Annotated in this window: 45 protein-coding genes, 1 pseudogene and 1 riboswitch (1 of these 47 running past the window's edge); of the genes and pseudogenes, 16 read left to right on the top strand and 30 right to left on the bottom strand. The window is 62.6% G+C overall.

The annotated features are described in order from the left end of the window. From ABIB44_RS14605 to ABIB44_RS14545, 13 genes are all read right to left on the bottom strand, one after another. On the bottom strand, window positions 1-97 hold the 5' end (the start) of the coding sequence (locus tag ABIB44_RS14605) for a M20/M25/M40 family metallo-hydrolase (RefSeq protein ID WP_354585386.1). It extends 1,427 nt beyond the left edge of the window; 97 of the gene's 1,524 nt are visible here — the first part of the coding sequence; its start codon is at window positions 95-97; the stop codon falls past the left edge of the window. Between the two features lie 120 nt (window positions 98-217). Beyond that, window positions 218-364, bottom strand: coding sequence for an MFS transporter small subunit (locus ABIB44_RS14600; RefSeq protein WP_354585385.1), 147 nt, complete (start codon window positions 362-364; stop codon window positions 218-220). A 48-nt stretch (window positions 365-412) separates the two neighbouring features. Then, window positions 413-1,807 carry an L-lactate MFS transporter gene (locus ABIB44_RS14595; RefSeq protein WP_354585384.1) on the bottom strand — a complete coding sequence of 465 codons (1,395 nt, stop codon included), beginning with the start codon at window positions 1,805-1,807 and terminating at the stop codon, window positions 413-415. A 238-nt stretch (window positions 1,808-2,045) separates the two neighbouring features. Beyond that, window positions 2,046-2,978 carry an SDR family oxidoreductase gene (locus tag ABIB44_RS14590; protein ID WP_502916496.1) on the bottom strand — a complete coding sequence of 311 codons (933 nt, stop codon included), beginning with the start codon at window positions 2,976-2,978 and terminating at the stop codon, window positions 2,046-2,048. A gap of 159 nt (window positions 2,979-3,137) precedes the next feature. Then, a complete protein-coding gene (locus ABIB44_RS14585; RefSeq protein WP_354585383.1) occupies window positions 3,138-3,923 on the bottom strand; it encodes an MIP/aquaporin family protein in 786 nt (261 codons plus the stop codon). 103 nt (window positions 3,924-4,026) lie between these two features. Continuing rightward, window positions 4,027-5,226, bottom strand: coding sequence for a PA14 domain-containing protein (locus tag ABIB44_RS14580; RefSeq protein WP_354585382.1), 1,200 nt, complete (start codon window positions 5,224-5,226; stop codon window positions 4,027-4,029). Window positions 5,227-5,292: 66 nt separating this feature from the next. Beyond that, complete coding sequence (locus ABIB44_RS14575; RefSeq protein ID WP_354585381.1) at window positions 5,293-5,733, bottom strand: putative signal transducing protein; 441 nt, start codon at window positions 5,731-5,733, stop codon at window positions 5,293-5,295. Window positions 5,734-5,826: 93 nt separating this feature from the next. Further along, window positions 5,827-6,339: a hypothetical protein gene (locus ABIB44_RS14570; RefSeq protein WP_354585380.1), complete on the bottom strand. Its 513-nt coding sequence runs from the start codon at window positions 6,337-6,339 to the stop codon at window positions 5,827-5,829. Window positions 6,340-6,446: 107 nt separating this feature from the next. Continuing rightward, complete coding sequence (locus tag ABIB44_RS14565) at window positions 6,447-6,956, bottom strand: energy transducer TonB (protein ID WP_354585379.1); 510 nt, start codon at window positions 6,954-6,956, stop codon at window positions 6,447-6,449. A gap of 695 nt (window positions 6,957-7,651) precedes the next feature. Then, a complete protein-coding gene (gene metF, locus ABIB44_RS14560; protein ID WP_354585378.1) occupies window positions 7,652-8,608 on the bottom strand; it encodes a methylenetetrahydrofolate reductase [NAD(P)H] in 957 nt (318 codons plus the stop codon). Window positions 8,609-8,706: 98 nt separating this feature from the next. After that, entirely contained in the window at window positions 8,707-12,396 is a 3,690-nt protein-coding gene (gene metH / locus ABIB44_RS14555; protein ID WP_354585578.1) for a methionine synthase, read from the bottom strand. Between the two features lie 187 nt (window positions 12,397-12,583). Next, a riboswitch (SAM riboswitch) is annotated at window positions 12,584-12,692 on the bottom strand. A 115-nt stretch (window positions 12,693-12,807) separates the two neighbouring features. After that, the gene (locus tag ABIB44_RS14550; RefSeq protein WP_354585377.1) at window positions 12,808-14,031 is read right to left on the bottom strand and encodes a molybdopterin molybdotransferase MoeA; all 1,224 of its coding nucleotides are present in this window, start codon (window positions 14,029-14,031) and stop codon (window positions 12,808-12,810) included. Between the two features lie 156 nt (window positions 14,032-14,187). Then, window positions 14,188-15,255 (bottom strand): SDR family oxidoreductase, encoded by a 1,068-nt coding sequence (locus tag ABIB44_RS14545; protein WP_354585376.1) that lies wholly within the window; start codon window positions 15,253-15,255, stop codon window positions 14,188-14,190. A 245-nt stretch (window positions 15,256-15,500) separates the two neighbouring features. On the opposite strand from ABIB44_RS14545, the gene moaC reads away from it, so the two are divergent. The 4 genes from moaC to ABIB44_RS14525 all read left to right on the top strand — a co-directional run bounded on the left by moaC (window position 15,501) and on the right by ABIB44_RS14525 (window position 20,398). Beyond that, the gene (moaC, locus tag ABIB44_RS14540; RefSeq protein WP_354585375.1) at window positions 15,501-15,992 is read left to right on the top strand and encodes a cyclic pyranopterin monophosphate synthase MoaC; all 492 of its coding nucleotides are present in this window, start codon (window positions 15,501-15,503) and stop codon (window positions 15,990-15,992) included. A gap of 8 nt (window positions 15,993-16,000) precedes the next feature. After that, window positions 16,001-17,203 (top strand): NTP transferase domain-containing protein, encoded by a 1,203-nt coding sequence (locus ABIB44_RS14535; RefSeq protein WP_354585374.1) that lies wholly within the window; start codon window positions 16,001-16,003, stop codon window positions 17,201-17,203. A 71-nt stretch (window positions 17,204-17,274) separates the two neighbouring features. Further along, window positions 17,275-19,527, top strand: coding sequence for a S41 family peptidase (locus ABIB44_RS14530; RefSeq protein ID WP_354585373.1), 2,253 nt, complete (start codon window positions 17,275-17,277; stop codon window positions 19,525-19,527). A 178-nt stretch (window positions 19,528-19,705) separates the two neighbouring features. Next, window positions 19,706-20,398: a porin family protein gene (locus ABIB44_RS14525; protein ID WP_354585372.1), complete on the top strand. Its 693-nt coding sequence runs from the start codon at window positions 19,706-19,708 to the stop codon at window positions 20,396-20,398. Between the two features lie 139 nt (window positions 20,399-20,537). Here ABIB44_RS14525 and ABIB44_RS14520 read toward each other — a convergent pair whose 3' ends face one another. Beyond that, a complete protein-coding gene (locus tag ABIB44_RS14520; protein ID WP_354585371.1) occupies window positions 20,538-20,960 on the bottom strand; it encodes a molybdenum cofactor biosynthesis protein MoaE in 423 nt (140 codons plus the stop codon). Between the two features lie 94 nt (window positions 20,961-21,054). After that, window positions 21,055-21,297 carry a MoaD/ThiS family protein gene (locus tag ABIB44_RS14515; RefSeq protein ID WP_354585370.1) on the bottom strand — a complete coding sequence of 81 codons (243 nt, stop codon included), beginning with the start codon at window positions 21,295-21,297 and terminating at the stop codon, window positions 21,055-21,057. A 136-nt stretch (window positions 21,298-21,433) separates the two neighbouring features. On the opposite strand from ABIB44_RS14515, the gene moaA reads away from it, so the two are divergent. From moaA to ABIB44_RS14480, 7 genes are all read left to right on the top strand, one after another. Then, a complete protein-coding gene (gene moaA / locus ABIB44_RS14510) occupies window positions 21,434-22,471 on the top strand; it encodes a GTP 3',8-cyclase MoaA (protein ID WP_354585369.1) in 1,038 nt (345 codons plus the stop codon). Between the two features lie 74 nt (window positions 22,472-22,545). Next, window positions 22,546-23,340 (top strand): alpha/beta hydrolase, encoded by a 795-nt coding sequence (locus tag ABIB44_RS14505; protein ID WP_354585368.1) that lies wholly within the window; start codon window positions 22,546-22,548, stop codon window positions 23,338-23,340. A 276-nt stretch (window positions 23,341-23,616) separates the two neighbouring features. Beyond that, complete coding sequence (locus tag ABIB44_RS14500) at window positions 23,617-26,583, top strand: PAS domain-containing hybrid sensor histidine kinase/response regulator (RefSeq protein ID WP_354585367.1); 2,967 nt, start codon at window positions 23,617-23,619, stop codon at window positions 26,581-26,583. Between the two features lie 75 nt (window positions 26,584-26,658). After that, on the top strand, window positions 26,659-27,789 hold the full coding sequence (locus ABIB44_RS14495) for an MFS transporter (protein WP_354585366.1): 1,131 nt from the start codon (window positions 26,659-26,661) through the stop codon (window positions 27,787-27,789). A 194-nt stretch (window positions 27,790-27,983) separates the two neighbouring features. Next, window positions 27,984-28,361 (top strand): cupin domain-containing protein, encoded by a 378-nt coding sequence (locus tag ABIB44_RS14490; RefSeq protein WP_354585365.1) that lies wholly within the window; start codon window positions 27,984-27,986, stop codon window positions 28,359-28,361. Window positions 28,362-28,368: 7 nt separating this feature from the next. After that, window positions 28,369-29,160, top strand: a complete 792-nt coding sequence (locus ABIB44_RS14485) for an SDR family oxidoreductase (RefSeq protein WP_354585364.1) — start codon at window positions 28,369-28,371, stop codon at window positions 29,158-29,160. A gap of 156 nt (window positions 29,161-29,316) precedes the next feature. Beyond that, entirely contained in the window at window positions 29,317-30,888 is a 1,572-nt protein-coding gene (locus ABIB44_RS14480) for an MDR family MFS transporter (protein WP_354585363.1), read from the top strand. A gap of 60 nt (window positions 30,889-30,948) precedes the next feature. Here ABIB44_RS14480 and ABIB44_RS14475 read toward each other — a convergent pair whose 3' ends face one another. The 10 genes and pseudogenes from ABIB44_RS14475 to ABIB44_RS14430 all read right to left on the bottom strand — a co-directional run bounded on the left by ABIB44_RS14475 (window position 30,949) and on the right by ABIB44_RS14430 (window position 43,710). Next, window positions 30,949-32,142 carry a putative sulfate/molybdate transporter gene (locus tag ABIB44_RS14475; RefSeq protein WP_354585362.1) on the bottom strand — a complete coding sequence of 398 codons (1,194 nt, stop codon included), beginning with the start codon at window positions 32,140-32,142 and terminating at the stop codon, window positions 30,949-30,951. 88 nt (window positions 32,143-32,230) lie between these two features. Continuing rightward, on the bottom strand, window positions 32,231-33,217 hold the full coding sequence (locus tag ABIB44_RS14470) for an alpha/beta fold hydrolase (RefSeq protein WP_354585361.1): 987 nt from the start codon (window positions 33,215-33,217) through the stop codon (window positions 32,231-32,233). A gap of 200 nt (window positions 33,218-33,417) precedes the next feature. Beyond that, entirely contained in the window at window positions 33,418-34,512 is a 1,095-nt protein-coding gene (locus ABIB44_RS14465; protein WP_354585360.1) for a tartrate dehydrogenase, read from the bottom strand. Between the two features lie 153 nt (window positions 34,513-34,665). Beyond that, the gene (locus tag ABIB44_RS14460) at window positions 34,666-35,058 is read right to left on the bottom strand and encodes a glycerate kinase (protein WP_354585359.1); all 393 of its coding nucleotides are present in this window, start codon (window positions 35,056-35,058) and stop codon (window positions 34,666-34,668) included. A 43-nt stretch (window positions 35,059-35,101) separates the two neighbouring features. Further along, window positions 35,102-35,815, bottom strand: a pseudogene (locus ABIB44_RS14455) (glycerate kinase); the annotation flags it as partial. Window positions 35,816-36,040: 225 nt separating this feature from the next. Continuing rightward, window positions 36,041-37,348 carry a cation:dicarboxylate symporter family transporter gene (locus tag ABIB44_RS14450; RefSeq protein ID WP_354585577.1) on the bottom strand — a complete coding sequence of 436 codons (1,308 nt, stop codon included), beginning with the start codon at window positions 37,346-37,348 and terminating at the stop codon, window positions 36,041-36,043. A gap of 290 nt (window positions 37,349-37,638) precedes the next feature. Next, entirely contained in the window at window positions 37,639-38,586 is a 948-nt protein-coding gene (locus ABIB44_RS14445; protein WP_354585358.1) for an AEC family transporter, read from the bottom strand. Between the two features lie 115 nt (window positions 38,587-38,701). Continuing rightward, complete coding sequence (locus tag ABIB44_RS14440; RefSeq protein ID WP_354585357.1) at window positions 38,702-41,806, bottom strand: TonB-dependent receptor domain-containing protein; 3,105 nt, start codon at window positions 41,804-41,806, stop codon at window positions 38,702-38,704. 69 nt (window positions 41,807-41,875) lie between these two features. Next, entirely contained in the window at window positions 41,876-42,913 is a 1,038-nt protein-coding gene (locus tag ABIB44_RS14435) for a FecR family protein (RefSeq protein ID WP_354585356.1), read from the bottom strand. 194 nt (window positions 42,914-43,107) lie between these two features. Next, entirely contained in the window at window positions 43,108-43,710 is a 603-nt protein-coding gene (locus tag ABIB44_RS14430) for an RNA polymerase sigma factor (RefSeq protein WP_354585355.1), read from the bottom strand. Window positions 43,711-43,903: 193 nt separating this feature from the next. Here ABIB44_RS14430 and fdhD point away from each other — a divergent pair, with 193 nt between their 5' ends. From fdhD to ABIB44_RS14415, 3 genes are all read left to right on the top strand, one after another. Next, window positions 43,904-44,773 carry a formate dehydrogenase accessory sulfurtransferase FdhD gene (gene fdhD, locus ABIB44_RS14425; RefSeq protein WP_354585354.1) on the top strand — a complete coding sequence of 290 codons (870 nt, stop codon included), beginning with the start codon at window positions 43,904-43,906 and terminating at the stop codon, window positions 44,771-44,773. 110 nt (window positions 44,774-44,883) lie between these two features. Beyond that, window positions 44,884-45,231, top strand: a complete 348-nt coding sequence (locus ABIB44_RS14420) for a DUF7009 family protein (RefSeq protein ID WP_354585353.1) — start codon at window positions 44,884-44,886, stop codon at window positions 45,229-45,231. Window positions 45,232-45,347: 116 nt separating this feature from the next. Further along, complete coding sequence (locus ABIB44_RS14415) at window positions 45,348-47,936, top strand: FdhF/YdeP family oxidoreductase (RefSeq protein ID WP_354585576.1); 2,589 nt, start codon at window positions 45,348-45,350, stop codon at window positions 47,934-47,936. A gap of 348 nt (window positions 47,937-48,284) precedes the next feature. Here the strand turns inward: ABIB44_RS14415 and hemA are convergent, their stop codons facing one another. After that, window positions 48,285-49,556 (bottom strand): glutamyl-tRNA reductase, encoded by a 1,272-nt coding sequence (hemA, locus tag ABIB44_RS14410; protein ID WP_354585352.1) that lies wholly within the window; start codon window positions 49,554-49,556, stop codon window positions 48,285-48,287. Window positions 49,557-49,809: 253 nt separating this feature from the next. Between hemA and ABIB44_RS14405 the strand changes: the two genes are divergently transcribed. Then, a complete protein-coding gene (locus ABIB44_RS14405; RefSeq protein WP_354585351.1) occupies window positions 49,810-50,850 on the top strand; it encodes a DMT family transporter in 1,041 nt (346 codons plus the stop codon). Window positions 50,851-50,872: 22 nt separating this feature from the next. Here ABIB44_RS14405 and ABIB44_RS14400 read toward each other — a convergent pair whose 3' ends face one another. Both ABIB44_RS14400 and ABIB44_RS14395 read right to left on the bottom strand, forming a co-directional pair. Beyond that, window positions 50,873-51,841 (bottom strand): lipid A deacylase LpxR family protein, encoded by a 969-nt coding sequence (locus tag ABIB44_RS14400; RefSeq protein ID WP_354585350.1) that lies wholly within the window; start codon window positions 51,839-51,841, stop codon window positions 50,873-50,875. 106 nt (window positions 51,842-51,947) lie between these two features. Next, on the bottom strand, window positions 51,948-52,490 hold the full coding sequence (locus tag ABIB44_RS14395; protein WP_354585349.1) for a hypothetical protein: 543 nt from the start codon (window positions 52,488-52,490) through the stop codon (window positions 51,948-51,950). Window positions 52,491-52,983: 493 nt separating this feature from the next. Between ABIB44_RS14395 and ABIB44_RS14390 the strand changes: the two genes are divergently transcribed. Next, window positions 52,984-53,343, top strand: a complete 360-nt coding sequence (locus tag ABIB44_RS14390; RefSeq protein WP_354585348.1) for a hypothetical protein — start codon at window positions 52,984-52,986, stop codon at window positions 53,341-53,343. Between the two features lie 151 nt (window positions 53,344-53,494). Here ABIB44_RS14390 and ABIB44_RS14385 read toward each other — a convergent pair whose 3' ends face one another. Together ABIB44_RS14385 and carB are read right to left on the bottom strand one after the other, a co-directional pair. Continuing rightward, window positions 53,495-54,532, bottom strand: a complete 1,038-nt coding sequence (locus ABIB44_RS14385) for a quinone-dependent dihydroorotate dehydrogenase (RefSeq protein WP_354585347.1) — start codon at window positions 54,530-54,532, stop codon at window positions 53,495-53,497. Between the two features lie 137 nt (window positions 54,533-54,669). Next, window positions 54,670-57,671, bottom strand: a 3,002-nt coding sequence (carB, locus tag ABIB44_RS14380; RefSeq protein WP_354585346.1) for a carbamoyl-phosphate synthase (glutamine-hydrolyzing) large subunit, incomplete at its 5' end; no start/stop codon positions are given.

Genomic DNA, 57,671 nt, shown 5'->3' with positions numbered 1-57,671 from the left:
CGTGCGCTTGCCGGAACTGGCGTACCCGTTGCGTGGGTGGGGCGGCCGGGGCGGCGGCGAGGAGCGTGAGCAGGGCGAGGGGCAGGAGGGTTTTCATGGGGGCAAGGTAAGGCGTGGGGTTATGTTCTGGGTGAGGCGCACGCGGAGGGCGACTGCTACCCACACAAAAAAGCAGCCGACCCACCGGGCCGGCTGCTTCTTCAGTTCCTTTATTCTGCTATTGAAACAGCGTCAGCGCCTTGATGAAGGTTTGCGACACGCCCCAGGCGAGGGGAATGCCCACAAAAAGCCAGGCGATGACCAGCGCGCCCGTCGAGCTGGTTTCGGCCGCCGGCGTGCCGGCGTTGTTGGGTTGAGGATTCATATCGGAATTAGCTGGAGATGAAAAGAATGGCGCTTAGTGTCCGCCGCCTTAGGGCGTAACGGGGCCTTTTTCGAAGTATTTCTCGTTCACGGCCGTCACGGCGAAGTTGGCCAGCAGGCCTACTACCAGCACACCCGCCATGGTGTAAAACACCGTTTGGTAAGCCGCCGAGCCAGTGAAGCCCTGCGCCTTACGGCTCTCGTGCAAATAGTTGACGATGAGCGGACCCACCACGCCGGCCGTGCTCCAGGCCGTGAGTAGCCGCCCGTGGATGGCACCTACCTGGTACTTGCCAAACAGGTCGGACAGATACGCCGGGATGGTCGCGAAACCACCGCCGTACATGCTGATAATAACGCAGGCCACCACTACATAAAGCGTGAGCTGCAGGTTATGGCCCAGCGTAGGAATGAGCAGGTACAGCGCAATGCCGAGCGCAAAGTAGATGGCGTACGTCACCTTGCGGCCCATCTTATCCGACGCCGACGACCAGAAGAAGCGCCCCAGCAGGTTGAACAGGCTGAGCAGGCCCACGAAGCCCGCCGCCGCCGCCGCCGTCACAAACTTGCCGCCGCCCATCGCGGCCTTTGAGAAGGTATCCTGAATAAGCGGCGAAGCCGTTTCGAGCACGCCGATACCGGCTGTTACGTTGGTCATCAGCACCACCCACAGCAGCCAGAACTGCGGCGTTTTGATGGCGTTGTCGGCCGACACGTTACCGGTCGTAATCAGGGCGTTGTGCTCGGCGTTGGGCACGTAGCCAGCCGGAGCCCAGTCGTCGGCCGGCACCCGGATGGTCCACACCCCAAACTGCATGAACAGGAAGTAGATGATGCCCAACGTGATGAACGTAGCTGCTACGCCCAGCGTGCCGGTGCTTTTGAAGTGCGCCATCAGGGCCACCGACAGCGGGGAGGCAATCATCGCGCCGCCGCCAAAGCCCATAATGGCCATACCCGTGGCCACGCCCTTGCGGTCCGGAAACCACTTGATTAGCGTGCTCACCGGCGAAATGTAGCCCAGGCCCAGCCCGATGCCGCCCAGCACCCCGTAGCCCAGGTACAGCAGCACGAGGCTGTGCAGGTGAATGCCCAGCGAGCCAATCATAAAGCCACCGCCGAAGCAGAGCGCGGCCGCCATCATGGCCTTGCGCGGGCCCACACGCTCCAGCCACTTGCCAAATATGGCCGCCGACAAACCCAGCAGCACAATGGCGATGGAGAAAATCCAGCCAATCTGGCCCGGCGTCCAGTCCGTGGGGGCCGGGGCATCCACGTTGCCGCTGATGAGCGCCCCGAGGGGCTTTTTGAACACGCTGAAGGCGTACACCTGCCCGATGGCGAGGTGAATGGCCAGCGCCGCCGGTGGTACCAGCCAGCGGTTGTAGCCCGGTCCCGCAATGGTGCGGCTGCGGTCGAGCAAAGAAGAGGAATTATCGGCCATGTAACTAGTGGGAATTGATGTGAAAGAAGAAAATGGAAAATACCGTTACCAAGGGGTCTAACACCCTGAAAACGCGTAGAAAGCGGCAAGGTAATCGGCTGCTTCGGTGGTTGATTATTCGCAGCGCGAAAACTTTGCTAAACAGCTATAGCTGGCAATGGCTTCGTCCGAATAAAAAGAACGTCATGCTTCGGCTGCGCGGACGCCAGATGGAGCACGACGTTCTTTTTGTCCACAGCTACTCGTCGCTGCTGAGCTTGCCACCAGTTACGTGCACGAGGCTGCCGGTCATAAAGGAGCCGTCCTGCGAGGCCAGTAGCACGTAGGCGGGGGCCAGTTCCTCGGGCTGGCCAGGACGCTTGAGGGCGACCTCGTGGCCGAACTTCTCGATTTCCTCAATGGGCATGGTGGCCGGGATATTGGGCGTCCAGACCGGGCCGGGCACTACGCAGTTCACCCGAATGCCTTTTTCGCCCAGGTACAGCGCCAGTGATTTAGTGAGGGCATGAATACCGGCCTTGCTGGCCGCATAATCCACTAGAATGGGGATGCCCGTGATGCCCACGATGCTGCCCGTGTTGATGATGCAGTCGTCCTTCTTCAGGTGCGGAATGGCGGCCTGCGCCATCCAGATGTAGCCCAGGATATTGGTGTCGAAGGTGCGGCGAATCTGCTCCTCCGGGATATCCTCGAACTTCGCCTGGCTCATCTGGAACGCGGCGTTGTTCACCAAGATATTCAGCCCGCCCAGCTCGGCCATGGTGCGGCGCACGGCCTGCTTGCACTGCTCGGGGTCGCGCACGTCCATTTGCAGCAGCAGGCACTTGCGCTTCTCCTTTTCCACCATTTGCTTGGTTTTCTCCGCGTCTTCCACGTTTTCGTTGAATACGATGGCTACGTGCGCACCTTCCTTGGCGAAGGCAATGGCCACGGCCCGGCCAATGCCGGAGTCGGCTCCGGTGATGATGGCGACTTTGTCTTTTAGCTTGCCAGCGGCTTTGTAGTTGGCCAGGTCTGAGTCGGGCTGCAGTTTCATGTCGGCCTGTTTGGCCGGGTAGGGCAGCTTTTGAGCGGCGGCCTTCATGTCCTTGGCCGTGGGGCGGCGCTCGGCTTTGGCGGGGGCGGCTTTTTTAGCCGGGGCTTTGGCGGAATCAGTCTTTTTGGCGGGCATAGCAGCGTAGAAAATAGTGTGCCCCTGCTTACGCGAAAAAAGGAAAAATGGCCGATGCCAAACCGCCAGCCAATGGTCTGGGTGGCTGGTGCAGCAACCATTGAGCAGCACTGGTCCACGCGGCCCAACCGCTTGTGCCAACCCCTTCCGCGCCCGTCGCTACTCGGCCGAATAATCCGGGTACACCGGCGGGCGCTCGGTAGGGGAATGGCGACGTCGCCAGCGGCCGTACACTATGGCCGTGACCCAGGTAGCAGTCAGCGGGCCCACAAAATACAGCCACAAGCCCGGGCTGCCCCCAGCGGGCATGGCGCTGCCCAGCGTGCGTGCGGGGTTCAGGCTCATGCCCGAAAGTGGGGCCTCCACCACCACAAACAAGGCCAGCAGCAATCCTACGAAAGCGCCCGTCCATTGCTTGAGGCGGGCCGAGTGCAGCGATGACAGCATCACCATCATCAGCGCCCCGGAAATCAGGATTTCGGCCCCCAGCGCAATCACCCAGCCGTAGGCACCCTCGGGCGGACGGGTGGTGTTGTAATGTACCGCCGGGTGGCTAAACCACGGGGCCAGCAGCCAGAAGATGGCCACGCCAGCCACCAGTGCCCCCGCAAACTGCGCCACCACGTACCAAATAGCATCGGCCGTCCGGATGTGGCCCAGCTGCCAGAAGCCCAGCGTCACGGCCGGGTTGAAGTGCGCCCCCGAGCGCTTGCCCCAGGGCGAGTAGGCCATGGCCGCCACCAGCCCGCCCACTATCAGCCCCACCCCAAGGCGCTGCACCCAGGCATGCGGCCCCAGCGCCCGCGCCACCGCCGAGCTGGGGTGAAAGCAAACCACGGCCGCCACGCTCGAAAAAATGAGAAAAGCCACGAGCCCGGCCGCCTCCACTAGGTAGTGGGGCCAGTGGCGGCGGAGGGTGCGCAACAAGTGAGTGGCAAACAGCATAACTGGCGGATAGAGGCTGTTGCAACACCAACGCACCGGGGAAGTTGGCCGCCGCAACCCGAACGCATACGGGTTTTCGGACGCGATGGGGAGGAAGGCGGCGCTAGAGCCGGCGCAGCACTACGCGGCGGTTGCGGGGGCGCTGGGCCGGGTCGGTGTTGTCGGCCACGGGCTGGGTACCGCCATAACCCAGCGGCCGGAGCTGGGCCGTATTCACGCCGTGGGCCGTGAGGTAGAGGCACACGGCCTCGGCCCGCTGCTGCGAGAGCTGGCGGTTCAGCTCGGCATTGCCCACGTTGTCGGTGTGGCCCTGCACCTCCAGGCGCAACGTGGGCTGAGTGCTGAGAATAGTGGCCAATTGATTGAGTGCCGTGCGAGAAGCAGGTAGGAGGTGTGCCTTTCCCTGCTGGAAATAAAGCTCGGGCAGGGTCACGGTTTCACCCACGGCCAACTGGCGCAGGCGGGCAGCACCGGCGGAGTCGGCCCGCAATGGGCCAGGCTTGGGAGCAGGAGGCAGTGCCAAGGCGGTTGGTTTAGCTACCGCCAGCGGCGGTGCGGCCGGGCGGCGCAGCGGTGGTGCTGGTCGCACCGGCCGTTTGGTAACCAATGGCGTCGCTACTGGAATGGCTTTGGCTGCTACCGGCACTTTGGGCAGCGGCTTCGGTGGGGCCACCGCCGCGGCCTCCGAAGCTACGGCGGGCCGGGGATTCTGGCGAAACAAAAACTGCGTTGGAATGGGCGCGGGGCGGGGCGTTTCGGCGGTCATGCCCCAAAGGTTGCGCCACGACGAGGGAGCCTGCGCCGCCCCGGGGCCGGGTGGCTCCCAGGTAATAAAAACGCGGGTATCCATGCTGTATTGGCAGTAGTCGACCCGCAGGCGGTAGGGCTCGTCGGCTCGCAGCTCCACGGCGGCGGTGTAATTACTCAGGGGTTGCCCGCGCCACTCGTTCATAATCAACTGGTCGTTCAGCCACAGCCGAATGCCGTCGTCCACGGTCACATGAAAAAGGTATTTGCCGCTGGTTGGGGGCACCAGCCAGCCCGTCCAACGCACCGAAAATAGCTCGGCCCCGAGCCCCGGTGCGGGCGGTTGCTGGCCCCAGTTGAAGTTGATGGTAGCATCGCGGCGGGTCAAAACGAACTTTTCGAAATTCGTCCCTTCGTAGTAATCGCCTTTCAGGCCGTCGCCCGTCGGGAGAGGTGCCTGCGCCCATGCGGGCGCACCCGGCAGCCACCACGCCAGCAGCAACACCTTCGCAAGCAATAGCGGCCGCCCAAGCCATCGGTGGTGTACGCTGGTCATGCGGTAGTAACGCTACTGTCAACGCTTTAGTGTTAATCCTCAAGGCTAATCAGGCGCTGCCGTGCGCTACTTGAACTCGTTGCCGCAATGGAAGCAGTGGTAGCGCTTGCCCCGCACCGGAAACCGCAGCAGCACCGACAGCACCGACTCCCAGAACCCGTATGTGTTGCGCGTGGCGGACCCGTAGGCCACATCCGATGACCCGCACCGGGGGCAGCGGGGCGTCACGGGGTCGGGCGCATCGGCAGCGAACGATTCCACATCCGGCCCGGTGGCCCGGGGCACGGGTTCAGCGTGCAGTATTTCCAGGGCCGCCTGCGCGTCGGCTTGCCGCACGTGCAGCCGTACTCCGCCGGTAATTGGGCTATAAAGCGGCATTATCGACACCAGGTTCTCATTGCTGAGAAAGCACGGAATGCCCGCCGCCTCGAGCCGGGTGCGGGCCAGGTTGGCCGCCATCGGCTCGTAGAACGATTCGAGAAAAACGACGGAATCGGGGCGGGACATGGCAGAGCAGGGTTGCGTGTTGAGTTGGTCAGGTTGTTCACAAATTGGGTTCAACTGCCAACTTAATCACCAATCCTTAACATTCAACAATCCTTATTTTGGCTGCTGCCGGGTAGCGGCGTCAATGCCTTTCACGGCGTGGCCGGCCTGCAGGCTCACAAATTCGGCCTGGCGGGCGCGCACGCGCACTTCGTCGCGGGCGGGCATGTCCAGGCGCACCTGCTTCAGCTGGTCGTTCAGGCGCTGGTACACGGCGCGGGCGTAGTCCCAGTCGCGGTCGGTCCAGGTGGCGCGTTGGGTACGGGTTTCGCGCACCAGCTGGCCGTAGGCCGCAGGCAGGTCCTGGGGCGTGAGGGCGTTTATCTGGCCGTTGTAGGGCCCCATTAGCTTGGCCTCAATGGCCAATTGCTGGCGCGGGTCGAGGGGCCGGGCACGGCGGGCGCGGTTGGTTTCGTTGTAAGAGGCCGTGGCTTTGCCCACACGGGCCAGCTTACGGGCGGCCGTGCGGGCGGCACTATCCAGCTCGTGGCCGGCCTCGCGCACGGCTTCCTGCCGGTCGCGGGGCGTCGAGTCGCAGCCGGTGACCAATAATGCAGCCAGCAGCATGCCAGCCACAGATTTTAAGCCCGCCAGCCGGTTACGTAGTTCACCTTTCATCGCACAAACACAGTAGTTGGGTTGCAAATAACGGCCACCTTGGCCGCACCTGCCCTCTACTGCTGCGCCAGCCGAAAGGTTAGCGTCAACTCGTATTCGGCCACAATATCCTGGCCACTCACCTGGGCGGGCACCCACTCATTCGGGATGGTTTTCACCACGCGCAACGCCTCCTGGTCGCAGCCCGCCCCAATGCCGCGCAACACGCGGTGGTTGATGGCTTTGCCCTGGGCATCCACCGTGAAGCCGATGGTGACCTGGCCCTGCACGTTGCGGTCCTGGGCCTGCTGGGGGTATTGCAATTGCGTGGTATAAGCTGCCAGGGCCGCGTCGCCCCCAATAAACAGCGGGGGGCGGTCTACCATGCGACGCTTCCATTGGCCGGGAGCCAGTTCGGTATTGAAGTTGAGGTCGCCCGAAGGCCGGTAGAATAGTAGCTGCCTGGCCGAATGGTCGTAGCGCTGCACCACCACTACCTCCTTCGAGGCTGTGATGCCATAATATTCCCATACGCCCACCTTGGTGCGCTTATCAAGCAGGCCACTTTCCCACTTCGTGGAATGCATTTTTTGAGCGTAGGCTGGCGCTGCCAGGAGAAAAGAGACTAAAAAAAATAGAGAGTAAATATAATATTTCATAGTAAGTGGGTGGGTTTGGAGGTTAGAGAGAGCCACAAACAATACTTGAAAACGTTTGCGGACTCGCAATATAATAAAAAGTTCTATTTTCAGACCCCTCACACTTGGGTTTCCACCCGTGCTTGGTTGGTATTGTTATTAATTTTACAGACCCGGGTGCTGATAATTTAATGATTTAAGTTATTGGTATAGATAACAATAATTTTATTTCCGCTCGGCAATAGCTCATGAATGACTATGTAATGAAAAGCGTAGGCAAAATGCGGAATAGTAAGAACCTTTATTGGTAAAATTATATTAAAAATTACTAATAGCTCTGCTTTCAGTCGAGCGCAGTAATTCATTGGTGGGTAAAATCAGACCATTGAGCATACGTTTGCTCAGCCTCAAAAGCAGATGGCTAGACATATTTTGTTGGATTAATCCGAGCTGAACCAATTGCTGGCGAACTATACCAACCCTGCCAGCCGGTAACACAAGCTAGCAGGGGGGCATGGTGCTGAGCCTCGTATTGAGTGCTCCGGCTGAGACTGCATTAAAAAAATGGGCGGGTAGCTCGTAAGCCACCCGCCCCATCAACTATTTCCTGCTGGCCGGCTGTTGCAGGCGGATGGTAGCCGCCGCTAAAACAGCTCGGCCGCTACCCGCCGGATGCTTTCCGACTTGCCCATGGAGTAGTAGTGCAGGCAAGGTACGCCGTGGGCCATCAGCTCGCGGCTCTGGTTGAGGCACCACTCGATGCCGATGGCGCGGGCCGCCTCATTGTCGCGGCACTGGCTGATGGCTTCTACCAGCGGCTCGGGCAGGTTGAGGTAAAAGGTTCTGGGCAGCATGGTGAGCTGGCTTTTGGTGGTCAGCGGCTTCAGACCCGGAATGATGGGCACGGTGATACCCGCGTCGCGGCACTTTTTCTCGAACTTAAAAAACTCTTCGTTGTCGAAGAACATCTGGGTCACGATGTACTCGGCCCCCCGGTCAACTTTGTGCTTCAGGAAGCGGAGGTCGGAGGCATAGTTTGAGGCCTCAAAGTGCTTCTCGGGGTAGCCCGCCGTACCGATGCAGAAGTTGGTAGCCCACGTATCGTCCTGCTCCTCATCCAGGTACTCGCCCTTGTTCAGGTTGGCCACCTGGCCGATGAGGTCGCAGGCGTAGGCATGGCCGTCGGGCTCGGGTTTGAAATGGCCTTCCGATTTGATGGGGTCGCCGCGCAGGGCCAGGATGGAGTCGATGCCCAGGAAATGCAGGTCAATCAGCGCGTTCTCCGTCTCCTCCTTCGTGAAGCCGCCGCAGATGAGGTGGGGCACAGTGTCGACGTCGAAGCGGTTTTTGATGGCCGCGCAAATGCCCACCGTGCCGGGCCGGCGGCGCACGGTTTTCTTTTCCAGCAGGCCGTTGGGGTGGTGGCGGTACACGTATTCCTCCCGGTGGTAGGTCACGTCGATGAAGGGCGGCTTGAACTCCATCAGCGGCTCGATGTTCGAGAACAGCGTGTGGATATTTTCGCCCTTTTTGGGCGGCAGTACCTCGAAGGAGAAGAGGGTTTTGCCGTTGGCTTGGGCGAGGTGGTCGGTAACTTTCATGTTTAAGCTGTTAGCTTTTAGCTGCTAGCTATTAGCTCTTGGCAGTAAGTATTTTAAGGGCACGAGCTAATAGCTAGCAGCTAAAGGCTAACAGCCAATTATTTTGGTTCGTAGTTCAAATTCGGCATCAGCCAGCGCTCCAACTCGGGCAGCGGCATGTGCTTCCGCTGGGCGATGTCTGCTACCTGGTCAACCCCAATCCGGCCTAGCCCAAAGTAGCGCGAGTCCGGGTGGGCATAGTACATGCCGCTCACCGAGGAGGCCGGGTACATGGCCAGGTTTTCGGTGAGGATAATGCCGGTCTGGCTCTCGGCATCGAGCAGCTGGAAGAGGGTTATTTTTTCGGTATGGTCGGGGCAGCCGGGGTAGCCGGGGGCGGGGCGCACGCCGCGGTATTTCTCCTGAATGAGGTCGTCGCCGGTGAGGTGCTCATCGGGCGCATAGGCCCAGAATTCGCGCCGTACCCGCTCGTGCAGGCGCTCGGCGAAGGCTTCGGCCAGGCGGTCGGCCAAGGCCTTCACCATGATGCTGGAGTAGTCGTCGTGGTCGGCATCGTACTGCTCAATCAGCTTTTCGATGCCGATACCGGCCGTCACGGCGAAGCCGCCCAGGTAGTCGGCGCGGCCGGATTCCTTGGGGGCCAGGAAATCGGAGAAGGCGACATTGGGAATGCCGGGGCCCTTCTCGCCCTGCTGGCGCAGCGTGAAAAACTCGGTAGTTACGGTTTCACGCGAGTCGTCGGCGTAGATTTCGATGGTGTCGTACCCCTGCGTGTTGGCCGGCCAGAAACCCAGCACGGCGCGGGCCGTGAGCAGCTTCCCATCAATGATTTTGGTGAGCATGGCCTGCGCATCCTCGAACAGCTTGGTGGCGGCTTCGCCCAGCGTGGCATCGTCCAGGATGCGCGGGTAGCGGCCCTTCAGCTCCCAGGTGTGGAAAAAGGGCGTCCAGTCGATGTAGCGGGCCAGCTCGGCGAGGTCGTAATCTTCGAGCACCTTGGTGCCGAGGAAGGTGGGTTTGGTAATACTCACCGTATCCCAGTCCGATTTCACGCCGTTGGCGCGGGCGGCTTCGATGGTGAGGTAGTTCTTGTCGCGCTGGCGGCTGGCGTAGTCGGCACGCAGGGCGTTGTAGTCGTCGGCCACGGTCTGGGCGTAGGCGCGCTCACCCGAGCCGAGCAGGCCTGCCGCCACGCCCACCGAGCGCGAAGCATCGTTGACGTGCACCACCGGCCCGCTGTAGGAGGGCGCGATTTTCACGGCCGTGTGCAGGCGCGACGTGGTGGCCCCGCCAATGAGCAGGGGGATTTTCAGGCCGCGCTTTTCCATGGCCTGGGCCACGTACACCATCTCATCGAGCGAGGGGGTGATGAGGCCGGAGAGGCCAATCACGTCGACCTGCTGGCGCTGGGCTTCGTCCAAAATCTTTTCGAGCGGCACCATCACGCCGAGGTCCACGATGTCGAAGTTGTTGCAGGCCAGCACCACGCCCACGATGTTCTTGCCGATGTCGTGCACGTCGCCTTTCACCGTGGCCATCAGGATTTTGCCGGCCGTCTGGCGCTCCGAGCCCTGCTTGTCGGCCAGTAGGTAGGGTTCCAGGTACGCCACGGCCTTTTTCATCACGCGGGCCGATTTCACTACCTGCGGCAGGAACATTTTGCCAGCCCCGAACAGGTCGCCCACTACGTTCATGCCAGCCATCAGCGGGCCTTCGATGACTTCGAGCGGCCGCCCGACCTGCTGCCGTACTTCCTCGGTGTCCTCGTCGATAAATTCGGTAATGCCCTTCACCAGCGCGTGTTGCAGGCGCTCCCACACGGGCAGGCTGCGCCAGGCATCGGCCACTACTTCGGCCTTGTCCTTCTGCTTCACCGTGTCGGCAAATTCCACGAGGCGCTCGGTGGCGTCGGCGCGGCGGTTCAGGAGCACGTCTTCGCAGAGCTCGAGCAGGTCCTTCGGAATCTCATCGTACACGCCAAGCTGGCCGGGGTTCACAATGCCCATATTTAGCCCCGCCCGGATGGCGTGGTAGAGAAAGGCCGTGTGCATGGCCTCGCGCACCAAGTCGTTGCCGCGGAAGGAAAAGCTGATGTTCGAAATGCCGCCGCTGGTGAGCGCGCCGGGCAGGTGCCCTTTAATCCAACGCACGGCTTCGATGAAGTCGATGGCGTAGTTGCGGTGCTCGTCCATGCCCGTGCCCACGGTCAGGATGTTGGGGTCAAAAATGATGTCGGACGGGTCCATGCCCACTTCCTTGGTCAGGATGTCATAGCTGCGCTGGCAGATTTCCTTGCGGCGTTCCAGCGAGTCGGCCTGGCCGTTTTCGTCGAAGGCCATCACCACCACGGCGGCCCCGTACTGGCGCACCGTATGGGCCCGCTCACGGAAAACGTCTTCGCCCTCCTTCAGTGAAATCGAGTTCACGATGGGCTTGCCCTGCACGCATTTCAGGCCGGCTTCGAGCACGCTCCACTTCGAGGAGTCAATCATGACGGGCACCCGGGCAATGTCAGGCTCCGAGGCGATGAGGTGCAGGAACGTCGTCATCACCTGCTCCGAATCGAGCATGCCCTCGTCCATGTTGATGTCGATGACTTGGGCCCCTTCCTCCACCTGCAGGCGGGCCACGGCGAGGGCTTCCTCATACGCGCCGGTGCGGATGAGGCGGGCGAAGGCGCGCGAGCCGGTCACGTTGCAGCGCTCACCCACGTTCACGAAGAGGCTATCAGGGGTGATGTTGAAGGGTTCGAGGCCGGACAAACGCGTGGCGTTTGAGTTAGAAGTTAAAAGCGAAGCGTTAAAATCCATCACTGGCTTTTCTCCGGATTCTAACGCTTCACTCTTCACTTTTAACTGTTTCAACGCTCGCGGCTTGTACTGCTTCGCCAGCTTGCTCAGCTCCGCAATGTGCTGGGGCGTGGTGCCGCAGCAGCCGCCCACCACGGTCACGATGCCTTCCTTGAGGTATTCTTCCACCAGCGCGGCAAATTCCTGGGCCGACTCGTCGTAGCCGCCAAAGGCGTTGGGCAGGCCGGCGTTGGGGTAGGCCGAAATGTGCACGTCGGAAATCCGGCTCAGTTCCTGCACGTACTGGCGGAGCTGGTCGGCCCCGAGGGCGCAGTTCAGGCCCACGCTTAGCAGCGGCAGGTGGCGGATGCTGTTCCAGAATGCCTCCACCGTCTGGCCACTGAGGGTGCGGCCGGAAGCGTCGGTAATCGTACCCGAAATCATGACGGGCACTTCGCGGCCCCCTTCATCGAAGAACTTCTGCACGGCGTAGAGGGCCGCTTTGGCGTTCAGGGTATCGAAAATGGTTTCGATGAGGAGCGTGTCCACGCCGCCATCCACGAGGCCGCGCACCTGCTCTAAGTAAGCCGTAGCGAGCTCATCGAAGGTCACGGCGCGATAGCCGGGCCGGTTGACATCGGGCGAGAGCGAGGCGGTGCGGTTGGTGGGGCCGACGGCCCCGGCCACGAAGCGCGGCTGCTCGGGCGTGGTGTACTCGTCGGCCGCCTCGCGGGCCAGGCGCGCCGACTCGTAGTTCAGCTCGTACACGACGTGCTCCAGGCCGTAGTCGGCCTGCGCGATGGTGGTGCCCGAAAAGGTGTTGGTTTCCACCATGTCGGCCCCGGCGGCAAAATATTCGGCGTGGATGCCCTTGATGATGTCGGGCCGGGTCAGGCTCAGCAGGTCGTTGTTGCCGCGCAGGGGCTTGGGGTGGTCGGCGAAGCGGGTGCCCCGAAAATCCTCCTCCGTGAGCGGGTGGCGCTGAATCATGGTGCCCATCGCGCCGTCGAGAATCAGCAGGCGCTGGCGTAGGAGCTCGGGAAGCAGGTGGCGCGAGGCCAAATCTTCGCGTGCCGGAGAAATCTGGGGAAGGGTAGGGGCGGAAACGGACATTTCTTTCGGGGTCGAATAGCAGCGTACAGGCGCGTATCCAGAAAGAAACCCGGGCGCGAGCGTCCGGTTCCGGCTGTCATCTTCTTTCACCAAAAAACGCGGTGAAACGGGAGTTGGCACCTACTCGTGGTAGGTTGCCAAGACGTCATCGGGCCCGGTCCCTCGGTCTTTCTGGATAGCAGCGTGATGCGAAGATACGACGGAAGCACAATCTTGGGTAATCCGAGAATCCATCGAGCATCATGCTTCGACTGCGCGGACGCCAGATGAAGCACAACGTTCTATTAGCCGAAAGCGCTACAATGTCCACGCCAGCCACACGCTGCCCGCCGCGAACACGGTTGGCTCCGGGGGCAGCTCCAGAAACGCGGTGGCCCCCAGCAGCCCGGCCAAATCGCCGGAACCGCCCACCCGTAGCGGCGTGGCCAGGCGGCGGCCCTCCGCGTCCACGGTCAGGCGCACGGGTACAAAGTGCGTTAGCTGGGGCTTAAAGTTGATGTCGACGGTGAGCATGGCCGGCATCGGCGCTTCGGGCACCGCGGCCGTTTCGCCGGCTTCGGTGGGCTGCTGCACGGCGCGCAGCCAGGGCCGCACGTAGCGGCAAGCCGTGAGGAACGTGGACACCGGATTGCCGGGCAGCCCGAAAACCACCGGCCCGCCGGCCCGCGCCCCAAACCACATGGGCTTGCCGGGTCGCTGCTGCACTTCGTGGAATATTTCCTCGACGTGTAGCTCGCGCAGCAGGCCGGGCAGGTGGTCGGCGCGGCCCTTGCTCACGGCCCCGCTCAGCACCATGACATCGAAGCCGGCGGCCAGAATATTGGTGAGGCCCACGCGCAACTCTTCCACGTTGTCGGAGAGGTGGAACAGCGAAACCTCGGCCCCCGCCTGCGCAAACAGCGCCTGCAGGGCATACACGTTGGAACGTCGAATCTGGTGCGCCAGGGGGGTGGCCGATAATCCCACCAGCTCGTCGCCGGTGCTCACCACGGCCAGGCGCGGGGCGCGGGTCACGGCCAGTTCGGCCGCGCCCACGGTGGCGGCCACGGCCAGCTCAGCGGGGCCGAGGCGGGTGCCGGGGCGCAGCAGGGTATCGCCGGCGTGGCGGTCGGCAGCCTGCTGGTGAACGTTGACGCCGGGCGCGCCGGGCGGCGGAATCTGGATGGTGGCGCGGTTGTCGTGCAGCAGGATGTCTTCGTAGCGAACCACCGCATCAGCTCCCACGGGCAGCACCGCGCCGGTCATCACCTCCACGGCCTGCTGCGGGCTGGGCAGCGCACGAGTTGGTTCGCCGGCGTACTGGGTGTGCGCGATTTCAAATTCCGACTGGCCGCCGGCCCAGGCGGCAAAGGCCACCGCGATGCCGTCCATCGCCACCCGGTTGAAGGGCGGAAAGTCGCGGTCGGCCGTGAGCGTTTCGGCCAGGATGCGGCCAGCGGCGTGGGGCAGGGCCAGGGTTTCGGACGGCAGGGGGCGGGCGGTGGCCAGCACGCGGGCAGTGGCTTCGGCGGGGGAAATCATGGAAAGAAAGGAGTATTAGATGGCTTGTGGGGATAAGTAAAACGTCATGCTGAGCGCAGTCGAAGCATCTCTGCCGCAATACTAAATTGATTACTTGTGCGGTAGAGATGTTTCGGCTGCGCTCAGCATGACGGGCTGGGTGCCTTTCTGCAGCGCCTACGGAATCAGCCGGTCTTCGCGCAGCTGGGCAAACAAGTCAAAAAAGGAATCCTCCGTACTTTGATACACCGTGAAGCCCCGCTTGCGGCTATTGGCCATATCCGTCATCACTTCAATGGGCCGACCCAGGTCTAAATCGGTGTGCCAGGGCGATGCCAAGCGGCTCAGGTCGGCCTCGGTAAGGTCATTTTTTGTGGCGATGTCACGCCATAGGTCCGCATCGCCGGCCATTTCTGCTTCGAGCGGATGAATGGTGCCATCGAAGCCGACGGGCTCAATGCCGAACCATTCGGCCAGACGGCCCCACAGCTGGCTCCAGCGGAAAATATCGCCGTTCACCACGTTGTAGGCTTCGTTGCGGGCGGTTTCGGTGGTGGCGGCCCACACCAGTTGTTTGGCGATGACTCGGGCATCGGTCACGTCCGACAAGCCGTCCCACTGCGCCTGCGAGCCGGGCCAGCAAAAGGGGCGGCCGGTTTGCTTGCAGATGCTGGCGTACACGGCCAGCGTGGTGCCCAGGTTCATGAGGTTGCCCACGGCTTTGCCTATAATGGTGTGCGGCCGGTGGATGCTCCAGGTGAAGCCATCGCGCTTGGCTGCGGCGTATACTTCGTCTTCCTGGGCGTAATAAAAATTGTCGAGCGGCAGCCGGGGCTGCGACTCACGCAACGGGGTGGGGGGCGGCACCCCACCACTCACGTAGGCCTCAAATGGCCCCAGATAATGCTTCAAGCCGGTCACCAGGGCTACGTGCTGCACTGAGTGCTTCGGGCCGAGGACGGCCAGCAGATTGCGCACCATGGCGCTGTTCACGCGGATGTTCTCGGCCTCGGTGTCATTGCGCATCCAGCTGGTGATGAAGACGTGCGTGGGGGCAATAGCAGCCAGCGCCTTTTCCAAGCTGGCGACGTCCATTAAATCGGCGGCCACGGGCTGCAGGCCGGCGATGGCGGTACTGGGCCGACGGGCCAGGCCATAAGTGGGCCATTGCTGAGCCAGCAGCTCTTGGGCCAGGTTGCTGCCGATGATGCCGCTGGCACCAACTACTAATGCGGTATTGAACATGATGAAATTGGAGGGGAATGGCGCAGCCCGAAGGGGCTGGCGCGGCAGATGTCGCCAAGGCAGCCGGGGGCGTTTTGGCCCGGCGCTGGGTACAAAACGGCTGCTTGGCGCAATAGTTTGCGGCGAAACAATTGGCCGCCGAGTTAGCTATTAACAATTCTGCCGCAGCCGGAGGTTGGATACGGTGAGGTTATTTTGCACCCGCCCCGCTAACGATTAGACGCAAATATGCGTCGCTACGACCTATGCTGACCAAGAATTTTACCCACGTCAACGCCGCCAACCAGCCCACGATGGTGGATGTGGGGGCCAAAACCCCCACCCGCCGCGTGGCCCGCGCCCACTGCCGCGTGGTGCTGGGCGAGGAGTTGCTGGGCCGCGTGCAAGCCGGCGAGATGCCCTCGCACAAGGGCCCGGTTATCCACACGGCCATCCTGGCGGGCATTATGGGGGCCAAAAAAACCGCCGACCTTATTCCCCTCTGCCACCCGCTGGGCCTCGATGACTGCCGCATCACCATCGAGCCCGACGGTTCCGACGCCCTGCGCGTGGTGTGCACCGCCGTGGTCACCAGCCGCACCGGCGTGGAGATGGAAGCCCTGACCGGGGCCACCGTGGCCGCCCTCACCATTTACGACATGTGCAAGGCGTTTTCGCACGATATTTCCATCGAGGGCGTGCAGCTTATCGAGAAAACCGGCGGCAAAAAGGACTTTCATCGCAGCGAAAATTCGTAACTTTTATCATGGAAAGTAGCGCAACCTCAAGCGTAAAACGCACCAAGCACGCCGCCCTGGCCCGTCCCGATATAGGCGAATTCGGCCGCCATGAGCTGGCCATTCTCGGCGCGCCCTGCGGCGATATCCAAACCCTGGTGGCCCGGCTGTTGCCGTTGCTGGCCCCGGCGCTGCGCGTAGCTTACGTCGATGCCGACCACGCCGCCGGCGATTCTGCCGCTGCTGAAGAAGCAACAGCTGCGCCTGCTAAACCCGTGCCCTACGTGGCCGAAAACGGCCTCTCTGCGGAGCTGGTTGATAAAATCACCTACCGCCAGCTCAATATTACGCGGGCGCTGGATAAGTTCTCGCAGCCCGAGCTGCTGGCCCACGAAAGCGTGGTGCTGGTGAATGGTAACCACTTCCGCGCCCGCCAGCAGGTCGTCATCGTCGACCCGCGCAAGCCGCTGGATAAGAAGCTCGACCGCCTCACCGACGTGCGCCTGATTCTGCTGGCGGAGGGCCAGACCGAGCTGCCCGCCGTGCTGCTGGCGCACCTCAGCGCCGCCCCGCTGCCGCCCGTGCTGCCGCTGGCCGATACCGCCAAAATTGCGGCCTTTATTCGGCAGTGGTACCTGCTGGCGGTGCCGGTGCTGCGCGGCCTCGTGCTGGCCGGCGGCCGCAGCGAGCGCATGCAAACCGACAAGGGTGCGCTCCACTACCACGGCCTCGACCAGCGCCAACACACGGCCGCGCTGCTGGCCGAGTTCTGCCCCGGCGTGCGCGTGTCCGTGCGGCCCGACCAGGCGAGCGAGCTGCCCGCCGGCCTCATCGCCCTGCCCGATACTTTCCTGAACCTGGGCCCGCTGGGGGGCATCCTGTCGGCCTTCCAGGCCGACCCCAACGCGGCGTGGCTGGTGCTGGCCTGCGACCTGCCCTTCCTCACCCGCGACACGCTGGAATACCTGGTGAGCAACCGCCAGCCGGCCCGCCTGGCCACCTCGTTCCGCAGCCCGTGGGATGCGTTTCCGGAGCCGCTGGTCAGTATCTGGGAGCCGCGCGGCTACGGGCAGCTGCTGCGGTTTCTGAGCCTGGGCTACTCCTGCCCCCGTAAGGCGCTCATCAACTCCGATATCGAATTGCTGAGCCCCCCCGCGCCCGACGAGCTGCGCAACGTGAACACGCCGGAGGAGCGGGCCGCCGCCACGCGGGAGCTGGAGCCGCGTCGGTAGCCAGAACAATAAGCTCAGAATATATAAGGGAAGGCGAGCAACTTTATGCCCGTGTCATTCATCTTCGTGGCATGAAGCTTCCTTTCCTCTCCCTGGTGCTGCTGCTGGCCGCGCAGACCACTACGCTTGCTCAAACTATTCCGCCCGCGCCGAACCTGAGTTTTGAGCAGCTCGACCCCAAAACCCGGCTGCCAGCGGGCTGGGTGCTGCCCACCGATAAAAGCTACCGCGTGGCGACCGATTCGGTGGTGCGGCACGAGGGGCGCTACGCCGTGCGCATTCAGTCGGAAACGGCGGTGCACGATGCCGCCAGTTTCGGTGTGGCGCGGCTGCAAATGCCGGTCGGCTTCCGGGGCAAAACCCTGAAGCTGACCGGCTACCTCAAGGCCGAGAACGTGCGCGAGGGCTTTGCCGGCCTCTGGTTGCGCGTCGATGGCGACGGCGGTACGCTGGCCTTCAACAACATGCAGAAAGAGAACCTGCACGGCTCCTTCGACTGGCAGCGCTTCACCATTGAATTGCCGCTGAGCGATGAGGCCCAGACGATTATGCTGGGCGGACTGCTGCCCGCCCTCGGCACCCTGTGGCTCGACCAGCTGAGCCTGACCGTGGATGGTCAGCCGCTGGTCCAGGCCCCGCCCAAAATCGTGAAACACTACAAGGCCGAGCAGGATACCGCTTTCCGCCACGGCTCCGGCATCACGCTCGACAACCTCACCAAACCGCAAATCGATAACCTCGCCGTGCTGGGCCGGGTCTGGGGCTTCGTGAAGTATTACCATCCGGCCGTGGCCCGCGGCGACTACAACCTGGATGCGGAGATGCTGCGCATCCTGCCCAAGGTGCTGGCCAGCAAAACCAGGGATGAGCGCAGCACCGTGCTCAGCGCCTGGCTCGCCGGCCTGGGCCCCGTGCCGGCCTGCCTCACCTGCCGCGAGCCGGCCCCCGACAAGGTGCGCCTGCAGCCCGACCTAGCCTGGCTGACCGATAAAAGCCAGCTCAGCCCCGCCCTCAGCCAGCAGCTGGAGTACCTGCGCCAGAACCGTAACCAGGGCCCGCACTATTACGTGCGCGGTGCCCCCAACATCGGCAATCCGCTGTTTCTGCACGAGGAAACCTACGCCCGGCCCGCCACCCCCGATGCCGGCCTGCGCCTGCTGGCCCTGTACCGCTACTGGAACATGATTGCCTATTTCTTCCCCTACCGCTACGCCATTGGGGAGGACTGGCAGCCGGTGCTGCCCGAGTTTATTCCGCAGTTCGCCGCCGCCCGCACCGACGAGCAGTACCGGCTGGCGGCGCTGGCCATCATTGCCCGCATCCACGACACCCACGCCAATATTTATGGCAGCGACCAGATTCTGGCTACTTACCGGGGCACGTTTCACGCGCCGGTGCAGGTGCGCTTCGTGGAAGGCCAGGCCGTGGTGACGGGCTACTTCCACGAAACGCTGGGCCCCGCCACGGGCCTGCAAAAAGGCGACGTGGTGCTGCAAGTGGATGGCGCGAAAGTGGCCGATATGGTGAAGGCCCGCCAGGTGCTGGCCCCGGCCTCGAACGAGCCCACCCAGCTGCGCAACATTGCCCGCGACCTGCTGCGCGGGCCTTCCGACAAAGCCACGCTGCTGGTGCGCCGCGCCGGCCGCAACTTCTCCGTTGCCGTTGCCCGCGTGCCCGCCGCTCAGCTCAACCTGGCCCTGAACAACGGCACGCCCGACCCCAAAGCTCCGTTCTGGAAACTGCTGCCCGACAACGTGGGCTACCTCTCGCTGGGTACTGTGAAGCAGGCCGAGCTGCCCGAGGCCATGGCAAAGTTGCAGAACACCAAAGGCCTCGTAATTGACATTCGGAACTACCCGGCCGAGTTTGTGGTGTTCTCGCTCACGAAGTATCTGTCGGCGAAGCCCGTGCCCTTCGTGCGGTTCAGTGAGCCGCAGCCCATGTACCCGGGCATGTTTCTGCACACGCCGGTGCTGTCGGTGCCCGGCACCAAGGAAGCACCCTACGCAGGCCAGGTCGTTATTCTGGTAAACGAGCTGAGCCAGAGCCAGTCGGAGTACACATCCATGGCGTTGCGCGCGGTGCCGGGGGCCAAAGTGGTGGGCAGCACCACCGCCGGGGCCGACGGCAACGTGTCGACCATCGTCCTGCCCGGCAATATCTCGACCTGGATTAGCGGCCTCGGTATTTACTACCCCGACGGCCGCGAAACCCAGCGCGTGGGCATCGTGCCCGACGTAGTGGCGGCACCCACCATCGCCGGCATCCGGGCCGGGCGCGATGAAGTGCTGGAAAAGGCCGTGCAACTGATTGGGGCTAAGTAGCCGCCGGCCGCGTTGAACCGCCGCGTTGGCAGCTGCCAGAAAGTGACCGCCCAACCGGCGGTTATTTTTTGGCCTGCGGTTCAGACTATTATCCCTGCAATGAGCGTTAGGGCCGCGCGTTGGCACGTTTTTGATGGACGGGCCGGCGACACGTCTTATCAACCAACCCTATTTCATTATGAAAAAGACTGCAATCGTAGCTGCCGCGCTATTGGCCACGGCCGCTGTTTCATCGGCTCAGGCCCAGAGCGTGCGCCTCGGGCTGCGCGCCGGAGCCAACTATTCCAACCTGGCCGGCAACCTCAAAAACCAGGATACCTACAACAATAAAATTGGCTTTCTGGGGGGCGTAATGCTCAACGTACCGCTGATTCAGGACGGTTTCCTGTCGCTCCAGCCCGAAATTCTGTACTCGCAGAAAGGCTTCGAAAATAAGCCCACCGAGTATACCGGCCTGCTCGGGGCCAAGCAGAAGCGCGAGGGCCAGGTGAACTACAACTACCTCGATGTGCCCGTGCTGCTGAAAGTGCGCGCCTCGGGCCTCATCTTCGAAGTCGGCCCGCAGTATTCTTACCTGCTGAGCGCCAACAACCAGACCAAAACCACGACCACGCCCGCCCTCGGCGGTACGCCCAGCACGGCCGAGTCGCAGAACAAAACCGACGTCAGCGGCCTCAACCGCAACGAGTTGGGCTACCTGGCCGGCGTGGGCTACGAAGCCGAAAATGGCCTCAGCCTGAGCCTACGCTACACCGGGGCCTTCAGCGACTTCGTGAAATCCGACAACAGCACCTACTTCAACGGCGACCTTAAAAATGCCCGCCACTCGGCCTTCCAGCTCTCACTGGGGTATCTGATTCCGAGCAAGTAAAGTCGGTGTAACGTTGGCTGGTCACGGTGAGTGCGGACCTGTCATGCTGAACGCAGTGAAGCATCTTGTCACGTTGGAACAACTCGTTCGAGCGTGACAAGATGCTTCACTGCGTTCAGCATGACAGGGCCGCGCCCGATTACGGGTGCGCCGCCACCCATTCTGTGCCGTCCTCATATTCCTCGCGCTTCCAGATGGTGACCACCTGTTTCAGCGTGTCGATGATGAACTGGCAGGCGGCGAAGCTTTCGGCGCGGTGCGGTGTGGCTACGGCCACTACCACGGCCACGTCGCCGAGTTCCAAAGTGCCTTTGCGGTGCACTACGGCCACTTCCTGCAGCATGGGCCACTGCTCGTAGGCCTGCGAAACGACGTGGCCCAGCTGCGTGAGGGCCATGCTGTCGTACGACTCGTAGTGCAGCCGGCGTACCGGCCGCCCGCCCGACTGGTTGCGCACTGTGCCGATGAAGGCGTTGACGGCCCCGGCGGCGTCGGTTTGCACGGCCGCGAGGGCGGCGGCCACGTCAATGGGCTGGTCGGTAATGGAGAGGGTAGGGGTCATTAATCAGTGAACAGTGAACAGTGAGCAATGAACAGTTGCCAGGAGCTTGCTGAACGACACTGTTCATTGCTCACTGTTCACTGTTCACTGAAAACTAGCCGCCAGCCACGGGCGGGATGAGGGCAATTTCGTCCACGGTGTGCAGCGGGTGGTCGTTGCTGGCGTATTCGTTATTCACGGCTACGGCGCAGCTGCGCAGGTCGCCCAGAGCGGGGTACTGGCGGCGCATTTCGGCCAGTAGCTCGCCTACGGTGGCGGGAGCGGGAGCGGGCAGCTCTATTACCGACGTGCCCACGATGTCGCGGGTGATGCCGAAGAGGGCGACTTTTAATGACATATCTTTCGACGTAAATTCTGGGGCGAAAACCGGCCGCTAGCGGTACTTTGGGCTGGGGCCTGAACACCTTTTCCGCGTTCTGGGTTTACCGCAAGCCGGCTGTCTTACGTACAGCCGGGCAAAATTGGTGATAAACGTGCTTCCATCTCTCCTCGCTCCGGCCGCGTCGGCCGTTACGCCCCTCTTCGACCAACACGGCCGCCCGCTGGAATACCTGCGCCTGGCCGTGACGGACCGCTGCAACCTGCGCTGCTTCTACTGCATGCCCGAAGAAGGCATCAAGTACATGCCCAAGCACGAGCTGCTGAGCTACGAAGAAATGCTGCGCCTGACGGGCCTGCTGGCCGGCCTGGGCGTGCGCAAAGTGCGCCTGACGGGCGGCGAGCCCTTTGTGCGGCGCGACCTGGTGCCCTTCATGGAGCGCCTGGCCCAGCTGCCCGGCATCGACGACATTAGCCTGACGACCAACGGCGTGCTCACTGCGCCGCACGTGCCCGCCCTGGCCCGCTTGGGCGTGAAAGCCGTGAACCTCAGCCTCGATACCCTCGACCGGGAGCGGTTCTTCCAAATTACGCGGCGTGACGAGTTGCCCAAGGTGATGGAAACCTTCCACGCCCTGTTGGAGGCGGGTATACAGGTGAAAATCAACGCCGTGGTGATGGACGGCCAGAACATCGGCGACCTTATTCCGCTGGCTGGCCTCAGCCGCGACCTGCCGGTGGACGTGCGCTTTATTGAGGAAATGCCCTTCAACGGCGGCAGCCACGCGGCCGGCCCCGCCTCCCTGCCCTGGAACCACGTCCGCATCCGCCAGCACCTGGAGGACCATTTTGGCGCGCTCTTGCCACTAAGCATGGCGGCCGGGGCCACGGCTTCGGAGTACCGCATGGCCGGGCATCTGGGCACGGTGGGCATTATCGCGGCTTACTCACGCACGTTTTGCGGCACCTGCAACCGCCTGCGCCTCACGGCCGAGGGTGGCATCAAAACCTGCCTCTACGACCAGGGCGTGCTCGATACCCGCGCCCTGCTGCGCGGCGGCGCTTCCGATGCCGACATCGTGGCCGCTCTCAGCGACGCCTTCCGCTACCGGGCCGCCAATGGCTTCGAGGCCGAGCGGCAGCGGCCCCTGCACCAGCTCAGCTTCGAGAGCATGGCGACGATTGGGGGGTAGGGGCTTTAGCGGTCCCGGGCTTTACCTTGTCAGCCTGGAAAGCAGGTGCTTCCCGTGGCTGCGGCCGGCTGCCTATGAAAGTTGTGCTGAGTGTGGTGGGCGTGGTGGCGGAGCTGTACGTGTTGCTGTGCGGGGTGCTGTATTTCGAGCAGGAAAAGCTGCTGTTTGCGCCCACCCAGCTACCGGCCAGCTATCGGTTTCACTTCCCCGGCCAGTTTGAGGAGCGCTGGGCCACCGCCGCCGACGGTACCCGCCTGCACGGCCTGCTCTTTAAAGCGCCGGGTTCAAAAGGACTGATATTTTACCTGCACGGCAACGGCGGCGCACTCGACAGCTGGGGCGACGTGGCGGCCACCTACACCGCCCTGCACTACGACGTGTTCCTGCCCGATTATCGGGGCTACGGCAAAAGCGGTGGCCGCATCGGCAGCCAGGCCCAACTGCTGGCCGACATGGATACCGTGTACCAGCGGCTGCGGCCCGAATACCCGGAGCGCCGCACGGTTGTGCTGGGCTACTCCCTCGGCACCGGGCCGGCTACGTGGCTGGCCGCCCACCACCATCCGAAACTGCTGATTTTGCAGGCTCCCTACTTCAGCATGCGCGACATGGCGGCGCGGCTCTACCCGTTTGTGCCGGGCTTTATCTTGCGCTACCCCATGCCCACCAACGAGCTGATTGGCCGGGTGCGCGCGCCCGTGGTGCTGTTTCATGGCAACCGCGACCGGGTAATTCCGGCCTCCGCTTCGCAGCTGCTTCGCGCCTTGCTGAAGCCCGGCGACCAGCTCATTTTGCTTCCTGGGGCCGGCCACAACCAAATGACCGACAACCCCGACTACCGGCGGCAGATGGCGCGCTTGCTGCGCTAGCTACCAGTCCAATGTTAACGCTACCGTCTGCCTGGCACGCGGGCCGTAGCCGATAATAACGTGAGGGGTAATGCACCTGCTGCGCCCACCGCGAAGTTAAGCAACTTAGTTGTGAATATTCCGTGCTTCAATAGCCGGCAAAGAAGCCGTGATTGATTGCAATTTATGAGGAATAAATAGTAGCGAAAATATCGCCTAATGAATAGATTATGAATAGGTTGATTTAGATGATTATTGTACATTTGCTAATTATATCCGGCGACTTTTATTTAAAATATGGTTGTTTTTTACAATAATTATAACTCTCCCAATTTAGCTTCTGCCGAGTTGCCGCGCGCCGGCGAGGAAGGCCAGACTGATGCTGAACGAATAGCCGATTTGCGGCTGGCGCTAGCTCAGGCGCAAGCCGAAAATCATGCGCATCAAGCACGGTTCTCGATGCTGATGCAGGCAGCGGGTGAGGCCTTGTTGCTGACTACCGCACAGGGGCGGGTGCTGGCCACCAACCGACTGTGCCGCGAGCTGTTTGGGCTGCCGGCCGACCCCGGATTCCACGGTCTGGAGACAGACGTAGTCGCGGCCATTCAGCACTGTTTCCGCGAGCCAACCGCTTTCGTGGCCCGGCTGCGCGCTTTGCGTACGGGCAAGCGAAGTGCCGCGAATGAGGAGTTTCACTTGCTGGACGGGCGCATTGTGGAAATGCAATATATTGTGCAGCCCGATGAAGCGCTGGGCCACTTGGCAAGTTTCCGGGACGTAACCGAGCAGCGCCACCGCACAGCGCAGCAGCAGGCCCAAACCAGCCAGCTCCAGCTGCGCCTGACCGACCAGCGGGCGTTTTTCACCACGGCCATCAACCAGATGAAGGTGGAAATGGTGATTTTCGACGCCGACCACCGCTACCTGTTCGTGAACGAGCAGTGTTTCAGCGACCCGGCTTTGCGGGAGTGGATTATTGGCAAAGACGATTTTGACTATTGCGCCTATCGGGGCCGGCCCGTGGAGCTGGCTGAGACGCGGCGCAAGGCCTTTCAGCAGGTAATAGCAACCAGGGGCGAAGCTATTTGGGAAGAAACCCTGCCCTCGGCCAGCGGGCCGCAGCAAATGCGGCGGCAGTTTGTGCCCGTCTTTGCCGCCGACGGTTCCCTGCAAATGGTGGTGGGCACGGGTTCTAACATCACCAAGCGCCGACAGGCCGAGGAAAGGCTGGCCGAGCAGCGGGCCTTCTACGAGTTCGTGCTCGACCGCCTGCCCTGCGACATCGGCGTGTTCGACGAGGCCGGCCGCTATATGTTCGTGAACGCGACGGGTATTAAAGATGCCGCCAAACGGGCCTGGGTAATCGGCAAAGATAATTTCGATTATTGCCGGCAGTATGGCCACGCTATGTCAATCGCCGAAGGGCGGCAACGCCACATCAACCAGGCTTACGAGTCGGGCAAGCTGGTGACGTTTGATGAGACCTTCGACCGGCCCGAGGGCATGGTGCACCAGCTGCGCTGCATGCAGCCCGTGTTCAACGCCGACGGCTCGCCCCGGCTGATTGTGGCTTACGGCCTCGACATCACCGACCGCGTGAACACCGAGCGGCAGCTGCGCCACGCCAAGCTGGCGGCCGAGTCGGCGGTGCGGGCCCGGGAGCTTTTTCTGGCCAACATGAGCCACGAAATCCGCACGCCCATGAACGCCATTCTGGGCATGAGCCAGCTGCTGGCCAAAACGGTGCTCGCCCCCGAGCAGGACAGCTACCGCCAGGCCATTACCACCTCGGCCGAGCACCTACTGGTCATCATCAACGATATTCTGGATTTGAGCAAGCTCGAAGCCGGTAAGATGACGCTGGAGGAGGTGGGCTTCACGCCCAGCCACCTGCTGGCCGAAGTGGAGCAGACCCTGCACTACAAAGCCGTGGAGAAAGGCCTGAACCTGGTGACCCGCGTGGCCGCCACGGTGCCGCCCGTGCTCATCGGCGACCCCTACCGCATTCGGCAGGTGCTACTGAACCTGGCCGGCAACGCCATCAAATTCACCGAAACCGGGCGCGTGACGCTGACCTGTGACCTGGTGGGCACCGGCCCCGACGGCCGGGCTGCCGTCGAGTTCCGGGTGGCCGACACGGGCATCGGCATCGAGCCGGAGTTCGTGCGGAGTTTGTTTCAGGAATTCAGCCAGGAAGACTCGTCGGTGACGCGCAAGTACGGCGGCACGGGCCTGGGCCTGAGCATCAGCCGCAACTTGCTGCAGCTGATGGGCTGCGACGTAGAAGCCGAAAGCGTGAAGGGCAAGGGCACCGTGATGCGCTTCGTGCTGCCGCTGCCCGTGGGCACCCCCGCCGACCTGGTGGCCCGGGACACCCTGCCGCCCAACGGCCACTTACTGCCCGAGCTGCGCGCCAAGCGCGTGCTGCTGGTGGAAGACAACCGCTTCAACCGCCAAATCGCCAAAACCTTCCTCGACCATGCCTTCGTGGAGGTGACCGAGGCCGAGAATGGGGCCGTGGCCGTAGACCTGGCCCAAAAGCACGACTTCGACCTGATATTGATGGACATCCAGATGCCGGTGATGGATGGCTACGCGGCCACGGCGCTGCTGCGCCAGCAGCTGGGCCTGACCGTGCCCATCGTGGCCCTCACGGCTAATGCCATCAAGGGCGAGCGCGAGAAGTGCCTGAGTGCCGGCATGGATGATTATCTCACCAAGCCCTTCCGCGAAGATGAGCTGCTGCGCAAGGTGAGCCGCTGGGTGGTGTGCCCGTCTCTGAGCCCGGCCGAGCGCGAGCTCACGTCTGCGGTTGCGCCGGAGCCGGAAGCCGCGCTGCCAGTGGCAAATGGGGCCACGCCGGCCGCCGAGGCAGCTGGCGAAACCGCCCCGCTCTACCAGACCGACGAGCTGCTGCACGTAGGCCAGGGCGACCTGGAGTTCGTGCGCTTCATGCTGGAAACCTTCGTGGAAAGCTGCGATGAAGCCATCGCCGGCTTTGCCCTAGGTGTGCGCGAGGCCGACGTGCGGCAGTTGCGCGCCACGGCCCACACCCTGCGCCCCAACCTGACGCACCTGCGTGCTCTGCACATTCTGCCCCCCGTCGAGCTTCTGAACGAGTGGCCCGAGCCGTTTGAGCTGGCGGCCGTGCAGCCCGTGGTGGCCCAGGTAACCGGCCTGCTTAGGGAGGTGAGCGCACGCATTGCGGCCGACTTGGCGGCCGCCGCGGGGCCCGTGCCGGCCGCCACTGCCGAACTTGCGTAAAAATAGGGCCGCCCACCCGGGTAGGGGGGCGGCCGCTTGCGCATGATGACGTTGGATAGTGTTTCGCCGCGCGGTTTGTCGCGCAAAACCCACCGCAGGGCCGTGGGTGCCTTGTTTTTTCTGCTGGGGTTGTGCTTCGCCAGCTGGGCCTCGCGCATTCCGAGCGTGCAGCAAAAAATGGGTATTTCGGAGGCAGAATTGGGCGGCGTGCTGCTGGCCATTCCGCTGGGGCAGCTGCTGTCGCTGCCCCTAGCTGGCTGGCTGGTGGCCAAAGAAGGCAGCCGCAAGGTGGTGCTGGGCGGCGTGGTACTCTACGCCGTGGCGCTGGTGGGCCTGGGCTGGGCCAGCAGCCTCTACCAGCTGGTGCCGTGCCTGGCGCTGTTCGGCATCGGGGGCAACCTCACCAATATTTCGGTGAATACCCAGGCCGTGGGCGTGGAACGCCTTTATCAGCACAGGCCCATCATGGCCTCTTTTCATGGGCTGTGGAGCTTGGCGGGGTTTGTGGCGGCGGCCGTGGGTTCGTTTATGATTGGCCACGCGGTGCCACCGGGCGTGCATTTTGTCTTCATTGCGCTGTTTATTCTGGTGGGGCTGGCGGTGAGCGCCGGCTTCACCGTGCGCGAAGACAGCGGCGTCGACCCCAACCAGCCCATCTTCGTGAAGCCTGATAAGGAGCTGCTGGGCCTGGGGGCCATTGCCTTCTGCGCGCTCATCTGCGAGGGAGCCATGTTCGACTGGAGCGGGGTGTATTTCAAGAAGGTGATTCACGCCGACAAGGACTGGGTGGGCGCGGGCTACACGGCCTTCATGAGTACCATGGCCGCGGGTCGCTTCGGGGCCGACTGGCTGGCCCACCGCCTCGGGCCGAAGCGCGTTATTCAGCTCAGCGGCTTGCTCACGGCCACCGGGCTGAGCATTGCCGTGGCCTGGCCCACGCTGCCCACGGCGCTGCTGGGCTTTTTGCTGGTGGGTTTTGGTACGTCGGCGGTGGTGCCGCTGGTGTACTCGGCGGCGGGCAAGTCGAGCCACATGTCGGCCGGGATGGCGCTGGCGGCAGTTTCCACGATTGGCTTCTTCGGGTTTCTGCTGGGGCCGCCGGTGATTGGCTTCGTGGCGGGCGCGACGAGCCTGCGGGTGTCGTTTGCGCTGATTGCGGTAATGGGCCTGGCCGTGTCGGCCGTGGCGAGCCGGGTGCGGGTGTAGGGAGTGGTCAGCGATAAGTGAAAAGACGGAAGAAACGTCATGCGGAGCGCAGCCGAAGCATCTCTACCGCGCAAGTAATCCCAACATTTAGGTTAGTATTGAGGTAGAGATGCTTCGACTGCGCTCCGTCGCCGCTTGATACGCGGAATGCTCAGCATGACGTTCTAATAAATCCCACTCAATTCACATACCCAATGGAAAACCCCCAAACCGCCACCAAATACACCTGGGACGACATGCCCAAAGAGCAGGTGACCGACCAACTCTCGCGCCGCCTCATCACGGGCGAGAAGATGATGCTGGCCCACGTCTACCTCAAAAAAGGCACCATCGTCCCCCTGCACCAGCACCACAACGAGCAGATTACCTACATCCTCGAAGGGGCGTTGCGCTTCTGGATTGGCTCCGAAGATACCGAGCCCATCGTGGTGGGCGTGGGCGAAGTACTGCACATTCCGGGCAACGTGCCCCACAAGGCCGAAGCCATCGAAGACACGCTCGACGTGGATATTTTCAGCCCGCCCCGCCAGGACTGGCTCGACAAATCGGACGACTACCTGCGCCTGAAATAGCCCAATTATGGACCTCGGACTAAAAGGAAAAGTCGCGCTGGTGGCCGCCGCCAGCCAGGGCTTGGGCCGCGCCGTGGCCGAAGAGCTGGCCGCCGAAGGCGCGTCGCTTATTCTCTGCGCCCGCCACGACGTGGCGCTCCAGGAAACCTGCGCCGCTATCGAGCAAGCCCATGGTACGCCGGTACTGGGCCTAGCCACCGACGTGGCCGACCCCGCCGCCGTGGCCCGCCTCGTGGAAGCCGGCCTGGCTCGCTTCGGCCGCATCGATGTTCTGGTGACCAACGCCGGCGGCCCGCCCGCCGGCACCTTCGACACGCTGAGCGCCGCCCAGTGGGAGGCCGCCACCAGCCTGCTTCTCACCAGCGTGGTGGAGCTGACGCGCGCCGTACTACCCGGCATGCAGGCGCGGGGCTGGGGCCGCATTCTGAACATCACCTCTATCTCGGTGAAGCAGCCGGTGGCCAACCTTATGCTCTCCAACAGCCTGCGGGCGGCCGTGACGGGCATGGCCCGCACGCTGGCCACCGAAGTAGCCGCCCAGGGCATCACGGTCAACAACATCCTGCCTGGCTACACCCGCACCGAGCGGGTAGTGGGCCTGGCCGAAGCCGCTGCCACGCGGGAAGGGATTTCGGCCGCCGAGGCTACGGCGCGCTGGGAAAATGAAATTCCCATGCGCCGGCTGGGCGAGCCGAAGGAGTTTGCGGCCCTGGCTGCCTTCCTGTGCTCGGAGCGGGCCAGCTACATCACCGGCACGTCCATTCCCGTAGACGGGGGCTGGATTCGGGGGCTGCTATAACATTTAGCGCCTGCCGCGTAGAGGTAGAACGTCATGCTGAGCGCAGCCGAAGCATCTCTACCGCAATAGTAATTAGGATACTTACGCGGTAGAGATGCTTCGGCTGCGCTCAGCATGACGTTCTTTTATGCGCTAGACTTCTAACATTCAAAAGCCTTGACTGAAAACCTCACCCATCGCCAGAAAATGCTTACCCTCGCCGGTATTCTGCTGGCGATGTTTTTGGGGGCGCTCGACCAGACCATCGTCTCCACCGCCCTGCCGCGCATTGCGGCCGATTTGCACGGCCTCGACCGGTTTACGTGGGTAGCCACGGCCTATCTAGTGGCCAGCACGGCGCTGGTGCCCATCTACGGGAAGCTGTCGGACATGTACTCGCGGCGCACAATTGAGATTGTGGCGGTAAGTATTTTCCTGGTGGGGTCGATGCTGTGCGGGCTGGCCGGTGAGTTTGGCCCGCTGCCGCTGGTGGGCGATGGCATGAACCAACTAGTGGTGTTCCGGGCCATTCAGGGCTTTGGCGGGGCGGGGCTGTTTGCCATGGCCTTCATCATCATCGCCGACTTGTTTGCGCCGGCCGAGCGGGGGCGCTACCAGGGGTTTACGGGGGCCGTGTTCGGTACCTCATCGGTGCTGGGGCCGCTGCTGGGTGGCTTTCTCACCGACCGGGGCACGGGGCTGATTCCGGGGGTAGCCGGCTGGCGGCTGGTGTTCTACGTGAACCTGCCGCTGGGCCTGCTGGCCCTCTGGTTCATCATCACCCAAATGCCGCCCCTTCGCCCCCGCACCGAGCCCAAGCCGTTCGATTTCTTTTCCGCCGTGTTGCTGATGGCGGGCCTGGGGCCGCTGGTGGTGGCCTTGCAGCTCAACAAAACCCAGTATGGCTGGACGGCCCCGCTCACGCTGGGCCTGCTGGGCGTGGCCGTGGTGGCGCTAGGCCTGTTCGTGGTCCGCAGCCTGCGGCACGAAAACCCAATTCTCAACTTCAGCCTGTTTAAAAACAAGGTTTTTCGGACGGCCAACGCGGCGCTGTTTCTCATGGGCGGGGCGTTTTTGGGCGTCATCATTTTCGAGCCGCTGTTCATGGTGAATGTGCTGGGCGAGTCGGCCACGCGGGCCGGAGCGAGCCTTATTCCGCTGTCGCTGGGCGTCGTCACGGGCTCGCTGCTGGCGGGCCAGATGGTGTCGCGTTTCGGCCACTACAAGCGCTGGATGCTGGCCGGGCTCGCGCTGCTGCTCGTGGGCTTGTCGCTGCTGGCTACTATGCCGAGTACGGTGCAGTATTATCAGGTGCTCATCTACTTAACCATTTGCGGGCTGGGGCTGGGGCCCACCATGCCGCTCTACACGCTGGCCGTGCAAAATGCCACCGCCCCGCCCCTCATGGGCCAGGCCACGTCGGCCAGCCAGTTTTTTCGGCAGATTGGCGGGGCCATCGCGGCCTCGGCGCTGGGCATGGTGCTCACCCTCACGCTGGCCCAAAACATGCCCGCCGCGGCCAGCCCGTTGGCCACCCGGCAAACAGTGGTGGCCGAAGGGCCGGCGCTAAAATCGGCTGCCAAGGCGGGGCCCAATCCGGTGGCGCAGGCGGCGTTTGCCAAGGCCATTTCGCGGGTGTATTTCTTCAATATTTTCCTGGTCGTGGGCGGGTTTATCCTGACGCTTTTTATTCCCGAGCTGCCGCTACGCAAGAGCAACGACGCGGGGCCTGCTGCGACAGTGGATTAGCCAAAGGGCCTTTTAGCTTGTGCCCGGCCACCGCTGTAACGGCACAAGTTAAAACGTGTGCTATAAGCCTTTCCCCAGCCCCACCCAGCCGCGCTGCATGGCGTAGTAAATGGCCGTGCCCACAATCAGCCCCACTAGGTAGCCGTAGGGCAGCCCGGCGCAGAGCAGCCCCACCAGCAGTGCCACCAATAAGTCGGCGCGTTGGGTGCTGACATCGCGCAGCAGCGTGGCCAGCGACAGCGCCTCGAAGAGCAGCAGCACTCCCAGCACCGGCAGCGGGAAAATCTGCACCACATCGGCAAAGCCCTGGCTGAAAAACAAGCCCATCAGCAGGAAAATACTGCCGTAGATAACCACCGAGCCGCCCGTGCGCGCGCCAAACGCATAGTGCCCCACCATGCCGCCCGAACCGTGGCACACCGGAAAGCCGCCAAAAAAGGGATTTACCAGGTTCATCAGGGCGTAGGTGAAGCTGATTTTTTTGATGGTGAGGGGCTTCCGCTCGGGGAATAAGTCCTGCGCCACTTGCTTGGTGGCCAGAATGGAATTGCCGAGCGAGAGCGGAATCTGGGGCAGCGCCAGCAGCACGGCTCCGGTCAGAATATCGGCCGTTTGGGGCAGGTGCCAGGTGGGCAGGTGCAGGCCCACGGCCTTCTGGGCGGTGGCAAAATCGAGTTTGAATGCCAGCGCATACGCCACGCCCAAGGCAATGACAATGAGCGCCGCCGGCCAGCGCCGGTTGCCAAACAGCACCACCGTAACCGTAAAGGCCGCTGCCGCCAGCGCGTAGCCCGCCGCGCCATCCGCGCCCACGTACTTGGTGAGGGCCAGCGTGGCCAGCTGCAGGGCCAGCCCGAATTGAATGCCGCGCACCACGGCCTTGGGCACCAGCCGCGCCAGTACGTCAATCAGTCCCGTTATCGACAGAAAAAACATGCTGATGCCAATGGCCAACCCACCGCCGAAAATGACCCGACCGGGAATTTTCTGGGCAATAACCAGCGCCGCGAAGGCCTTCAGCGGCTGCACTGGCATGGGCATTCGGTACCAGAGCCCGGTGAATACCTGCATGAGCCCAAACAGGATGAGCACCGAGGCACTGTCGATGCCCGAGGCGGCAATCACGCCGATGAGCAGCGGCAAGTCGGTGCCGAGGTCGCCGAACGCGCCGGCCAGCTCGTTGCGGTCGAAGCGGATGGGCACGCGCGCGGGGGCGGGCAGCGGGGCGGCTTGAGTCAGGGTTGCGGGTTCCACGCCGGCAAAGGTCGGGCGGCGGCGGGTATATCAGCCACGCCGTACCTGTTCCAAAAAAAGTTATTAGCATGACGGTCTAAACCCGCATTCAGTCCCGAAAAAAGGCCCGTAAATGAGCCAGCACCGCTTCGGGTTGCTCCTCGGGCAGGAAGTGGCCGCAATCCAGGGCTGCGCCCGTAACGGTGGTAGCCTTGGCCTGCCAGGTGGCGGGCACGTTCCAGAGGCGGGCCACCGTGCCGCGCGCGCCCCACAGGGCCAGCAGCGGGGCTGTTACGCGGTGGCCGGCCGCGTCGTCGGCCCGGTCGTGGGCTAGGTCGATGCTGGCGGCGGCGCGGTAGTCCTCACACACGGCGTGGATGGTGGCCTGGCAACAGTAACAGCGCAGGTACTCACGCAGGGCTTCGGGCGCGATGGCGCCGGGCGTTTTGTTTTGCACGGCGAGGTGGTGCTGCAGGTAGTAGGCTGGGTCGAAGCCAATCAGGTTTTCAGGCACCGGGGTAGGCTGAATCTGGAAAAACCACCATACGTAGCGCGTGGCAAATTCCTGGCTGGTGTCGTTATACATGGTTAGGGTAGGAGCGATGTCGAGCACGCACACCTTGCGCACGGCCCCGGGGTGGTCGAGGCAGAGGCGGTGCGCCACGCGCCCGCCCCGGTCGTGCCCAGCCAGGAAAAAAGTGTCGAAGCCGAAATGCGCCATCACCTCCACCTGGTCCTGGGCCAGGCTGCGAAAGGAATAAGGGCAGTGGCCGGAGTCGCTGGCGGGCTTACCCGAGTCGCCGTAGCCGCGCAGGTCGGGCAGCACCACCGTGTAGTCGCGCGCCAGCTCCCCGGCAATCTTGTGCCACATTACATGGGTTTCGGGGTGCCCGTGCAGTAGCAACAGCGGCGGCCCGCTGCCGCCCCGCAGCACGTGGATGACCGCCCCCGCCGTGGCCACGGCATGCACCGTGAAGCCCGGGAAAAAATGCGCCTCCACCCCCGGCGGCTGCGGGGCCGGCAGCTCCGGCAGCTGCGCGTATCCTGCTGATGTTGGGATATTGGCAGAGCTGGGGGGCGGGTGGTTGGAATCCATTACGGGTGATGAAGCGGTTTGGAACTGGTGCTCGATGCTAAACAGCAAAAATGAATGTCCTACCGAATAAAAAGCACGTCATGCTGAGCTTGTCGAAGCATCTCTACCGCAGGAGTAATCCAATGTATTCAACGAAGCGGTAGAGATGCTTCGGCTGTGCTCAGCATGACGTGCTAACTACGGTTCGCTTTATCCAACTATTAGTTTTTTGCAACTCCCGGCTCCGTTTCCAGCGCCCGGCACACGGCCTCGGTCACGTCGGTGGTGGAGCTGGTGCCGCCCAGGTCGCGGGTGCGCACGCGCTGCTCGCGCAGCACCGTTTCGATGGCGTGCATGAGGCGGGAGGCCAGTTCGGTTTCGCCCAAAAATTCCAGCATCAGCTGCACCGACCAGATGCTGGCGATGGGGTTGGCCACGTTTTTGCCCTCCAAACCAAAGGCCGAGCCGTGGATGGCCTGGAACAAGCTGGGGTAGCGCCGCTCGGGGTTGAGGTTGGCGCTCGGGGCCAGGCCCATGCTGCCCGTGAGCGCCGCCCCCAGGTCGGTGAGGATGTCGCCGAACAGGTTGGAGGCCACGAATACATCCACCGTTTCCGGCTGGCTCACCATGCGGGCCGTCATCGAGTCCACCAGCTGCTGGTCGGTGGCCTGGGCGGGGTAGCCGGCGGCCACTTCCTGAAAAATGTCGTCCCAAAACACCATGTTATGCTGCATGCTGTTCGATTTCGTCACGTTGGTCACCAGCCGGCGGCCGTGCTGCCGTGCGTAGTCGAAGGCAAAGCGCATGACGCGCTCCGTGGCGGCCCGCGTGAACACAATCGACTGCAGCGCCACCTCCTGGGGCCGCTGCCGGTGCACCCGTCCGCCCACGCCGGCGTACTCGCCCTCCGAGTTTTCGCGGATGCACACCATGTCGATGGGGTGCCCCTCGGGGTTGCGTAGGGGCGAGGCCACGCCGTCGAGCTGGCGCATGGGCCGCAGGTTCACGTACTGGTCGAAGCCCTGGCGGATGGGCAGCAGCAGCCCCCACAGCGTCACGTGGTCGGGGATGGTGGGGCTGCCCACTGGCCCCATCAAAATAGCCTCAAACCCACCCTTTTCCAATTGCTGAAGCCCATCGAAAGGCATCATGGCCCCGGTCTTTTCATAGTGTTCCGACCCCCAGTCGAAGTCCCGCGTCTCAAAGCGCACGCCGCCGTGCAACTCCTCTAGCTTGCGCAGCACCTGCCGGCTGGCCGCAATAACTTCCGGCCCGATGCCGTCGGCGGGGAAAACGGCGAGGTGGTAGTTTTTCATGGGAATGGGGATTGAAAGTGGTTGGAAAAAGTGTGGGAGCTTTTAGAATTACTCTATTATTCTAGAAATCTTGTTTTTCGTCATGCTGAGCGCAGTCGAAGCATGACCGTTCAATGGTGAGGCTGTTATCCCTGTTCTACTCAGCATCAATGGCTACGATGACGGTGACCCAACGCGAAGGCCGCCCCGCGCCAGCAACCGGCCCAATAACGCCCCTTGGGTTTCGAGCAGAGCCGGGGTGCGGCGCAGGGCTTCGGCCAGCGGCAGCGGCTCGGTGAGGATGGAGGTGGCGTAGAGCACGTTGGGGTCGGCGAGTACGGCATCAATTTCGAGCAGGGTGCCGCACACCAGCACCACGGGCACCGCGTGGCGGGCGGCCCGCGCCAGCAGGCGGCCCAGCAGCTTGCCCTGCCAGGTTTGGCCATCCACGCGGCCCTCCCCGGTGATGAGCAAGTCGGCAGCTTGCAACAGCTCGTCGGCCCCGGTCAGCTCCAGCACCCAGTCGGCGGCCGAGCCGATGCGGGCCCGCAGGAAGCCCGCCGGCAATGCCCCCGCCGGCCCCGCTGCCCGGCAGCTGCTGCACCGCTAGCCCGAACGTGGCCTCGAGTAGGTCGGCAAAGGCGCGCAGGCCCGCGTCGAGGTGGGCAATGGCGGCGGCATCGGCCCCTTTTTGGGCGGCAAAAACATGGGCCGCCCCGGTGGACCCGAAGAACGGATTGGTCACGTCCGTTACCACGCGGCAGCTGGCGGCAGCCAGCCGCGGGTGCACCCGCGTGGCATCGATGCGGTGCACGCGGGCCAGGTGTTCGCCGGTGGGCGGCACGATTTGCCCCTTTCCGTCGAAAAACTGATAGCCCAGAGCCATGGCTAGGCCCAAGCCGGCGTCGTTGGTGGCGCTGCCGCCCACCGTGAGCACGAGGTGGCGGGCCCCGCGGTTGAGGGCGTGGGCCAGCAGCTCGCCGGTGCCCAGGGTAGTGGTGCAGGCGGCATTGCGCTCGGTGGGGGCCAGCCGCTCCAGGCCCGAGGCCCGGGCCATTTCCACCACCGCCGTAGCCGTTTCGGGCAGCCACAGGTACTCGGCGCGGATGGGCCTAAACAGTGGGTCGTGCACTTCGGCCGGCACAAATTCGCCGCCGAGCACGGCAGCCAGCGTTTCGAGGGTGCCTTCGCCGCCATCGGCCAGGGGCAGCAGCTGGTACGTTGCCGCCGGGAAAGTCCGGTGCAGGCCGTGCCGCAAATGCTCGCATACCAGCGGCGCGGCCAGGGCATCCTTGAACGAGTCGGGCGCAATCAGAATGTTCACGGGGGAGCGACGAGGATTCGGGCGGGGCTGATTCAGGATGTGAAGCTGTTTAGAAAGTCGTCAAAATCAATCAGGCCGTCATGCTGAGCTGGTCGAAGCATCTCTACCGCTTCGTTGCAATAGCAATTGGTTACTTGCACGGTAGAGACGCTTTGACCAGCTCAGCATGACCGTTCTTTCGACTTTCTAAACAGCTTTGGCAAAAGAAGCCGGCCGCGCAGCCCGCTACTTTTTGTTTTTCAGCAGGCGGGCCGTTTCGCTGGCCTGCTCGGCCACCTGGCCCAGGTACTCGCCGCTGGTATACCCTTTGCGGAAACGCAGTGGCTTGAGGCGCTTGCCCAGCGCCTCCACGGCTTGCTCGTGGTCGAGGGCTCCCTCGTTGTGAGCCAGGAAGATGGTGGCCACGCCGTTGCCGATGAAGTTGGTGATGGAGCGGGCTTCGGACATAAACCGGTCCACGCCCAGCAGCAGGGCCAGGCCCTCCACCGGAATCACCTTCATGGCCGTAAGCGTGCTGGCCAGCACCACGAAGCCGCTGCCCGCCACGCCGGCCGCGCCCTTGCTCGTCACCATCAGAATGCCCATCATGGTCACGATTTGCCCGGTTGATAAATCGACGTGGAACACCTGGGCCAGAAACAACGTGGCCAGCGATAAGTAAATCGTGGTGCCGTCGAGGTTGAAGGAGTAGCCTGTGGGCACCACCAGGCCCACCACTGGCTGGGCGCAGCCCATGCGTTCCAGCTTTTCCATGAGGCCCGGCAGGCCGGCTTCGGAAGAAGAAGTGCCCAGCACAATCAGCAGCTCGGCCTTGATGTACTTGAGAAACGACCACATGCCAATGCCGCAATAGCGCAGAACGCTACCCAGGATGAGGAAAATAAACACGGCCATCGTCAGGTACACCGTCACCATCAGCTTGCCCAGCGGCAGCAGCGTAGCAATGCCGTACTTGCCAATGGTGAAGGCCATGCCCCCAAACGCGCCGATGGGGGCCAGCAGCATCACCAGGTGCAGCCCCCGGAACACGTACTTCGAGCATTCTTTCAGGAAGTGAATGATGGGCTTGCGGCCGGCGTATTTGCTGAGCGCGATGCCCAGCACAATGGCCACGATGAGCACCTGCAGCGTAAGGTTGTCGGCCAGGAAATGGCCCCACGAAAACTCGACCGCCCGCTTCGTGAACTCGCCCACTTTGCCGGTGTCGAGTTTGCCCGTGCTCACGCCGTCGCCGGGCCGTACTACCGCCGCCACGGCCACGCCAATGAGCAGCGCCAGCGTGGTTACAACCTCAAAGTAAAGCAGCGCCTTGCCCCCGATTCGCCCCACCTTCTTCAAATCCCCCATTGTGCTGATGCCCAGCGTAATGGTAAGAAAGATAATAGGGTTGATGAACAGCTTCACCACATCAATAAAGCGCTTGCCCAGCGGTTCCATTTGCACGGCCAGGGCCGGCCGGAAATGGCCCAGCAGCGCCCCGGCCACAATGGCCAGCAGCACCCACAAGGTTAGGTTTTTGGCAATTTTTTTCAGTTTCATGATAGCAGGGCGAATAGCGTACTTGGCGGGAATAACGGGTGGAAGAACGGCAGCGGAACGTTAAAGCTAGGTCAGTAGAATGTTAGCAGAACGTTGAAGCGAAGCCAGCAGAACGTTGAAGCGAAGCCAGCAGAACGTCATGCTGAGCGCAGTCGAAGCATCTCTACCGCTTCATTGAATGGAATGAATTACTACTGCGGTAGAGATGCTTCGACTGCGCTCAGCATGACGTTCCTTTTGCTCATTGCTCATTGCTCATTGCTCATTGCTCATTGCTCATTGCATTAGTGTAGCCACCAGCCCAGCAGGGCCAGTAGCGGAAGCGAGAGCGGAATGCCCAAGCCTACCATTTGGGCGGCCAGGGGTGGGTCGAGGCCGTAGCGGTCGGCAATGACGGCGGCCGTGTTCATGGGGCCAATGGCTGCTCCCAGCAGGCACAGGTCCACGGCCGGGCCGTGCTGCTGGGCCACGCCCACGTACAAGGCCCACACCACCAGCGGGGCCAGTAGCAGCTTGTAGCCCAGGCCCCAGGCCAGCATCTGTCCCCGCCCGGCCGGCACCCGGAACTGCAGTTGCATACCCACCGACAGCAAGGCCACTACCGGAAACGGCGCGCTGAGCTTCTCCAGCACGCCGCGCACCAGCGCCGGGTGCCGGTAGCCCACGGCCTGGGCCACCAGCGCCGCCACGAAGGCGAGAAATGGCGGAAACCCCATCAAATTGGCCCCAATACCCCGCCACGAAGGACGGGCCGCGCCATACCACGAGGCCACTACCACCCCCAGCGTGACGGACACCAGCACTGAGCCCGCCAGGCTCATCACCAGGCCCAGCTCAAGGCCCTGCTTGCCGTAGAGCGCCTCGAAAATGGGGAACCCCACAAACGAGACGCTGCTGATGCCGCCCGTCAGAATTAGGGCCCCCACGGTGCCGCGCGCCAGCCGGAGCTGCCGCCCCAGCGCCGCGAAAAACAGCCAGCCCACCCCAAAAATCAGCCAGGGCATGAGCATTGGCAGCAAAAACCGTTGGTCGAACCGCGCCTCGGCCAGGTGCAGAAACGTAAGCGCCGGCAGCAGCAGCACAATAATGAGTTGATTGAGCACCGCGTGCGCCCCCGAGGGCACCAGCTGCGCGCGCCGCAACAGTGCCCCCGCCCCCAAACACACCAGCAGCAAAACGAGGTTGGCCATGTGCGCGGGCGATGGGGTGGTGATGTGATAAAGAACGGTCATGCCGAGCGCAGCCGAAGCATCTCGCCCGCTTTGTTGCGATAGTAAATTATTTACTGCTGCACGCGAAGTGCCTTGGCTGCGCTCGGCATGGCGGACTTCATCACCCCATCACTCCCTAGAACGTCACCGTCGCATTCGCATAGTAGTAGGCCCCGTTGAAGCCGAACTGCGCCGCGTTGCGGGTGTAGGGAATTTCGCCGTTGGAGTAGCTGCCGAAGCGAGTGGCGTCCACCTTGTCGGGGTACACGTTGAACAGGTTGTTACCGCCTACCGTCAGCGACAGCACTCGGGCCGGCGTGTACACCAGGGCCAGGTCAATCAACGTTTTGCCGCGGAATTCCTGGCTGATATGGGGCACGTAGGTGGTGGTGGTCACGCCCCCAACGGTGGTGCTGCGGTTGGCTGGCTTCTCATAAGCCGTCACCGGCCCGAAGTACGAGGCGCGGGGCGTGATGCTGAACTTGCCCATCGTGTAGGTGACCGAGCCCAGTACTTTCTGGCGGGGCTGGGCGCGCTCAATCAGGCCAATGCTCACGGTGTCAATCAGCAGAATGCGGTTGGCGGTGCCGGCCTGCAGGGCGGCGGGCGTGGCACTGGTGTTCACGATGTTAGTGGCATTCAAAGTGAAGGCCAGGCTGGCCGTCAGGCGGCTGCGCTCACTGAAATCGGTCTTGTACGTCGTCACGAAATCGATGCCGCGGGTGCGGGTGTTGATGGCATTCGTGAAGAAGCGGATTTCGCTGATGTTGGCGAACTCCGGCGTTTGCAGGGCCTTGATGTCGGACTTAACCAGGCGCTCGCTGTCGATGATGCGGTCCCGGATATCAATCTGATAAGCGTCCACAGTCAGCAGCAGGTGCTCGCCGAGCTGGGCGGCCACGCCGGCGCTGTAGTTCCACGAGGTTTCGGCCTTGGGGGCGGCCACGCCCAGCGGAATCAGGCGGGCGTCGTTGTTGCGCAGCTGTTTGGTTTGCACAATGGCTCCGCCCTGTACCGTCGAAGTCGACACGCTGTTAAACGTCTGCTGCAGTGAGGGGGCGCGGAAGCCCCGGTTCACGGAGCCGCGCAGCGAAATGCCTTCCGTAATCTTGTAGCGGCCGGCAAACTTGCCCGACACGTTGCTGCCGAAGTCGGAGTAGTTTTCGTAGCGCAGGGCCGTGGTCAGAAGCAGGCGCTCGGTCAGGTCACTTTCGAGGTCCACGTACACGCCGATGTTGCTGCGGGTGGCGTTGGTGGCGTCCTCGGGCGCGATGCCCGGCCGGCCGCTGGAGCCCGTGGCCTTAGCCGTGCGGGCCGGCATGCCGTTCATGGCAGGTGCCGCCCCCGCCAGTGGGCCCACGAAGTACGACTCGGGGCTGCCTTCCTTCAGAATGAACTGGTCGACGCGGTACTGCGTGCCCAGGGCAATGTTGAACGACTTGGTGCCGAACAAGCCGGCGTAGTTGCGGCTCACGTTCACCTCGCTGGTGCTCTGCCCGAAGGCACTGCGGCCCACGTAGAAATCGGTGGGCGAGGCCGCGCCCATTGAGGGATTGGCCGACTTGTTCACGAACAAATCGAGGTAGTTGTAGCCGTAGCCAGTGCTGAAATCGAGGTTCCAGCCGCCGGCCAGCTTGCGGCTCAGGCCCACCACGGCCGAGTAGTCGTCGGAGCGGCCGGGCAGGTCGGGCAGGTAGCCGTTGGGCTGAATGGGACTGTAGTTGACGTTGTTGGGCTGGGCATTGCGGAAAAAGCCGTAGGCCAGAATGTCCTTGCGCGAGTAGCCGCCGAAGCTGTACACCGCCCATTTCGACGCCCCAATGGGCATGCTCAGGTTGTAAAAACCCTGGTAGATATCGGCCCGGTTGCTGCCGTAAACCCCCACCTTAAAGGGCGTGCCTACCGATGGGTACACGCCCCCTTTAGCGCGGGCGCTATTCTCGGCCGCAATCTGGGCATCGGTTGGGTTAGGGTTGGCCGCAGTCAGGGCCGGGAAAGCCGTATAGATGCCGCCCCGGTAGTAATCGGAGCGATTGGTCTGGCTCTGGTGCTGGTATTGCAGGGTGAAATTGACATAGCCGGGGTTGGTTTTGCCCAGCTTGATGCCGTAGTTGGCCCCGGCCAGGTATTGCGCGCCGTCGCCTTCCCTGGTGATGCCGTACTGCACCTTGGCCGTGCCCACGCCGGTGCTTTTGTTCAGGCCCAGGTTGATGACGCCGGCAATGGCGTCGGAGCCGTACTGGGCGGCCGCGCCGTCGCGCAGCACCTCAATCCGCTCGATGGCCAGCGACGGGATGGCGTTCAAATCCGTCACCACCGTGCCCGCGCCCACGGTCACGTTCAGGTTCAGGGCCGAAAACTGGTGGCGGCGCTTGCCGTCCACGAGTACCAGCACCTGGTCGGGCGAGAGGCCGCGCAGGCTGGCCGGGTCGGCGTAGTTGGCCACGCCGTTCACGCCGGTTTTAGCCGAGTTGAAGGAGGGCGAGTTGAATTGCACCTGCTGGCCCAGGTCGGTCTGGCCGGTCAGTTGCAACTCTTTGGCATTGAGCACGTCCACGGGCATGGGGCGCTCCACGTCGGTGCGGGGCAGGCCACGCGAGCCCACCACCACCACGTCGCTCAGGTCGGTGGCGCTGGCTGTCAGGCGCACGTCGAAGGTCGTGCGCTCGCCCACGGCCAGCGTTTGGCTCTTATAGCCCACGGCCGAAATCACCAGCGTGGCCCCCGGCTGCACATTCAGCGCGAAGCGGCCGTCGCTATCGGTGCCGGTGCCGTTGGTGGTGCCCTGCTCCAGCACCGTCACGCCGGGCATGCCCGCGCCGTTCTCATCCAGCACCCGCCCCTTGATGGGAATGCCGGCCCGTACGCCGCCGGCCGCCGGGGCCAGCAGAATGCCGCTGCTCACTACCTCATACTGAATGCCCAGCGGCAGCAGCAGCGATTGCAGCACCCCGCTCAGGGGTTCCTGGGTGGCGGCTACGCTCACGCGCCGGCCCGCGCCAATCAGCTGCTGGCTGTAGAGGAAGCGGATGTTCACCTGACCCTCGATGCTGGCCAGCACGTCTTTTATGGGCTGGCCCTCCAGGCGTAGCGTTACGGGGCGGGTCAGCACGTCGCTGGTTCGAGCCCGGGCCGGGGCGGCCGGGGCCGCCTCGGCGGGGGCGGTAGCCAGCAGCGAGGCCAACAGGGCTACGGAAAGCGGCCGCGCTGCCACGCGGTAAAAGCGGAAAAACTGCGTCATGAGAAGAAGTATGAGTGGTGGGAGTTGGCGTGAAAAGCGGGGGCAGAGTTCGGGGTAGGGTAGGAGAAATTACTTGCTTTGGCAGCCAGTGCTGCGGAAAATAATGGCGGTGTCGGTTCGCTCATAGCGGGCCCCCAGCGCGCGGCTCAGCAAATCGAGCTTTTCAAAGAGCGTTTCAGTTCCGAAGTGCAGCGTCACGGTGCAGCCGGCCAGGGCGGCCCCGTCGTAGCGGATGGGCACGCCGTAGCTGGCCTCCAGGCTACGCAGCACTGCCGTCACGGCTTGCTCCTCAAACGTCAGCGTTTGCGGGGCCAGCAGCACGGGCTGCGGTACCAGCACTGGCCGCAGGGCGGGCGCGGCCGGCTGGTAGGTTACTTCCTGGTTGGGCCGCAGCACCACGGCGGCCTGCGGGGGCGTGGGCTGGCCGGCCCGCGCCTGCACCCGCACGCGGCCGGTGCGTACCCGCACCGTGGCAGCCCCTTGGCCCGGCACTGCCCGCACCCCGAAGCTGGTACCCAGCACCGTCGTTTCGAGCTTGTCGGTGAGCACCCGGAACGGGTGGCCGGCGTCGTGAAATACCTCGAAAAAGGCTTCGCCTTCGAGCTGCACCACGCGTTGCGCCCCCGTGAAGCGAGCAGGGTAGCGCAGCTGCGCGCCGGGCTGCAGGGTCACGGTGCTGCCATCGGCCAGGGCCAGGGGTAGGGCGTGTGCATGTAGGTTGCGGGCCGTGAGGGTGCCATCGGCCTGCAGCCCAATGAGTAATTGGTCGGCGGTGGGGGCCTGCTGCGCCACGGTGCCCGCGGGTGGCAGTACAAACAGGCCCTGCCGCACCGCCCCCAGGCCCAGGCTCAGCAACACGACGGCCGCGGCTGCCCAGCTCATGCCGGTGCGGTGCCGGGGGCGTACCTGCGGCTGCGGCCGGGGCCGCGTCCGCCGCTGAATCTGCTCCCAGCTCCGAGCCCTTGCCGCTGCCTGCTCGGCCGGCGTGAGGTCGGGCCGGGGCATGTCGCGGGCCTCGTACCACTGGTCCACCGTCCAGGCTTCGCCTTCGGTGGTGTCGTGGTCGAGGTAGCGCTTCAGTAAATCGGCGAGGTAAGAGGGCTTCATGCGGGGCCGGCCCGGAAGGGGGCTTTTCCTGTAAGTCGGCCCACGGCAGCTTTACCCTGGTGAGGCAGGAAAACTTTTTTGCGCGTCGAAATCAGCAGCGTTTTTTATTCCAATGAGCACCGCCGCCACGGCACGGCGCGGCGCGGTTATTTCGGGGCGTTCCCTATTTCGCGAGGAATATGCCCACCATTGGCCTACGCCCCCAGGCCCGTCAGCAGCACCAGCCCCAGCAGAAACTCGCGCAGGTAGCCGCGCATCAGTTTCAGCGAGCGGGCCAGGTGGTACTCTACGGTTTTAGCCGAAACCTGCAAATGGGCCGCAATTTCGGGCACCGTGCGGTGTTCGAGGCGGCTGAGGCGAAATACCTTCTGGGCGTGGGCCGGGAGCTGGCGCACGCTGGCGTCGAGGGCGGCGTGCAGGTCGGCGGCGGCTACGGTTTCTTCGGTGCCGTGGTCGGCGCGGGGCGGCGGGGTAGCGGCGTGGGCCTGGCGCACTAGGCGCGCCCGGATGCTGTCGATGAGGCGGTACTTGAGGGCCGCGAACAGGTAGGGCTTCAGTTGCTGAATGTCGGCGGAGTGGCGCTTGTGCCAGAGGGCCACAAACAGGTCCTGCACAATTTCTTCGGCCTCGTGCGGGCAGCCCAGCTTGCGGCCAGCGTGCGCGTGCAGGGCATCCCAATACCGCTCGTAGATGGCGGCGAAGGCGGCGGTATCATCCAGCGACAGCGCGCGCAGCAGGGCCGCGTCGTCGCGCGCCGCTAGCGGCGGCGGGTTGGCGGAGGACGAAAGCGGGCGCACGCGCATCGAAACCGGGTGGGATGAGCTGGCCGCGCCAACGCGCAGCCGGGGAAGAGGAGAGCAAGCAGTGCGTCTGGGGCCGGCTCAAAATCAGGAGCCTGCCCGAACACGCCATCCAATGTACTGTTTATTTGGGACATATTCGAGCCCGATTTTCGGCCGGCTCGTTTCAGCACTGACCAACTACCCACGCATGAACCCCAGCATTCTGCTACCCGCCGCCAGCTACGAATTTGCCACCATTCAGAAAGTGAGCGGTGCCGGCCCGCCCGTGCCCGCCTCCGACCAGCTGGCCGCTGAGGAGCCGCTCGAAATCCGGGTGGGCTTCGAAGTCGATGGCCAGCGCACGCACCGCACCCTGTCCGTAACCATGCGCACCCCCGGCCACGACGAGGAGCTGGCCGCCGGCTTCCTGCTCACCGAAGGCATCATTCACGCCAAAGCCGACCTGCTCGGCATCATTCCCTGCCCCGACGTGCAAAAGGCCGAAGAAGCCGGCAACGTGGTGCGTGCCGAGTTGGCGGCCCACGTCAAAGTTGATTTTGCGGCCATGGAGCGGCATTTCTACACCAGTTCCAGCTGCGGGGTGTGCGGCAAAACCAGCATCGACGCCGTGCGTACCACCTCCTGCCCCATGCTGCCCGCCACCGGCCCGCACCTGCGCTACGACGTGGTGCACCAGCTGCCCGACAAGCTGCGCGCCGCCCAGGCCGGCTTCGAGCAAACCGGCGGGCAGCACGCCTCGGCCCTCTTCACGCCCGAGGGCGAGCTGCTGCTGCTGCGCGAAGACGTGGGCCGCCACAATGCCCTCGACAAGGTTATCGGGGCGGCGCTGCTGGCGGGCGAGCTGCCGCTGCACCAGCATATCTTACTGGTGAGCGGGCGAGTCAGCTTCGAGCTGGTGCAAAAAGCCGCCGCTGCGGGCATCGGGATTTTAGCTGCTGTAGGTGCGCCGAGCAGCCTGGCTATTCAGGCGGCCGAAAGCTTCGGGATGACGGTCCTGGGTTTTGTGCGCAACGAGCGGTTCAACATCTACAGCCACGGCTGGCGGCTGGGGGCGTAAACGCCCCGCATGGTTGCTGTGGCAGCGGCGGGGAGAAGTTCTGTCAGAAACTTGCTCAATAGCTATAGTTTGGCAACGGCTTCGGCCGTCAGCCGTTTAACTTTCCAGTCATGAAACTCCGCATCGAAGACGATACTCTGCGCCTGCGCCTCTCCCAGGGCGAATTAGATGAGTTTGCTCAGATGGGCCGCGTAGAAGGAGCCGTGCACTTCGGCCTCAATCCTGCTCAGCGCCTTACCTACGCGCTGGAGCGCGGCTCCGAGCCCGCCCAAACCCTGCCCGAGGCCGAGCCCGTGCAGGTACACTACGAGCCGGGTGCCCTGACGGTACTGGTGCCGTTTGCGCTGGCCAAAACCTGGGTCGAAACCGACCAGAATGGCTTTTCTCACCTCCTGCCGCTAGCTGAGAACCAGCATCTGCGTATTCTGGTTGAGAAGGACCTGGACTGCCGACATTAGGGATTTGTGAGTTTTGAACTACAGGTAATGAGGAGGCCGATACGATGAACTATTGGCCACCGCTATTCTCCAAATTCAACTCATAATTTATAATTCAAAACTCACAATTAGAAATGATGGAAGATTCCCCTCAAACCGACCCCAGTAAGGCTGGCAAAACCGATGAGCAGCTGGCCAAGCATGCCCCCACCAGCGGCGAGCGCCCCGACCAGGGCCACGCTCCGGTAGCCGACCACGAAATTCCGAACGCCGATAATCCTACCAAAGCCATGCACGAAGCCAGCGCCGGTACCCCGCCCGCCGAAGAGCACGTTCCGGCCCCGCCCACCATGGAGGCCAAGTACCTGCACCCCATTCTGGCCCAGCCGCCCGAGGCCCTCACCGGCCTGCGGCTGGAAGGACGTGAAAAGGTAGCGGCTGGCGTCACGGCCGTTATCAAATCCATGCAGTTCAGCTGGAGCGAGGGCGGCGTAGGACGCGGCACCAAGGCGCTGCTGGGCCTGAACCAGAAGAACGGGTTCGACTGCTCTAGTTGCGCTTGGCCCGACCCCGACGAGCACCGCTCGATAGCCGAGTTCTGCGAAAACGGAGCCAAAGCCACCGCCTCCGATGCTGATGACAAGGCCGCTGGTCCCGAGCTATTTGCTCGTCACAGCCTGGCCGAGCTCTCGCGCCTCACCGACCGCGACCAGAACAACACCGGCCGCCTCACCCATCCCATGGTGAAGCGACCCGGCGACAACCACTACTCGCCCATTGCCTGGCCCGATGCGTTTGACCTTATTGCCAAGGAGCTGAACGCCTGCAAAACGCCGGATGAAGCCGTGTTCTACACCTCGGGCAAGATTCCGAACGAGCCGGCCTTTCTGTTCCAGCTCTTCGTTCGTGAGTACGGCACCAACAACCTGCCCGACTGCTCCAACATGTGCCACGAGAGCAGCGGCTCGGCCCTGAGCCCCACGCTGGGCCTGGGCAAAGGCTCGGTTACGCTGAATGATATTCACGAGGCCGAGGTCATCCTCATCATCGGCCAGAACCCGGGCACCAACCACCCGCGTATGCTTTCGGCCCTGCAAGCGGCCAAGCGCAACGGGGCCAAAATTATCAGCATCAACCCGTTGATTGAAGCTGGCCTCGTCGCCTTCAAAAACCCCCAGGATTTCATGAACCCGCTGCGGGCGCTGGGCGCGCTTATGGGCGACGGCACGCAGCTCACGGATGTGTTTCTGCAAGTGCGCGTGGACGGCGACATGGCCCTGCTGCGCGGCATCATGAAGCACCTGTTCGAGGCCGAGGACCTGAACCCCGGCCAAGTGGTGGACCGCAGCTTTGTGGCCGAATTCACCGAAGGCTTCGACTCGTTCGAGCAGAACATTCGCAACACGAGCTGGGAGGAAATTGAGGAAATCAGTGGCATTAGCCGCGTCCAGCTGCTGGAAGCGGCCAACATCATTGCCCACAAGCAGAAAATCATTACTTGCTGGGCCATGGGCGTTACGCAGCAGCGCAAGGGCGTCGAAACGATTCAGGAAATCGTGAACCTGCACCTCATGAAGGGGGCCATTGGCAAGCCCGGTGCGGGCACTTGCCCGGTGCGCGGCCACTCCAACGTGCAGGGCGACCGCACAATGGGCATCTGGGAGCGGATGCATGCTCCCTTCCTCGATGCGCTGGAAAAAGAGTTCAAGTTCTCTGCTCCGCGTGAGGACGGCCTCGACGTGGTGGAAAGCCTCAAGGCCATGCACGCGGGCAAAACCCGGGTGTACTTTAGCCTGGGCGGCAACCTGCTGGCCGCCGGCCCCGATACCGAGTTTATCGCCGAAGCAATGCGCAAGCAGAAGCTGACCGTGTTTGTGGGCACCAAGCTCAACCGTGGCCACCTCACCACCGGCGAAACCAGCCTGTTGCTGCCCACTTTCGCCCACGTCGATATCGACATGCAGAAGAGCGGCCATCAGATGACCAGCTGCGAAAACTCGATGGGCGTGGTGAGCCAGAATAAAGGCATCCTGGTGCCGCTCGATGGCGACCAGCTTAGCGAAGTAGCCATCATCAGCGGCATGGCCATTGCCACGCTCGGCGACAAAACCAAGACCAACTGGGTGGCCATGACCGAGAATTACGACGTAATTCGGGATTCTATTAGCCGCGTTATCCCCGGCTTCGAGGATTTTAATAAGAAGCTGCGGGAGCCCGGGGGATTCTACCTGCCCAACGGCCCACGCGAGCGCAAATTCACGACTAAGGATGGCAAGGCCCACTTCAGCACCACCACGCTGGAGAAGTACGAAGTCGAGCCCGACCAACTCATTCTGATGACCGTGCGCTCACACGACCAGTTCAATACCACAATTTACGAGTATAACGACCGGTACCGCGGCATCCACGGCGAGCGTCGCGTGTTATTCATGAACCCGGCCGACATGGCCACTCGAGGCATCAAAGCCAAGGACCTCATCGACATCACCAGCCACTTCCAGGGCGAGGAACGCACCGTGGAGAAGTTCGTGGCCGTGCCCTATGACATTCCGAAGGGCAACGTGTCGGCCTACTTCCCCGAGGCCAACCCACTGGTGCCCATCACCAGCGTGGCCAAGGTGAGCAACACGCCCACCTCGAAATACGTGGTGGTGACGGTGGTGCCCACGGCCGTGAACAACGACAAGCGCATCAAGCAGCGGGAGAAGATGATGGAGCAGGTGTAGCCCTGCCGGCTGGTTTCCCTCTCCCTGGCTTCCCTAGGGCAAGGGAAACCAGTTTGGCGCTAATTTCAAGGTAAAAGAGCCTCGTGCAATTGCGCGAGGCTCTTTTTATGAAGCGGTTTAGGAAATCAGAAGAACAGCCAAGCTGAGCTTGTCGAAGCATCTCTACCGCTTCGTATGCGACGTTCGACGAAACAGTAGAGATGCTTCGACAAGCTCAGCATGACGGAATGATTGATTCTAGCGACTTTCTGAACAGCTTCTGTGTCAAAATTCGTTGGGCATAAGCCACGTTTGCCGCTTTACAAGGGGAGGAGGTATATCCCATAGTGGCCCCGTGGGTTGTCGGCATCAAGCCGTTTCGCCCGTCTTCTCCAAATCGAATAATTCTCCCAGTAACTCTACCAGCTGGCCGCCGTCGTCGCGCTTGCAAGCGGCTTTGAGCTGGAGCACGTGCTGCTTGAGAATCTTCTGCATCAGCGAGCGGGTGGCTTCGTCGAGCAGCTTGCTTTCGGCGGGGGTAGCCTTTTTCTGGAAGCGGTCGAGCTCTTCCTGACGCAGCTGCTCCAGGCTGGCTTTCATCTTCTGAATGAGCGGCGAAACCATCATTTCTTTGGCCCAGTCATTCAGGCTGGCAATGCTTTCGGCGATGATGGCCCGCACCTGCGGCACGGCGGCCAGGCGGGTTTGCAGCGCGGCCGAAGCCTTGCTCTGGATGGCATCGATGTTGTAGACCAGTACGCCGGGCACCTGCTCCACATCGGCCGCGATGCTGCGGGGCACGCTCAGGTCAATCAGAAACTTGAAGCTGAGGACGTCGAGGTTTTCGGCCAGCTCGCGGGTAAAGAATGGCTCGGCGCGGTTGATGGAGGAAATGATGATGTCGGCTTCCTTGAGAGCAGGCACCAAGTCTTCAAAATCCACGATGCGCATCCCGCATTCTTCGGCCAGCGCCTCGGCTTTGGCGCGGGTGCGGTTGCAGAGCACCACTTCGCCAAATGCTTTGCTGGCCGACAAATGGCGGCACACATCGGCTCCGATTTCGCCCAGCCCAACCACCAAAACCTTGGGGTTGGCCACGTCGGCGGTCAACTCTTCCACCAGCTCCAGGGCGGCGTAGCTCACGGAAGCAGCCCCATCGCGGAAGCTGGTTTCGGTTTGCACGCGCTTGTTAGTAAAGAAAACCGTGTGCAGCAGGCGGTGCAGAAAGGGGCCGGCGGCATCAGCATCGGCGGCCCATTGGTAAGCCGTTTTCACCTGGTTGCTGATTTGCAGGTCGCCCACTACCTGGGCTTCAAGGCCCATGGCCACTTCGAAAAGGTGACGCACGGCCGCATCGGCATCGGGCAGCAAGTCGAAATAGGGCAGGAACTGGCCGATGTCGGCCCGGTCTTTCAGTTCGCCAAGGGCGAGGATGATTTCGCGGCTGCGGTCGTCCTCGGCGGCGTAGTACACCTCGGTGCGGTTGCAGGTGCTCAGCACGAGCAGGTCGGATAGACCCAACTCCTGATGCAGCGTATTCAGGAAGCGGCGGCAGGCGGCCTCGTCCAGCGAAAGCAGCTCGCGGATGGCAAGCGGGGCTTTCTTGAAGGAGAGGCTAACGGCCTTGAACGGATGCGACATAGATATACTCGGCACGAAACCGGACTACAAAAATACGGTAGGATTTCGGTACGGTATCATAACAGTCCGGGGATAAGTAGGGTTCGAGGGGAAAGATGACGAATATCAGGGGACGAAACGCGCTCAACGGCCCCTGCGCTTCCCGCCCGGGCCACACCTGACAAAAATCAGGTTGGAAAAAAAGTGGCCGCGGCGAAATAGCACCGATGTGCCGGCCCGAAGCCGCCGTGCGACGCCCACGTACCTTTGCGGCATGTCGCTGAAAACTCCTCCTGCCGCTACGCCTTCACTCGTGCCTCGCCCCGCTAAAGTTGCTTCGGGCGGCGGCGCGGCGGCCATCGGGGGCGGCCCCGACGAATCAGCTTCCCTCCAAGCCGCCGAGGCATTGGCCCTGGCCGCGCCGGCCGCCACCACGCCGCTGGCCTGGGCGCTGCTGATTGTGCTGGCCTGCATCTGGGGCACGTCGTTTATTCTGATGAAAAAGGGGCTGGTGGTGTTTTCGGCGCTGGAGTTGGGCGCTATTCGGGTGAGCGTGGCGGCGTTGCTGCTGCTGCCGTTTTCCCTGCGGCACGTGGGCAGCACCGACCGCAGCCGCTTCAAATGGCTGGCCCTGAGCGGGGTAGTGGGCACGCTGCTGCCGGCTTTTCTGTTCGCGTACGCGGAAACAAAACTGGCTTCGGGGCTGGCGGGGGTGCTCAATGCCCTTACGGCGGTGTTTACGCTGCTGGTGGGGGCGCTGCTGTTTGGGCAGCGGCTCACGGGCTTGCGGGTGCTGGGCATCGGGCTGGGGCTGGTGGGCACGGTCGTCATGCTGCAACTCGGCGGCAGTGGCGGCGATGCTACCCCCGCCGGCGAGGGCAACGCCTGGTATGGCGGCTACATTCTGTTCGCTACCATCGGCTACGGGCTGAGCGTGAACGTGATAAAATACAAGCTGGGGGGGATGACGCCGATAGCCGTGACGTCTATGCTATTGCTGCTCATTGGGGGGCCGGCGCTGGCGTTTCTGCTGCTGGGCACGGGCTTCGTGCACAAGCTAACCACCGCGCCGGGGGCCTGGACGGCCTTCGGCTACATCGCCCTGCTGGCCACCATGAGCACGGCCGTGGCCATGGTGCTGTTCAATAAGCTCATTCAGCAATCTACGGCGCTGTTTGCCTCCTCCAGCACCTACCTCATTCCCATCGTGGCACTGGCGCTGGGCGCGCTCGATGGCGAGGCGTTCAACGTCTGGCACTTCGTGGGCATGGTAGTCATTCTGGGCGGCGTGCTCATTATTCACCGGGCGAAGTAAGGTGCGGGGTTGGGGCCTTTCCTCAAAAGGCGGCCGTCGCGCTCAGTTGCCCCCAGCGGTGCGAGCGCGCGCCCGCAAACTCCGGCGAAATCCAGGTTGCGGTCGCTTCGAAACGCAGTCCGTTGTGCGCCAGCACTACCCCGCCGGAGTTGCGCAGCACCATCCGGCGTACGTTGGCAGCTGCCAGGGTGTAGGGGTCATCGGTGCGAAAAAGACTGCCTTGCAGCGTCGCATCGTAGCCGATTAGGCGGCCTGCCAGCGTGGCCTGGCCGTACAGCTGCCAGCTGCGCGAGCCCGCGCCGGCCCCGTCCGGGCTGGTAAAATAGGGGTTGAATTGCCCGGCGCGCAGGCGCAGGCCGGTACCGGCGTAGGTGTAGAGGGTGCCCAGCGAGGCCTCCGCGTCGGCTAGCAGCTCGGCGTGGCGGCCGGCGGCCAGTACCTGTTTTTCAAACGCCAGGTGATAGCCGATGATGGGGGCGTTGCGAATCTGGTAGTCCCAGCCGCGCGGCTCCGCATTTCCCGTGGCGCGATGGATGGCCGTTTGCAATTCCTTGCCGCCCGCTGCCGGGCCGATAAAGCCTATTTCGAGCGCCGTGGTCAGGCGCTGCTGGCGAACCAAGTGGTTGCTGGTTCGGAAAAACGATGCGTACAAATAGGCGGCATACGGCCGGTCGCCCACCCGAATAAACGCGTCCTGAATGCGGAGAGGCGTAAAACCATCGTAGCGCAGTGTGAGGCCGTGGCATTGCGTGCTGCCGCGCGGGCCGGCCGCCAGCAGGTGCCGCACGGGCAGCCGCGCCAGGGCCGGGTGTACCAGCGTGCCCGTCATGCCCTGCGTGAAATAGTAGTCGGTGCGGAAAAACAGGTCGTTGGCGTAGGTATAGCGCAGCAGCCGTCCGGGGCTAAGGGGCCGCAGGGTATCGGCCGGAGCAGGGGCGGCGTGGCTGGCGAGGCCGAATAATCCCAGAAACAGAAGGAACAGCAAGCGCATAGGTGGCCAGAGCTACGGATGTTTGGCGCGCCGGGATTGGAGCTGACTGGAAGTAAGGCTGTCATCCGGAGCTGGAGCAGGGTGGCAAGTACGGGCTTCCATCGCTTCACTCACTCACATAAGGCCACTCCTGAAACCGGGCGGGCAGGCCGGCGGCGCGGGCATTGCCGCGTACGTAGGCCAACAGGCGGATGAGCTCGGCGGCATCCTGCACGGCGTATTCGTGCCAGCCAACTTGCCAGAACTCGGCCTCGGGCGGGAGCTTGGGGCGCACCAGGCGGCGGCAGTTGGTGCCGGTGCGCAGGTGCAGCAGGTCGATGGCTTTGGCGAAGGAAAGCGGGCTGTCGTCGGGCAGCTCCAGCACAAGGTGGATATGGTTGGGCAAAATGGCGAAGCCGTGCACGCGGAAGCCGGTTTCTTCCAGCATCATTATTTCGCCGGCCAGCACCTCGGCCGTCTTCTCGTTTTCGAAGTAAGCCGGGCCGATGGGTGCGCGGTCGAGCACGGCATCGAACTTGGCAAAAAACTGCTTCTGGGCGCGGTGGTGGTCAGTGCCAGCTTCCTGGGCTTCGCGTAGGCTGGCTTTCAACTCGCGGCCAGTGGCTGCTGGCACGGTGCCATGCAGGCGGAAGGTGAGCAGGGAAAGCATATGAACGGCCGATGATGTGAAGACGCAATATCGTGCGTCTTGAACCCTGGACGGTAACCGTGAGTACGGCGCGGGACTAAGTGAGTAGTCAGAAGTAAGCAACAAGTGGCAAAACTTTATCGCATTGACAATCAGTATATTAACTCAAGACTAACTGCTAATCACTTATGACTTACTACCTAATCGTTCAAGGATGAAGCGTACAATGGCGCTGCTCTACCCCATTATCGGCATGCCGTCAACTGTGACTTGCGGGTTCTTTGCAGCTTATAGTTTCGTTGCGGCCTGCTGGCGGGCATTCATTTGTCGGGGGCAGGCGCTGGTTTGGCGTCTACGAAACTCAACCCCTCAGCACGTTTCGTAAACTTTGAATCATAGACGAGTTTCTTAAACTCGTCCGGCCCTGCAGTAGCTTGCGGGCCTCTTGTTAGTGGGCTGTTGCTGGTGGTTCAATAAAGGGAGGATATCTTTCGTCTTTCACACAGGACTATTAATGGCGGCATTCTTCAGAAAGTATTGGTGGGGGCTGGGATTCGTGTTACTGCTATGGCTTGGTGGTTATTATTATGCTATTAAAAGCAATCAGGATGCCTTTGAGACACTTTTTCGCACGCCAGTGGTCGGCAAAATTCAAGCCCTTGAAACCACGAACAAAGGCTTCGCAGTGCGCGTGACCTTAACGGACTTCCACCGTTACCGCTTCTTTCCCGCCAAGCAAGAGGGAGGTGCAAGCGGGTTCATGGCAATGGCAGTTGTGGGCGACAGTCTACGAAAGCGCTCGCTCTCAGACACGTTGGTACTAGTTAAAAAGAACCGGGTGATGCGGTACACTTTCAAAAAAGTACTGTATTAACCCGGCCTCGCACCCCAAACGCAACTCGACGTTAGTTCACTCAAACGGTCGTTTTGCGAGATGCCTCGCCCGCCACGGATTCAGGCGGACCCAAACCCGGTCGACTGGCACTCCCTACCGTTGTTTTCCGTACCTACTATTGTGCGACCCCTTATCCTATTGGCACCAGGCTCTGGTTTATCCGGCTCACCAGCGCCGGTCCTTCATAAATGAACCCGGTGTAAAGCTGAATCAGCGAAGCCCCCGCGTCCAGCTTCTCCCGTGCATCGGCCGCCGAGTGAATGCCACCGGCACCGATAATCGGCAGCCCTCCGTCCGATTTTCGGTGCAGGTAGCGGATGACTTCGGTGGCCCGCGCCCGCAGCGGCTTGCCGCTCAGGCCGCCCGCGCCCAGGCTGGCTACGTAATCAGGCTCGGTGCTCAGGTTATCGCGACTGATAGTGGTATTCGTGGCGACGAGGCCGCTCAGGTTGGTTTCGCGGGCGATGAGCAGAATGTCGTCGAGCTGCGAATCCGTGAGGTCGGGCGCGATTTTGAGCAGCAGCGGACGCGGCACGGCGCGGGCCAGGTTTCGGGCCTGCACCTGCTGCAATAGCTCAATGAGGGGTTTTTTCTCCTGTAACTGGCGCAGGTTGGGCGTGTTGGGCGAGCTCACGTTCACCACAAAGTAATCGACTACCCCGGCCAAAGCCTCAAAGCCGGCCACATAATCAGCGGCGGCGTGCTCGTTGGGCGTGTCCTTGTTCTTGCCGATGTTGCCGCCGATGATAAGCTGGCGATTGCGCCGCCGGGCCAGCCGGGCCGCTACCACGGCTGCCCCGTCGTTGTTGAAGCCCATGCGGTTCACCAGCGCCTCGTCTTGCGGCAGCCGAAACAGGCGCGGCGTGGGGTTGCCGGGCTGCGGCCGGGGCGTCACGGTCCCAATTTCCACGAAGCCAAAGCCTAGCGTGGCCAGCTCATCGGTCAGGACCGCGTTCTTGTCAAACCCCGCCGCCAGGCCCACGGGGTTCGGGAATTTCAGCCCGAAAACCTCCCGCTCCAGGCTGGAATCCTGGAAATTATACAGCGTCCGCAACAGCGCTTTGGTACCCGGCATCCGCGCAGCACGGCGCAGATTATCGAAAACGAGGTGGTGGGCGCGCTCAGCGTCGAAGTTGAAGAGCAGGGGTTTGATGAGGGATTTATACACGGGCATCTGGGCCAAACGGTTGGTCGGGTTCAGTGAATAAGTTTTCGCGGTACAGGTATTTAGAATACTTGAATTTTAACATGCTCTCAATGCAAATATCAGGTCGGTGTACAGCCACGCGGACTGCAAAGTCCGCGCTACATCGCCTTATACTCATTCCAACTCTTAATCTTCAAATCCTCCATTCCCAGCGTGCAAAAGGCGCGGATGAATGCCTTGGCCAGCCGCGCATTCGTCAGCAATCCGACGCCTGAATCCACGGCCGTGCGGCGGATTTTGTAGTCGTTATCCAATTCGCCTTTCGAGAGATTTTTCGGGATGTTGATGACCAGGTCGATTTTCTTTTCCTTCAAATACGTTAGCACGTTGGGCTCCTGCATATCGTCGGGCCAGAAGAGGAGGCTGCTGGGCACGTTGTTTTCAGCGAAGAAGCGGTGGGTGCCCTGGGTGGCGTAAAGCTGGTAGCCGCGCTGCACCAGCAGCTTGCTGGCCGAGAGCAGCGCCACTTTCGACTGGAGGGGCCCGCCGGAAATGAGCACCGTTTTCGCCGGGATTTTGTAGCCCACGCTCAGCATCGATTTCAGCAGCGCTTCCTCGGCCGTGTCGCCCAGGCAGCCGACTTCGCCGGTGCTCACCATGTCCACGCGCAGCACCGGGTCGGCACCGGGCAGGCGGGTGAAGGAGAACTGCGGGGCCTTCACGCCCACGAAGGGCAGGTCGTAGACCCGCTCGCTTTCGTCGCGGGGTACTTGCTTGCCCAGCAGCACTTGCGTAGCCTTTTTAATGAGGTTGTTGCCCGATATTTTCGACACGAAGGGGTAGCTGCGCGAGGCACGCAGGTTGCACTCAATCACGCTGATGGCCCCATTTTTTTCCAGGAACTGAATGTTGAACGGGCCGCTGATTTCGTAGCGCTTGGCCACCTTTTCGGCAATGATTTTGAGCTTGCGGATGGTGCCCACGTACACCCGCTGGGGCGGGTAGTACATGGTGGCGTCGCCGGAGTGCACGCCGGCAAATTCGACGTGCTCGGAAATGGCGTAGCTCACGATTTCGCCCTGGTCGGCCACCGCGTCCAGCTCGATTTCCTTGGCTTCCTGCATGAATTCGGACACGACCACCGGGTATTCGGCGCTTACTTCCTTGGCGGCTTTCAAGAATTCTTCCAGCTCGAAGGCGTTGGAAACCACGTTCATGGCCGCGCCCGACAGCACGTAGCTCGGTCGGATGAGCACCGGGTAGCTCACTTCCCGCACGAACTCGTTCATGGCTTCCAGCGAGGTCAGCTCCTTCCAGCGCGGCTGGGCAATGCCCAGCTCGTCCATGATGCGGCTGAACTTGTGGCGGTTCTCGGCCTCGTCGATGTGCGCGGCCGTGGTGCCCAGAATAGGCGCGTGGGCTTCTTCGAGGCGCATGGCTAAGTTGTTGGGAATCTGGCCGCCGGTGCTCAGAATCACGCCGCCGGGCTGCTCGAAATCCAGGATGTCCAGCACCCGCTCGAAGCTCAGCTCCTCGAAGTAGAGCCGGTCACTCACGTCGTAGTCGGTCGAAACGGTTTCGGGGTTGTAGTTGATGAGGATGGTTTTGTAGCCCTCCTCGGCGGCCGTTTGCACGGCCTGCACGCCGCACCAGTCGAACTCGACCGATGAGCCGATGCGGTACACACCCGAGCCCAGCACTACGATGGACTTCGCGGTTTCGCGGGCCAGGTCGTGTTCGGTGCCGTGGTAGGTGGTGTAGAGGTAGTTGGTTTTGGCCGGGAATTCGGCGGCCAGCGTGTCAATCTGCTTCACTACGGGCAGCACGCCCAGGGCCTTGCGGCGGGCGCGCACGCGCAGCTCGTCGGCCTTCACGTCGCCCTCGCCCAGCAGCTGCACGGCAATCTGCTGGTCCGAAAAACCGGCTTTCTTTACCTCGCGCAACAGTTTGGTTTCCAAAGAATCCAGGCCCACGGCGCGGCCGGCGGCCAGCTGCTGGCCCAGCTCGAAAATGGTGTGCAGGCGCTGCAAAAACCAGTGGTCAATCTTCGTCAGCTGGTGCACCTGCTCCAGCGTGTAGCCGGCCTCGAAGGCGTTGTTGATGGCGAAGATGCGCTCCTCGTTGGGCTCGCTTAGGAGCTTATCGATGGTATCCTTTTCAATGTTTTCGGGCCGGTTGGCCACGAAGCCGCGCTTGCCGGTATCGAGCATGCGCAGGCCCTTCTGAATGGCTTCCTCGAACGATTTGCCGATGGCCATCACCTCGCCCACGCTCTTCATGGCCGAGCCAATCTGGCGGTTCACGCCCGAGAATTTGCCCAGGTCCCAGCGCGGCAGCTTCACCACCACGTAGTCGAGGGCGGGCTCGAAAAAGGCTGAAGTCGTCTGCGTGACGCTGTTTTTCAGCTCGGCCAGCGAATAGCCCAGGCTCAGCTTGGCGGCCACGAAGGCCAGCGGGTAGCCCGTGGCTTTTGAGGCCAGCGCCGACGAGCGCGAGAGGCGGGCATTCACCTCAATCACCCGATAATCTTCGGAAACGGGGTCGAGGGCGTACTGAATGTTGCACTCGCCCACAATGCCTAGGTGCCGGATGGTTTTGATGCCAATGCTGCGCAACTTGTGGTACTCGCGGTTGCTCAGCGTCTGCGACGGGGCCACCACGATGCTCTCGCCGGTGTGAATGCCGATGGGGTCGAAGTTCTCCATGTTGCAGACCGTGATGCAGTTATCAAACTGGTCGCGCACCACTTCGTATTCCACTTCCTTCCAGCCCTTCAGCGATTCTTCCACCAGAATCTGGTCCGACGTCGTGAACGCCTGCCGGGCCAGGGCCCGCAGCTCGTCCAGGTTGTTGGCGAAGCCGCTGCCCAGCCCGCCCAGCGCAAACGCGGCCCGCACGATGATGGGGAAGCCGATGGTTTCGCCAGCGGCCAGGGCCTCGGTCATGCTAGTGCAAGCCACGCTGCGGGCCGAGAGCACGCCAATCTGGTCGAGCTTGACCTTGAAAATTTCCCGGTCCTCGGTGTCGATGATGCTCTGCACGGGCGTGCCCAGCACCTGCACGTTGTACTGCTCGAACACGCCGGCGCGGTACAGGGCCACGGCGCAGTTCAGGGCTGTTTGGCCGCCAAAGGCCACCAGAATGCCATCGGGCCGCTCTT

Source organism: Hymenobacter sp. UYCo722, assembly GCF_040547115.1.
Classification (GTDB): Bacteria; Bacteroidota; Bacteroidia; order Cytophagales; family Hymenobacteraceae; genus Hymenobacter.
The sequence above is the reverse complement of the archived record's forward strand: the minus strand, read 5'-3'. Positions and strand labels throughout refer to the sequence as shown.

Coding starts and splice junctions, on each gene's coding strand:
- ABIB44_RS14600 (WP_354585385.1), bottom strand. CDS start 364: ATGAATCCTCAACCCAACAACGCCGGCACGCCGGCGGCCGAAACCAGC.
- ABIB44_RS14595 (WP_354585384.1), bottom strand. CDS start 1,807: ATGGCCGATAATTCCTCTTCTTTGCTCGACCGCAGCCGCACCATTGCG.
- ABIB44_RS14590 (WP_502916496.1), bottom strand. CDS start 2,978: ATGCCCGCCAAAAAGACTGATTCCGCCAAAGCCCCGGCTAAAAAAGCC.
- ABIB44_RS14585 (WP_354585383.1), bottom strand. CDS start 3,923: ATGCTGTTTGCCACTCACTTGTTGCGCACCCTCCGCCGCCACTGGCCC.
- ABIB44_RS14580 (WP_354585382.1), bottom strand. CDS start 5,226: ATGACCAGCGTACACCACCGATGGCTTGGGCGGCCGCTATTGCTTGCG.
- ABIB44_RS14575 (WP_354585381.1), bottom strand. CDS start 5,733: ATGTCCCGCCCCGATTCCGTCGTTTTTCTCGAATCGTTCTACGAGCCG.
- ABIB44_RS14570 (WP_354585380.1), bottom strand. CDS start 6,339: ATGCTGCTGGCTGCATTATTGGTCACCGGCTGCGACTCGACGCCCCGC.
- ABIB44_RS14565 (WP_354585379.1), bottom strand. CDS start 6,956: ATGCATTCCACGAAGTGGGAAAGTGGCCTGCTTGATAAGCGCACCAAG.
- metF (WP_354585378.1), bottom strand. CDS start 8,608: ATGAAAGTTACCGACCACCTCGCCCAAGCCAACGGCAAAACCCTCTTC.
- metH (WP_354585578.1), bottom strand. CDS start 12,396: ATGGGCACCATGATTCAGCGCCACCCGCTCACGGAGGAGGATTTTCGG.
- ABIB44_RS14550 (WP_354585377.1), bottom strand. CDS start 14,031: ATGATTTCCCCCGCCGAAGCCACTGCCCGCGTGCTGGCCACCGCCCGC.
- ABIB44_RS14545 (WP_354585376.1), bottom strand. CDS start 15,255: ATGTTCAATACCGCATTAGTAGTTGGTGCCAGCGGCATCATCGGCAGC.
- moaC (WP_354585375.1), top strand. CDS start 15,501: ATGCTGACCAAGAATTTTACCCACGTCAACGCCGCCAACCAGCCCACG.
- ABIB44_RS14535 (WP_354585374.1), top strand. CDS start 16,001: ATGGAAAGTAGCGCAACCTCAAGCGTAAAACGCACCAAGCACGCCGCC.
- ABIB44_RS14530 (WP_354585373.1), top strand. CDS start 17,275: ATGAAGCTTCCTTTCCTCTCCCTGGTGCTGCTGCTGGCCGCGCAGACC.
- ABIB44_RS14525 (WP_354585372.1), top strand. CDS start 19,706: ATGAAAAAGACTGCAATCGTAGCTGCCGCGCTATTGGCCACGGCCGCT.
- ABIB44_RS14520 (WP_354585371.1), bottom strand. CDS start 20,960: ATGACCCCTACCCTCTCCATTACCGACCAGCCCATTGACGTGGCCGCC.
- ABIB44_RS14515 (WP_354585370.1), bottom strand. CDS start 21,297: ATGTCATTAAAAGTCGCCCTCTTCGGCATCACCCGCGACATCGTGGGC.
- ABIB44_RS14505 (WP_354585368.1), top strand. CDS start 22,546: ATGAAAGTTGTGCTGAGTGTGGTGGGCGTGGTGGCGGAGCTGTACGTG.
- ABIB44_RS14500 (WP_354585367.1), top strand. CDS start 23,617: ATGGTTGTTTTTTACAATAATTATAACTCTCCCAATTTAGCTTCTGCC.
- ABIB44_RS14490 (WP_354585365.1), top strand. CDS start 27,984: ATGGAAAACCCCCAAACCGCCACCAAATACACCTGGGACGACATGCCC.
- ABIB44_RS14485 (WP_354585364.1), top strand. CDS start 28,369: ATGGACCTCGGACTAAAAGGAAAAGTCGCGCTGGTGGCCGCCGCCAGC.
- ABIB44_RS14470 (WP_354585361.1), bottom strand. CDS start 33,217: ATGGATTCCAACCACCCGCCCCCCAGCTCTGCCAATATCCCAACATCA.
- ABIB44_RS14465 (WP_354585360.1), bottom strand. CDS start 34,512: ATGAAAAACTACCACCTCGCCGTTTTCCCCGCCGACGGCATCGGGCCG.
- ABIB44_RS14445 (WP_354585358.1), bottom strand. CDS start 38,586: ATGACCGTTCTTTATCACATCACCACCCCATCGCCCGCGCACATGGCC.
- ABIB44_RS14440 (WP_354585357.1), bottom strand. CDS start 41,806: ATGACGCAGTTTTTCCGCTTTTACCGCGTGGCAGCGCGGCCGCTTTCC.
- ABIB44_RS14435 (WP_354585356.1), bottom strand. CDS start 42,913: ATGAAGCCCTCTTACCTCGCCGATTTACTGAAGCGCTACCTCGACCAC.
- fdhD (WP_354585354.1), top strand. CDS start 43,904: ATGAACCCCAGCATTCTGCTACCCGCCGCCAGCTACGAATTTGCCACC.
- ABIB44_RS14420 (WP_354585353.1), top strand. CDS start 44,884: ATGAAACTCCGCATCGAAGACGATACTCTGCGCCTGCGCCTCTCCCAG.
- ABIB44_RS14415 (WP_354585576.1), top strand. CDS start 45,348: ATGGAAGATTCCCCTCAAACCGACCCCAGTAAGGCTGGCAAAACCGAT.
- hemA (WP_354585352.1), bottom strand. CDS start 49,556: ATGTCGCATCCGTTCAAGGCCGTTAGCCTCTCCTTCAAGAAAGCCCCG.
- ABIB44_RS14405 (WP_354585351.1), top strand. CDS start 49,810: ATGTCGCTGAAAACTCCTCCTGCCGCTACGCCTTCACTCGTGCCTCGC.
- ABIB44_RS14400 (WP_354585350.1), bottom strand. CDS start 51,841: ATGCGCTTGCTGTTCCTTCTGTTTCTGGGATTATTCGGCCTCGCCAGC.
- ABIB44_RS14395 (WP_354585349.1), bottom strand. CDS start 52,490: ATGCTTTCCCTGCTCACCTTCCGCCTGCATGGCACCGTGCCAGCAGCC.
- ABIB44_RS14390 (WP_354585348.1), top strand. CDS start 52,984: ATGGCGGCATTCTTCAGAAAGTATTGGTGGGGGCTGGGATTCGTGTTA.